We start from the raw sequence: 55,385 nt of genomic DNA on the forward strand, positions 1-55,385 counted from the left end.
ATCCTGGTATGGTCGAAGGACCAGGCCCGCGCGGCCCGCGGTGTGCCCGCGTTCATCGGGCGCTACCAGGCGTTCCTGTTCTTCCCGCTGCTCACCCTCGAAGGCCTGAACCTGCACTGGTCCGGCATCCGCGCGGTGCGCAAGCCGGGTCTGCGCCACCGCGGCGTCGAGGCCGCGCTGCTCGCCCTGCACTTCGCTGTCTACTTCAGCGCGCTGCTCACGGTGCTGTCGCCGGGCATGGCGTTGCTGTTCTTCGCCGTCCACCAAGGACTGTGGGGTGTCTACATGGGATCGATCTTCGCGCCCAACCACAAGGGCATGCCCACGCTGACCGGGCGCCCGGAGCTGGACTTCCTGCGCAAGCAGGTGCTGACCTCCCGCAACGTCCGCGGCGGCGCGGTCGTCGACGTCGCCCTCGGCGGCCTCAACTACCAGATCGAGCACCACCTGTTCCCGAGCATGCCGTCGCGGCACCTGCGGCAGGCGCAGCCGATCGTCCAGGGGTACTGCGCCGAGCTGGGCATCCCGTACCTGCAGACGAGCCTGGTCGAGTCCTACCGGCAGGCGCTCACCCACCTGCATGAAGCTGGGGCGCCTCTCAGGAACCGTTCGTAGACTCGGGGCATGAGGAAGACGATCGCTGCCCTGCGTGACCTGCCGGCGGCGTTCGGCGCGAAGGCCGCCGGCGCCCGTGCCGAGCGGGTCCGCCGCTCGCCGCAGTTCGACGGCAAGGTGTTCCGCAACGTGGCGCCGCGGCACCCGATGACCGCGGCGTCGATGAGCACCATCTTCCGCGAGATGTTCTTCGGCACCGACCGTGAGCTGCGCAAACCCGCCAGTGCGATCCCCTTGGTGAAGGCCGCGCCGGTCGAGACGGCCGAGGGCCTGCACCTGACCTGGTACGGCCACGCCTCGACGCTGGTGGAGCTGGACGGCGCCCGCGTGCTGCTCGACCCGGTGTGGAGCGACCGCGTCTCGCCCGCGACGTTCGCCGGCCCGCGGCGGCTGCACGAGCCGCCGGTGCCGCTGTCCGGGGTCGGCCGGGTGGACGCCGTCGTCATCTCGCACGACCACTACGACCACCTCGACCTGGCGACGATCCGCTCGCTGGTGACGTCGACCGCGGCGCCGTTCCTGGTGCCGCTGGGCGTCGGCGCGCACCTGGAGCGCTGGCACGTCCCGGCCGAGCGGATCATCGAGCTGGACTGGCACGAAGAGGCGACGGTGGCCGGCGTGCGGTTCATCTCGACGCCGGCCCAGCACTTCTCCGGCCGCGGCATCACGAACGACGACACGCTCTGGACGTCGTGGGCGCTGCTCGGCCCGGAGCACCGGGTCTTCTACACCGGCGACACGGGCTACTTCGACGGCTTCGCGAGCATCGGCGCGGAACACGGCCCCTTCGACGTCGCCCTGGTCCAGATCGGCGCGTACGCCCCGCAGTGGCCGGACATCCACATGACTCCGGAGGAAGGCGTCGCGGCGGGCCTCGACGTCCGGGCGAAGCTGCTGGTCCCGGTCCACTGGGCGACGTTCTCGCTGGCGATGCACCCCTGGGGTGAGCCGGCGGACCGCGTCTGGACCGAGGCGAAGGCGGCGGACATCCCGCTGGCGATCCCCCGCCCGGGTGAGCGCGTGGACGTCGCCGAGCCGCCGGCGGTCGACGGCTGGTGGCAGGCCCTGTGAAGCTGAAGCTGGACCTCCACGACATCTACAACCGCGGCGGCGAGATCGACAAGGCGCTGCAGGGGATCATCGACGAGGCCGTCGCGAAGAAGGCGCCGCTCGTCGAGATCATCCCCGGCAAGGGCTCGGGGCAGCTGAAGAAGCACGTCCTGCGGTTCCTGGAGCGCAAGGACATCAAGGCGCTCTACCACCGGATCGAGAAGGACAAGGACAACTTCGGCCGGGTCTTCGTGCACTTCCGCTGGAAGTGACGGACGCTCAGAACCGGCTGTCGTGGCGGGCTTGCGCCCAGGCCCGGTCCCACGCCGCGGCGCGGAGGCGGCCCAGGACGAACCGGGCGAGGCCGTAGAGCGCGGCCAGTGCGCCGGTGACGGCGACCCAGAGCAGGATCGCCGCGAACACGCCGTCGGCCGCCGAGGTGGCCGGCGAAAGCGGCTCGGTCGTCAGCTCGCCGCGCTGGTCCAGCCACACCGGGACGTGCGTGCCCTTCGGGCTGCCGGAGTCGGCGAGGACGTCGCCGGTGTGCCGGGTGCCGCGGGCGTCGAACCAGGCCGCCGGGACGGTCGTCTGGTCGGCGGGCGCGCCGGCCCCGTCGGTGCTGTAGGTCTGCGTGGCGGCCGCGGCCAGCGAGGTCGCCGTCGCGGGATGACGCGTGGTGCGCTCCTGCTCGGCGCGAGCGGTCTGCGCGGCGTAGGTGTCGGAACCGACGGCGGCGGCGAACGGCAGCGTCAGCAGCGCGCCGGCCACCAGCAGGAGCAGCAACGCGGCTTCGACGCGGTCACCGAACCGGGTGAGCGGGTTGCCACCGGGGAACAACCGGCGCCGGAACCGGGCGATCCGACCCTGCATGCGCGGCACACTCCTCCCCGGGAACAGACTCTGCAGCCTCAGTGTGCGCGCGAAGTGTCGACTTTCTCTCGTGAATGGGACGCGGCCCACCTGTGAACCCCTGCACAACCACCCGCCCGAGCTAACCCGCCGCGATCGCCGACCACAGCGCGTGAGCGATTTCCGGCCCGTGGACGTCGGTGTGCCCGCGCACGAACCCGTCGGCCCGCAGGTTGTGCGGCACGCCCGGGCGCCACGCGTAGCGCCCGCCGACCGGCAGCAGCTCGCCCGGCACGGCTTCGGCGGTCTCCTGAGCGCCGTCCCGCCCGATGCTGCCGTAACCCAGCCCGGTGACGCGCGACGCGATCTCGAACGCGACCCCGGCGACCAGGTCGTACGCGGTGTGCGTGACGAGGATCGGGCCGGTCACGACGTGCGCGTCGAGCACGCCGCGGAACACCCCCGACTCGGCGAAGGCGTGGTGCGACAACGTCGCCTGCAGCAGGGTGAGCGTGCCCAGCGTCCCGGCGGGCCGGGCCAACGCGGCCGCGGTCACCAGGCGGCCACCGAAGCCGTGCCCGACCAGGTGAACGCGCAGGCCGGGCCGGGCGACCGCGCCGAGCAACGGCGCCAGCCCGTGCTCCCCCACCTCGCCCGCCCGTGCCTTCATCTCGTAGTAGGTCAGGTAGTCCAGCAGCTGCCGCGCGGCCTCGACGAACCCGGACGCCGGTTTCGCGAGCCGGTCCATCACGGTGCCGCCGGGCAGGGTCAGCAGCTCCGTCGACGCGTCTTCGCGGTCTTGCGCGGCGGGGGCGGCGACCGACAGCAGCGCGGCGGCGAACGCGGTCCGCGCGGTCGAGCGGGCCGCGAGCGCCGGGACGAGCTCGGCCGCCGCGTCGATGGTGCGCCGGTGCTCGGGCACCAGCTCCCGCAGCAGGTCGAGCCGCTCCTCCAGCCCGGCGGACTCGGCGAACTTCCGCGACGGCCACAGCACGCAGGCGAACGCGAGGGGGCCGTCGCAGACCGAGCGCAGCGAAGACGCGAGATCGGCGTACAGGTGCCTCGCCGTGACGGGGTCGTCGTCCCAGCCGTGGCTCAGCACGACGAGGTCGGTGGTCGCGCGGTCGGCGGCCAGCTCCCGCACGGCCGCGCCCCGGTCGCCGGCGAGCCCACCAGCGCGGTCGAACCCGACCTCCGCGGCCGGGAAACCGGACAGCTGCACGAACCCCTCCTCGGGCGGCGACGACCCTGTGAAGTCGCCTTCTCGACGGCCGTTGTTACCGCTCGGCCGCGCCGGGCGGACTGCCCGGCACCGCTCCCCCGGGTTAAGCTGACAACTGTCCGGTTAATTTCGCGGGGAAAGGGCGGTGCCGTCGTGCCGGGTCGTGAGCGCCGGTCGGACGCGGTCGCCAACCGCGACCGGATCGTCGAGGCCGCGCGGGCCGAGCTGAGCGAGTCCAACGGCGCGGCCGCCGACCTGAAGCTGCACCGGGTCGCCAAGGCCGCCGACGTCGGGCAAGGCACCCTCTACCGGCACTTCCCGACCCGCGAGCACCTGCTCGCGGAGGTGTACCGGTACGAGCTGACGCAGCTCGTCGACGCCGTGGCGCCGCTGCTGGCCGGGCACCCGCCGCTCCAGGCCCTGACCGCCTGGCTCGACCGGCTGGTCGAGTACGCGCGGGTCAAGCGCGGTGTCATGGCGGCGATCGAGGCCTCGGCGTGGCAGGACCTCTACGCGGGCCAGCACCACCGGCTCGACGAAGCACTCGAAATGCTGCTGCAGCGAGGAAAAGCCGTCGGTCAGGTACGCGAAGAGGTCGACGCGGCGGACGTCATCCTGCTCCTGGGCGCGCTGTCGCGGGTGCCCGAAGCCGAGTGGGACACGCGGGTGCCCAAGATCGTGACAGTGATCGTCGACGGCCTCCGCCCGCGGTGACGCGGGGTCAGAGCCAGTCGTCCGGGCGAGGCCACGGCATCAGCGCGGCGAGCGCGTCCCGCGCCGGCTCGGTGACCGAGTACCGCCCCCGGTGGAACAGCAACGGCCGCTCGTCCGACGGCGCGCCCAGCGCCGTGACGCGCCCGATCACCACGTAGTGGTCGCCGGCTTCGTGCACCGCTTCCAGCTCGCAGTCGATCCACGTCAGCGCGCCTTCGAGCAGCGGCGCCCCGGACGGCGCGGGCGTCCAGCCGAAGCGGGCGAACTTGTCCTCACCGCGGGCGCCGAACACCGCGCTGACCTCCTGCTGGTTCTCGGCCAGGACATTGATCGCGAAGCGGCCGGCCGCGGCCAGGACCTGCCAGGTGCGGGACGTCTTCGCCGGGCAGAACAGCACGAGCGGCGGGTCGAGCGACAGCGCGGCGAACGACTGGCAGGCGAACCCGGCCAGCGTGTCGCCGTCGCGACCGGTGACGACGGTGACGCCCGTGCAGAAGTGCCCGAGGACGCTGCGGAACGCGGTCTCCTCGACCGCCATCGCCGTCACGGCGCGCCGGGCGGCCGGGCGCCGACCGAGAAGTCGTGGCCCCACAGGGAAACCGCGGTGCTCTCGCGGGCGATCCAGTTCTCGTCGTCGACCTGCCGGCCCTCACAGCCGAACTCGATGTCGAACCCGCCGGGGGTCTTCATGTAGAACGACAGCATCAGGTCGTTGACGTGCCGGCCGAGCGTCGCCGACATCGGCACTTTCCGCCGGATCGCGCGGTCGAGGCACAACCCGACGTCGTCGGTCTGCTCGACCTCGACCATCAGGTGCACGATCCCGCTCGGGGTCGGCATCGGCAGGAACGCCAGGCTGTGGTGGCGCGGGTTGCAGCCGAAGAACCGCAGCCACGCGGGCGCGCCGTCGGCCGGCCGGCCGACCATCTGCGGCGGCAGGCGCATCGAGTCGCGCAGCCGGAACCCGAGGACGTCGCGGTAGAACCGCAGCGACGCCGCATCGTCCTTTGTGGATAGGACGACGTGTCCGAGGCCCTGCTCGCCGGTGACGAACCGGTGCCCGTACGGGCTGACCACGCGCCGGTGCTGCAGCGCGACGCCGTGGAACACCTCCTGGGTGTTGCCGGACGGGTCGTCGAAGCTGATCAGCTCGTCGACGCGGCGGTCGGCCAGCTCCTCGGGCGTGCCCTCCTTGTAGGGCACCGAAGCACTGTCCAACCGGGACCGGATCTCGGCCAGCTCGCCGGCGTTCGCGGCCTCCCAGCCGGTGGTCGTCAGCCGGTCGGCGTCGCCGGGCGAGATCACGAGACGCGCCGGGAAGTCGTCCATGCGCAGGTAGAGCGCGTCGGGGTTCTCGCCCTTGCCCTCGACCATGCCGAGCACCTTGAGCCCGTATTCGCGCCACGCGGCCATGTCGGTGGCTTCGACGCGGAGGTAGCCCAGCGACCGGATGCCCATCAGGAACTCCCGAGGAAGTCGAGGGCCAGCCGGTTGAATTCGTCGAACTTCTCCAGCTGGGCCCAGTGTCCGCAGCCGCCGAACACGTGCAGCTGCGCGCGCGGGATGGTCTTCAGCGCGACCAACGCGCCGTCGAGCGGGTTGACGCGGTCTTCGCGGCCCCAGATCAGCAGCACCCGCTGGCGCAGCCGGTGGGCCTCGCGCCAGAGCATGCCCTCTTCGTAGGTTTCGGGCTGGGCGAACGACATCCCCATGGCCCGCATCGCGGCGAGCGACTCCGGGGTGTTCGCCGCGGCGAACCGGTCGTCGATCAGCTCGTCGGTGATGAGCGCCTGGTCGTGGACCATGATGCGCAGGAACGCTTCCATGCGCTCGCGGCTGGGTTTCGCGCCGAACTTCCCGAGGTTCTTGACGCCTTCGGTCGGGTCGGGCGCGAACAGGTTGACGCTCAGCCCGCCCGGCCCCATCAGCACGAGCCGCCCGGCGCGCTTGCCGTGATTCAGCGCCAGCCGCACGGCCGCGCCACCACCGAGCGAGTTGCCGATGAAGTGCGCGGTTTCGACGCCGAGCGCGTCCATCAGGCCTGCGACGGCGTCCGCGCTGTGACGGAAGTACTGCGGGTGCGCGGTCGGCTTGTCCGACCGGCCGAAGCCGGGCTGGTCGACGGCGATCGTCCGGTAGTGCTTGGCGAACTCCGGCAGGTTGCGCCCGAAGTTGCTCCACGCCGACGCGCCGGGCCCGCCGCCGTGCAGCAGGATCACCGTCTCGGCGTGCTCGGCGCCGGCCTCGTGGTAGTGCAGCTTCAGGCCCCCCGCGACCTCGGCGTACTTCCCTTCCGGCGCGGCCATCAGTACATCGCGTTCTCGACGGGGAGCCCGAAGGCGCCGGTGCCGTACATGACGTAGGCGCGCTCGGCGTCGTTGGCCGCGTGCACCCGGCCGGCGTGGGCGTCGCGCCAGAAGCGCTGGATCGGCGTGCCGCGCTGGATGGCCCGGCCGCCGGAGTTCTCGAAGAGCCGGTCGATCGCGCCGATCGCGCGTTCGGTGCCGCGCACCTGGTCGCGCCGGACGCGCAGCCGCAGGTCCACGGGCAGCCGCTCTTCGCGCTTGGCCAGCTGGTACAGCTCGTCGATGTTGCGGGTCAGCTGCAGCCACGCGGCGTCGATCTCGCTGGCCGCCTCGGCGATCCGTACCTTGGCGAACGGGTCCTCTTTGGACTGTTCACCGGCGTACGCGGCGCGCACCCGCTTGCCCTGGTGCTCGACGTGCGCGTCGTAGGCGCCCTGGGCCATGCCGATGATCGGCGCGGTGATCGTGGACGGGTGCACCGACCCGTACGGCAGCCGGTACAGCGGCCCGGGGTTGACGGCCTGGCCCGGCACCTTGCACTTCGACGTCGCGATGAAGCTCAGCGCCCGGTGCTGCGGGATGAAGACGTCTTCGACGACGATGTCGTTCGACCCGGTGCCGCGCAGCCCGACCGTGTCCCAGACGTCCACAATGGAGTAGTCCGCGATCGGCAGCAGGTACGTGCAGAAGTCGACCGGCTTGCCGTCCTTGAACGCCGGCCCGCCGAGCAGCACCCACGTGCAGTGGTCGCAGCCGGACGAGAAGCTCCACCGGCCGGACAGCCGGTAGCCACCCTCGACGACCTCGGCCTTGCCCATGGGGGCGTACGACGAGGAGATCCGGACGTCCTCGTCGCCGCCCCACACCTCTTCCTGCGCCTGAGCGTCGAACAACGCCACGTGCCACGGGTGGACGCCGAGGATGGAGGCGACCCAGCCGGTGGACCCGCACGCGCTCGCGATCAGCTTCACCGCGGTGTAGAAGCTCACCGGGTCCGACTCGAAACCGCCGTACGGCTTCGGTTGCAGCATCTTGAAGAACCCGGTCTCCTGCAGGGCCTTGACGGACTCTTCGGGGACGCGTCGCGCGTCCTCGGTGTCCTGGGCCCGTTCCCGCAGGACCGGCAGGAGGTCCCGGACCCCGGCGATCACCTGCTCGCTCATGCGCAGTCCTCTCTTTCTCGCTGCGCCAAGACTAGAACACGTTCTCGTTTTTGTCGAGAACACCCTGCGCCAAGGCCGAGTTGATCCCCGCCCTGCGGCCGGAAAACACGCAGTCGGCCAGCGAGAGACCGCTGACGTAGGACCTGGAACAGATTCCCACCGCGGTGCGCCCGGCCGCGTAAAGGCCGGGGATCGACGCGCCCGCCGCGCTCCGGACCGCGCCGGTGTCCTCGTCGACGACCAGGCCGCCGAGCGTCAGCATCGGCGTCGGGTACCCGAGGTTGGGCCGCACCGAGACGTCGATGAGCGAGAACGGCGGGTTGTCGAGACGCCGGGCGAACTCGGCGGGCTTGCCCATCGGGTCTTCGGCACCGTGGTAGGCCTCGACGCTCGCGCGCAGCCCCTGGGGGTCGACACCGGCCTTGCGCGCCGCTTCTTCGACCGTCGCGCCGGTGACCCGCCCGCGCCGCAGGAGGTACCGCAGCTGGAGGCCCTGGAACCACTGGCTCTGCTTGGTGCCGTCACGCCGGGCCTCGGCGACGATCGGCGCGTCGACCAGCAGCCAGCCCTTGCTGTCGTGCCGCTCGATCAGCCGTTCGCCGACGGCGGCGCCGTAGCGCGACTCGTCGATGATCCGCCTCCCGCCGACGTCGACGATGATCCCGCCGAGGAACGCGCTGGGCGGTGTCACGAACCGCCACGCCGAGATCCGGCCCAGCTCCGCGGTCGCTCCCCCGGCCTCGACGCCCATCCGGATGCCCGAGCCGTCGTCGGCGGCGGTGCCCAGCGGCAGGCCGCCGCGGTAGGCGGGCGCGTGCTCGCGCACCATCGCGCGGTTGGCGATGAACCCGCCGGCGGCGAGGACCACCCCGCGCCGCGCGGTGATCCGCAGCTCGCGGGCGTGCGCGCGTTCGAGCCGTTCGACCCGGCGGTGCAGGGGTTTCCGCAGCGCCGGGACGTAGATGCCGGGCTTGGCGGAGTACGACGCGAGCCGCCGGTGCCGGGCCTTCACCGACGCCGGCGCGTCCCGCAGGCTGTCCGCGACGACCCCGGTGATGCCACCCTGGTCGTCGTGGATCAGCGAGCGCACCCGCGTCTGCGGCAGCACCCGGATCTCCCGGCGCCGCACGGCTTCGGCCAAGCGCGTCATCAGCATCTTCCCGGACGTGCCGGGGCCTTTGACGCGATGGCCGCGCGGGGCCGGTTTCGCCGCGTCGCGGAACCCGCCGGCGGCCTCGCTGCCGGAGTAGTACAGGTAAAACTCGTCACTCGGGTACGACGTCTTGTACGGGCAGAGGCTGCCTTCGAACGGGACGCCGTTGCCCTCCAGCCAGGTGACCATCTCGCGGCTGTCCTCGCAGAACCGCCGGAGCGTCTTGCCGGAGACGACGTCCCCGGCTTCGAGGCGCAGGTATTCGTACATCGCGTCGACCGTGTCGTCGACCCCCGCGTCCTGCTGCTGGCGGGTGCCGCCGCCCGCGTAGACCACGCCACCGCTGACCGCACTGGCGCCACCACCGGCGAAGCGCTCGACGATGACGACGTCCGCACCGGCGTCGGCGGCTTCGAGGGCGGCACACGCGCCGGCCGCACCGAACCCCACGATGACCACGTCCGCGACGAGTTCGTCCATGGTTCGCTACCCTAGAACTGAAACACGTTCTCGTCTATGGTGGCCGAAAGCGACCCTCAACTGGATACTTGTCTTGTGGAACACGTTATAGGTGAGGTGGCATGACGGAGCAGTTCGACGTCGTCGTGGTCGGCAGCGGCGCTGCCGGGATGACCGCCGCGCTGGCCGCGGCTCACGGCGGCCTGAGCGTCGTACTCCTGGAGAAAGCGGCCTGTTTCGGCGGCTCGACCGCGCGCTCCGGCGGCGGGGTCTGGCTGCCGGGCAACCACGCGTTGCGCGCCGCGGGGATCGACGACCCGCCCGAGCGGGCACGCGAGTACCTCGCCTCGATCGTCGGGGACGTCGTCCCGGCCGTCCGGCGCGACACGTTCCTCGCCCACGGCCCCGAGGTGCTGCGGTTCGTCTGCGACCACACGCCGCTGAAGTTCCGCTGGGTCCGCGACTACAGCGACTACCACCCCGAAGCGCCCGGCGGGCGGCCCGGCGGCCGGTCCGTCGAGCCCGTCGCCCTCGACGGCCACCTGCTCGGCGACGAGCTGGCCCACCTCGAACCGCCCTACAGCGCTCCCCCGCTCGGCGTGCCGATCACCCAGGCCGACTACCGCTGGCTGAGCCTGCTCCTGCGGCACCCCCGCGGCGTCGTCCGGCTGCTGTCGCTCGGCACGCAGTGGCTGGCCGGCCGGATCCGGCGGCAGCACCTGCTGGCCATGGGGCAAGCGCTTGCGGCCGGCCTGCGGATCGGCCTGACCAGGGCGAACGTCGAGGTCCGGCTCAACACGGCACTGGTGGACCTGCAGGTCGAAGGCGACCGGGTCACCGGGGTGGTCACCGCGCAAGGGGTCATCGCGGCCCGCCGCGGCGTGATCCTCGCCAGCGGTGGCTTCGAGCAGAACCTCGAGATGCGCGAGAAGTACCAGCGCGCCCCGATCGGCACCGACTGGACCGTCGGCGCGGAGGCGAACACCGGCGACGGCATCACCGCCGGGCTCAAACTCGGCGCGGCCCTCGACCTGATGGACGACGCCTGGTGGGGCCCGACCCTGCCGCTCACCGGCGGGCCGTGGTTCGCGCTGGCCGAGCGCTCGCGCCCGCGCTGCGTCATGGTCGACGTACGCGGGCAGCGGTTCGTCAACGAGTCGGCGCCCTACGTCGAGGCCGTGCACGCGATGTACGGCGAGGGCGACGGCCCGGGCGAGCACATCCCGACCTGGCTGGTGTTCGACCAGCGTTACAAGGACCGCTACATGTTCACCGGCGTCGGGCCGCGCCAGCCGCTGCCCGGCCGCTGGTTCAAGGCCGGGATCGCGGTCAAGTCGTCGTCGCTGGCCGGGCTGGCCGGGAAGATCGACGTCCCGGCGGATGCGCTGGAAGCCACGATCGAGCGCTTCAACGGCTTCGCGCACAAGGGCGTCGACGAGGACTTCCAGCGCGGGCTCAGCACGTACGACCACTACTACGGCGACCCGCGCAACAAACCCAACCCCAGCCTCGGCCCGCTCGACAAGGCGCCGTACTACGCGGTGAAGATCGTGCCCGGCGACCTCGGCACCAAGGGCGGGCTGCGGACCGACGAGCACGCACAGGTCCTGCGCGAGGACGGCTCGGTCGTGCCGGGCCTGTTCGCCGCGGGCAACGTCAGCGCGGCCGTGATGGGCCGCACGTACGCCGGGCCCGGCGCGACCATCGGCCCCGCCATGGTGTTCGGCTACCTTGCGGCGACGCGGCTGGCGCACGAAGATCAGAGGACCACGGGAGGGCAGCGATGACGCAGGAATCGGTACGCACCATCTACGCCGGTGAGCCACCGACGCGGTTCGCCCGGGGCTGGCACTGCCTGGGGCTGGCCGAGCGCCTCCGCGACGGGAAACCGCACGCCATCACGGCGTTCGGCACCAAGCTGGTGGTGTTCGCGGACTCGAAGAGCGACCTGCACGTGCTCGACGGCTACTGCCGGCACATGGGCGGCGACCTCACCCAGGGCACGGTCAAGGGCGACGAGATCGCCTGCCCGTTCCACGACTGGCGCTGGAACGGCAGCGGCAAGTGCGTCGCGATCCCCTACGGCAAGCGGGTTCCGCTGCGCGCGCGAACGCGCTCGTGGCAGACGCTGGAGCAGAACGGCCAGCTGTTCGTGTGGCACGACCCGGAAGGCAATCCGCCGCCGGCCGAACTGGCGATCCCGCGGATCGAGGCGGCCTACAGCTCCGAGTGGAGCAACTGGACGTGGGACTCGATCTTCATCGACGGGTCCAACTGCCGTGAGATCATCGACAACGTCGTGGACATGGCGCACTTCTTCTACATCCACTACGCGTACCCGACCTACTTCAAGAACATCTTCGAAGGCCACATCGCGACGCAGTACCTCAACACCAAGGGCCGCCCGGACATGGGCATGGCGTCCAACTACGGCGGCGAGGACAACCTGCTGCGATCCGAGGCGTCGTACTTCGGGCCGTCGTACATGATCAACGACCTGGTGAACTCCTTCCAGGGGTACGAGATCCAGAGCGTGCTGATCAACTGCCACTACCCCGTGTCGCCGACGTCGTTCGTGCTGCAGTACGGCATGAAGGTCAAGAAGCAGGACGGGCTTTCGGACGAGCACGCCGACAAGATCGCGTCGAAGCTGGCGAAGGGCATCGGCGCCGGGTTCCTGCAGGACGTCGAGATCTGGAAGCACAAGACGCAGATCGAGAACCCGCTGCTGTGCGAAGAGGACGGTCCGGTCTACCAGCTTCGCCGCTGGTACCAGCAGTTCTACGTCGACGCCGCCGACGTCACCGAGGACATGACCCGGCGCTTCGAGTTCGAAGTGGACACGTCGAAGGCGAACGAGGCGTGGTCGGCCGAGGTGGCGGAGAACCTGGCCAGGCAGAAGGCGGAGGCCGAGGTGTGACCACGTCGGAGACCGTCGAGTTCCTGACCGGCGGGCTGCGGCCGCACGAGTGCCGCGCCTGCGGGACCTGCGTGCTGGTGAAGAAGAACAGCATCAGCCACACCAGCATCCAGTGGACCACGAACGCGGCCGAGAGCTGCCCGGTCTTCGCCGGCGCCGAAGGCCCGACCGCGTTGCTCGACACCTGCCCGAAGCTGTCGGACAGCATCGACGACGCGGTGCGCGAAGGCACGCTGGCGGTCGCGGATGGCTGAGCGGGTCTACACCCTGACGGTCGCCGACGTCGTCGTCGAGACGCCGGACGCGCGTTCGGTGGTGTTCGAGATCCCCGGCGAGCACGCGTCGGCGTTCCAGTACGCGGCCGGGCAGTTCCTGACGCTGCGAATCCCCAGCGAGCGCACCGGTTCGGTGGCGCGGTGCTACTCGCTGTCGAGCGCGCCGCACGAGAACCGCGTCCAGGTGACGGTCAAGCGCACCGACGGCGGTTACGGGTCGAGCTGGATCTGCGACGAGCTACGGGCCGGGATGACCCTGGACGTGCTGGCGCCGGCCGGGGTGTTCACACCGTCCTCAGTGGACGAAGACTTCCTGCTCTTCGCCGCCGGCAGCGGGATCACGCCGGTGATAGCGATCCTGAAGACGGCGCTGGAGCAGGGCTCCGGGCGGGTCGTGCTGGTCTACGCGAACCGCGACGAGGCGTCGGTGATCTTCGCCGGCGAGCTGACGTCGCTGGCGAAACGCTACGGCGACCGGCTGGTCGTCGTCCACTGGCTGGAGAGCGTCCAGGGGCTGCCGGACGTGCCGCAGCTGCGCGGCCTGGCTTCCGCGTACCCGGCGCACGAGGCGTTCCTCTGTGGTCCGGCGCCGTTCATGGCGGCCGTGCGGGAGGCGCTCGGGCAACTCGGCGTGCCGCGGAACCGGGTGCACGTCGAGAAGTTCTCGTCGCTGTCCGGGAACCCGTTCGACGCCGTCGAGGAGCCGGTCGCCGAGCCGGAGCCGGACTCGGACGAGGCACCCGCGTCGCTGACCGTGACGCTCGACGGCGAGACGCGGTCGATGGCGTGGCCGCGCCGCCGCAAGCTCCTGGACCACTTGCTGGAGGCGGGCCTCGACGCGCCGTATTCGTGCCGCGAGGGACAATGCAGTGCGTGCGCGTGCCGGATCGAATCGGGCGAGGTGAAGATGCTGCACAACGAGGTCCTCGACGCCGAGGACATCGCGGACGGCATCGTGCTCGCCTGCCAGTCGCTGCCGGTCACCGACGACGTCTCGATCAGCTACGAATAGGAGCACCGCGTGCCCATCGATCCCGCCGTCGCGATCGGCGCCGAAATCGGGGAAGTGAGCTTCGCCTGGACGTCGTCGGACGTGCTGCTCTACCACCTGGCGCTGGGCGCGGGCCCGGACGAGCTGCGCTACACCTACGAGCGTGACCTGGTGGTCGTCCCGACGTTCGCGACGGTCGCGGCCAACCTCCGGGTGTTCGAGCCGCCGGCGGTGTCGTTCCCGGGAGTCGAGATCGACCTGGCGAAGGTGCTGCACGGCAAGCAGGAGATCACCCTGCACGGGCCGATCCCGGTCGAAGGCAAGGCGGTGGCCCGCTCGCGGGTCGCGGACGTCTTCGACAAGGGCAAGGCGGCCGTGATCATCCAGGAGGTCGACGTCACGTCGTCGGACGGCAGTCCTCTGTGGACGGCCCGGTCGAGCATCTTCGCCCGCGGCGAAGGCGGTTTCGGCGGGTCACGCGGGCCGTCGGACCGCATCGAGTGGCCCACGCGCGAGCCGGACGCGGTGCTCGAAACGCCGACGCTGCCGCAGCAGGCGCTGCTGTACCGCCTGTGCGGCGACCGCAACCCGCTGCACGCGGACCCGGCGTTCGCGGAGGCGGCCGGCTTCCCGCGTCCGATCCTGCACGGTTTGTGCACGTACGGCGTGGTCGCCCGGGTCCTGATCGACGAGTTCCTCGACGGCGACCCGTCGCGGGTGGCGTCGTTCGCGACGAAGTTCGCCGGCGTGGTCTTCCCGGGCGAGACCCTCCGGACCCGGGTCTGGCGCGAAGACGACCGCCTGCTGGTGACGACGTCGGCCGTCGAGCGCGACGACGCCCCGGTACTGGCGGACACGGTCCTGACGTTCGCCTAGCGGGTCTGCCGCGGCTTGTCGTGAGTGGTTAGGGCGGTTCTAACCGCCCTAACCACTCACGACGGCCGGGGCGTGGTTCGCGTCACTCGCGTCCAAGTGGTGATCGACCCGTCGTGCGCGCGCTAACGTGGACGGGAGCGACCTCGGGAGGACGGAACACGATGCCGGAATACTTCGTGGTGCGGGGCACCGTCGAGCACGGCGACGAGCGCGGCCGGGAGCTGGGCTTCCCCACCGCCAACGTCGCTCTCCGTGACCAGGACGGGTCCGTCGGCGACGGTGTGTGGGCGGGCTGGGTGCAGCGCGGGGACGGCACGCGCATCGCCGCGGCCGTGTCCGTCGGGCGGCGGCCGACCTACTACGGGGCCGACGGCTACCGGCTGCTCGAAGCGCACCTGCTGGGCTTCACCGGCGACCTCTACGACGAGACCCTCGTCGTCTGGCTCGGCGCCCACCTGCGGGACCAGCAGGCCTACGCCTCCGCCGAGGACCTCGTCACCGCGCTCAAGAACGACATCGCCGTCGCGACGCAGTGGACCGCCGGCCACCCCGCCGCCGCGCTGCCCGAACCCGGCGACAGCCCGCTCGGCGAGGTCCGGCACATCCCCGAATAGACGGCCGGGACGGTCACAGGGCCGCCGCGAGGAGCATGTAGCCCATCCCGGCGCCCATCACCACCCGGCAGGCCGCGCGCGAGGCGTGCCCGGACACCGACACCACGGGACCGCGCACCATCAGCACGCCCGTGCGCGCCGCGTCGACGACGAAGTAGGCCGCGGCGGCCACCGCGACCAGCGGCACCGCCAGCCGGGCATCCATTGTGGACATTGTGGACATCGTCAGCCACGGTCCGTGCACCATCCCGTCGTGGGGCATCGCCGTGACCATGTAGAGCATCGCCGCCGCGGACAGCGCGTGGTGCGCGCAGCCGGACCGGCGGCCGCGCCACCAGCTGACGGCGAACCAGCCCGCCGTCAGCACCAGCACCGCCTGCCAGCCGGCCGCCGGGATCGGGCCGCCGACCGGCGAGAGCATCGCCACCATCGCCACGACCAGCAGCAGCTCGGCCAGGTCGCCGTTGCGGACGCCGTGGCCGAGGCGGACGTAGTCGAGCCGGACGAGCCGCAGCACGCAGGGCAGCACCATCGCGGCGAAGACCGCGGTGAGCACCCAGTCCACGCCGGCCACTACGGGACGGCCGGCGGCTCGGCGGGTTCGCGCATGACGGCCTCACTCTGCGTCGCGGACAGTCCCTCCACCGTGACATCCGGCGCGGACCCGCACCAGCCGTCAAAGAGGTGACACCCGTTGACCCACAAGGGGGACCGTCAGTCACTCGTGAGGACGAGCCCGCTCGTCGGCACGCCGGTGCCCGCCGTGACCAGCACCCGGGACGCGCCCGGCACCTGGTTGACGGCGTCCCCGCGGATCTGCCGGACGCCCTCCGCGATGCCGTTCATGCCGTGGATGTAGGCCTCGCCGAGCTGGCCGCCGTGCGGGTTCAGCGGCAGCGCGCCGTCGAGCTCCAGCGCGCCGTCGGCGATGAAGTCCTTCGCTTCACCGCGGCCGCAGAAACCCAGCTCCTCCAGCTGCATCAGGACGTACGGCGTGAAGTGGTCGTACAGCACGGCGACGTCCACATCGGATGGTCGGAGGCCGGACTGGGCCCACAGCTGCCGGCCCACGACGCCCATCTCCGGCAGCGCGGCCAGGTCGTCGCGGTAGTAGCTGGTCATCACGTACTGGTCCGGCCCGCTCCCCTGCGCGGCCGCGGCGACGACCGCCGGCGGGCGGGCCAGGTCGCGAGCGCGTTCGACGCTGGTGACGACCAGCGCGACCCCGCCGTCGCTCTCCTGGCAGCAGTCGAGCAGGTGCAGCGGCTCGGCGACCCAGCGCGACCCCTGGTGCTCGGCCAGGGTGATCGGCCGGCCGTGGAACCAGGCGTTCGGGTTGGTCGCCGCGTGCTTGCGGTCGAGCACCGCGATCCGGCCGAAGTCCGCGCTCGTCGCGCCGTAGTCGTGCAGGTACCGCTGCGCGACCATGGCGACCGTGGCCGCCGGGGTCGCGATGCCCATCGGGTAGTGGAAGGCGTTGTCCACACCGGACGAGTTGACCTGGCCGGCCGCGGCCGAGGACACCTGGCCGAAGCGCATCCCCGAGCGTTCGTTGAACGCGCGGTAGGCGACGACGACGTCGGCGACGCCGGTCGCCACCGCCATCGCGGCCTGCTGCACGGTCGCCGCCGCCGCGCCGCCCCCGTAGTGGATGCGGCTGAAGAACTTGAGTTCGGGGATGCCCAGCTCGCGGGCCAGCGCGATCTCCGCGTTGCCGTCCATGGTGAACGACACGAGCCCGTCCACCTCGGACGGCGCGATCCCGGCGTCGGCCAGTGCGTGCGACACGCATTCCGCGGCCAGCCGCAGCTCGGTGCGTCCGGAGTCCTTCGAGAACTCCGTCGCGCCGATGCCGGCGATGGCCGCCTTGCCCGAGAGCGTCACGGTAGCGTCACCTCCACGGTCCCGGCGACGTGCTCGCCGAGACTGTCCACACCGGACACCGCGACCACGGCGTCCCGGCCTTCGCACGAGACCACGCGGCCGGTGAACGTCAGCGTTTCGTAGGCGTAACACGGCACGCCGAGCCGGATCTTGATCGACCGGATCAGCGCCTCCGGCCCGGCCCACTCCGACACGAACCGCTGCACCAGACCGGTGTCGGTGAGGATGTTGAGGAAGATGTCCTTCGAGCCGCGCCGCACCGCGGCGTCGCGGTCGTGGTGGACGTCCTGGAAGTCGCGGGTGGCCAGCGCCGTGCTGACCACGAACGTCGGGGTCGCCTCGATCGTCAGCGGTGGCAGTTCGGTTCCTTCGGTGACGGTCATCGGGCCACCTTCCAGGCGGGCAGGGTCAGGTCGTCGTCCACGGTGACGAAGGCGGCTTCGACGGGGAGTCCGATGTGGACGTCGTCCGGAGTCGCGTCCAGCAGTTCGGCCATCACCCGGACGCCCTCCTCCAGTTCCACGAGGGCCACGACGAACGGGAGGTCCTTGCCCGGCACCGGCGGGTGGTGGTGCACGACGTAGCTGAACACCGTGCCGCGGCCACTGGCCACGACGTAGTCCGGCTTGGCGTCGAGGTCGCCGTCCGGCGGCATCGGGCCGGGCGGGTGGCGCAGCGTCTCGCCCCAGCGCTGGATCCGCAGCTCCCCCGCTTTCAGGCCGTCCCAGAAGAACTCGGTGTCCTTGCTGATCACCGGCCGCAGCACCGGCGCCGGCGGCGGCTTCGGCGCGGGCGGCCGGAACTTGAGCACCCGGAACATCATCTCCGCCACGGCTTCGCCTTCGACGTACCAGGTCACGCGCGTGGTGACGAACCAGCCTTCGCCGAGCGCGGTCTTCTTGGGCCCGACCACGCTTTCCAGCGCCGTCCGCGCTTCGACCTGCTCGCCGTGACGCAGGTAGCGGTGGTAGGTCTGCTCGGAGTTGGTCGCGACGACCGAGGTGAACCCGGCCTCGTCGAGCAGCTCCATCATCAGGCCGAGCGGGTCGTCGCTGCCGCGAAGCGAGTTCAGGCGGCCCATCGTCCACACCTGGGCCATCGCCGGCGGAGCCACGAGTCCCTTGTGGACGCTCTTCGCGGCGAACTCCGGGTCGACGTACACCGGGTTGTCGTCGCCGATGGCCTCGGTCCAGTTGTTGACCATCGCCTGGTTGACGGGGTCGCGCGCGAGGCGCGGCGCGCACTCGCCACGAGCGGCGATCTCGGCCGTTTTTTCCAAGATGGCGGCTTCGGTGATCTTGTCGGTCATCGTGGCACCCTCGGCAGTCCCAGGCCGATCGAGGAGATCAGCTCCCGTTGGATCTCGCTCACCCCACCGCCGAACGTCAGCACGATGTTGCGTTTGGCCTGCAGGTCCAGCCATTCCGCCAGCTCCGCGGTGTCCGGGTCGGCCAGGTCGCCGTGCCGCCCGATCAGCTCCTCCATCGACCGGCCGATGCGCTGGATGACCTCGGAGCTGAACACCTTCGTCGCGGACGCGTCGGCGACGACGACCGGCGCGCTCGCGGCCGACGCGGCGACCTGCCAGTTCAGCAGCTCGTTGACCCGCGTCACGGCGAAGGCGTCGGCCAGCACGGCCCGGACGTCCGGCAGGTCCAGCAGCGCGTGCGCGGCGGCCCAGGTCCGCACCCGGTCGTACAGGCCGCCGATCCGCCCGGCCGGGCCGAGCATGACGCGCTCGTGGTTGAGCTGCGTCGTGATCAGCCGCCAGCCCTCGTTCTCCTTGCCCACCAAGCGGTTCACCGGCACGCGGACGTCCGAGTAGTACGTCGCGTTGACGTGGTGGGCGCCGTCGCAGGTGATGATCGGCGTCCACGAGTAACCGGGGTCGCTCGTGTCCATGATGAGGATCGAGATGCCCTTGTGCCGCGGCGCGTCCGGCGCGGTCCGCACGGCGAGCCAGAGGTAGTCGGCGTCGTGGCCGCCGGTGGTGAAGATCTTCTGGCCGTTGACGACGTACTCGTCGCCGTCGCGCACCGCCGTCGTCCGCAGCGCGGCGAGGTCGGTGCCGGCCTCGGGTTCGGTGTAGCCGATGGCGAAGTGGATCTCCCCGGCCAGGATCTTGGGCAGGAAGAAGGCCTTCTGCTCTTCGGTGCCGTACTGCTGCAGCGTCGGCCCGACCGTCTGCAGCGTCACCGACGGCAGCTGGACGTCGGCGCGCGAGGCCTCGTCGACGAACAGGTGCTGCTCGATCCCGCCGAAACCCTGCCCGCCGTACTCCACCGGCCAGCCGACGCCGAGCCGGCCGTCGCGGCCCATCCGGCGGACGATCTCGCGGAACACCGGCCCGTGCCGTTCGCGGCGCATCGCCTGACGTTCCGCCGGGCTGATCAGCCCGGCGAAGTACTCGCGCAGCTCGGTGCGCAGTTCCCGTTGCGCCGCGGTCAGTTCGACGTGCATCCCACTCACCCCGCCACTCGTTCGCTGAGCCTGCCGAGCCGGTGCGCGGCGCCGCCGAGCGCCCGGCCGAGGTCCTTCACCTGCGACGAATACCGGTGCAGCGGATAGGTTTCGTCGACGCCGACGCCGCCGTGCAGGTGGTGGCAGGTCGCCAGCGCGACCGGCGCCTGTTCGGCGAGCCAGTAGGCGGCGACGTCCAGTTCGGCGCCGGAGTCGAGGCCCGAGGCCAGCCGCCACACCGCCGACGTCACGGCCAGGTGCACGGTCCGCGCGGCGACGTAGACGTCCGCGATCTGGCCGGCCACCGCCTGGAACGTCGCGAGTGGACGGCCGAACTGGACCCGCTCGCCGACGTGTTTCACAGTCAGCGCGAGCGCGCCGGCCAGCAGGCCGTCACCCAGGGACAGTGCGCCGGCCAGCGCGAACCGGTGCAGCGTCGCGATCGCGCCCCGGTCGGCGAGCAGGTCGGACTCCTCGACGACGACGTCGTCCAGGCGCACGGTGTATTCCGGCGGCCCGGCGGAGGTGCGCGTCGGGACCAGCGTGACGCCGTCGGCGCGCGGGTCGACCAGGAAGACGGCGGTGCCGCCGGGTGTCGTCACGGGCGTCAGGATCCGGACGGCTTCGCCGGCGTAGGGGACGGCGGTCTTCAGGCCGCTGAGCAGCCAGTGGCCGTCACCCGCCCGGGTGGTCGTCGCCGGCTGCTTCACGAGCGGCGCGGACGGCTCGTGCAGCGCCGCGGTGAGCAGCGTCTCCCCCGCCGCGACCTGGGGCAACAGCTCCGCGCGCTGCCCGGGCGTGCCGAGCGCCGCCACCGGCAGCACCCCCAGGGCGAGCGCGGCATAAGCGGGCACAGGCGCGGCGGCGCGACCGACCTCGGTGAGCACCTGCGCGACTTCGGCCACGCCCAGGCCGTCGCCCTCCAGGTCGGGGGGCAACGCGAGGGCGAGCAGGCCCGCGTCGGCGAGCGAGCGCCACGGGTCGTCGGCGCTCAGCACCTTCGCGGCGAGTGCGCCGATCTCCGTCTGCGTATCGTCAAGAGTGAAGTCCACGCCTGTCCTCCGGATCGGCGCAATACTGAAACCTGTTCTAGTCTTAGCCGTAAACGTCCTGGACGGCAACCCCTTGGAGGAGCGGAATGCCGGTGATCGAACCGGGCGGCGCGGGCTGGCGCGCGACCCGGCGGCTGGTCACCGTGCCGCCGACCGCCGGGGTGCCCGACCCCGTCCCCCTCGACCTGCCCGGCCGCGGCAGGACGGTCGTCACCGACGTCGGCCCGCGGCACGCGCCCGCGCTCCTGCTGCTGCACTCGGTGGCCTGCACCGGCTTGCTCACCTGGTACCCGGCCCTCGACCGGCTGGCGCAGCACTACCGCGTCGTCGTGTTCGACCAGCGGTGGCACGGCCGGGGCAGCCGTTCGCCCGAGTTCCGGCTCGCCGACTGCGCCGCCGACGTCACCGCCGTCGCCGACGCGCTGGGCATCGGGCAGTTCGCCGTCGGCGGCTACTCGATGGGCGGGATGGTCGGGCAGCTCGTGGCCCACGCGGAACCAGAACGTGTTACCGGATTGGTGCTGTGCTCGACGGCCAGCAACTTCCGCCGCGGCCTGCGCCAGCGCGTCGCGCTCGACGTCTTCGGCCGCACGTTGACGCGGTTGCGCGAACGCGTCCGGCTCGGCACGATCCCCGGCGAGCCAAGGCGCGAACAGCTGGCCCGGCTCGAAGACCACCGGTGGGCGCTGCGGGAGTTCCGCTCGACCACGCCGTGGGAGATCGCGGTCGCCCTCGACGAGATCGGCCGGTTCGACTCGACGTCGTGGCTGCACACGCTGCGGCTGCCGACCGCGGTCGTCGTGACCACCCGGGACCGGTTCATCGCGCCGGACCACCAGCGCTCGCTCGCGCGCCGGATCCCGGACGCGGCGACCTACGAAGTCCCGGCGGGGCACGCGGCCTGCGTGCTGGCCGCCGCCAAGTTCGTGCCCGCGCTGCTCGCGGCGGTCACGTCCGTGCACGCTCGCTAAGGAGTTCACATGGGACGCTTCAGCCTGCCCGACGAGGCCCCCGGCGGCCTGGACTCGCCGGTGACGGCCAAGGTCATGAAGTACGGGGCGAGGGCCCAGGTGGCCGTCTTCCGGCTGACCGGCGGGCGCGTCGGCAGCACCTGGCGGGTCGGCGCCGGCTTCCGCAAACCGGTGCCGACGCTGCTGCTGGAGCACCGCGGGCGCAAGTCCGGCCGGCTGTTCACCACCCCGCTGCTGTACCTGCGCTCCGGCGACGACGTCGTCCTCGTCGGTTCCCAGGGCGGGCTGCCGAAGCACCCGCAGTGGTACTTCAACCTGATCGCGCACCCCGAAACCCGCATCCACCTCAAGGGCCGTCGCGACGTCGCCGTCACGGCGCGGGTCGCCGGGCCGGCGGAGCGCGCCGACCTCTGGCCGCGGCTGGTCGAGCTGTACGCCGACTTCGCGAAATACCAGGCGTGGACCGAGCGGGAAATCCCGGTCGTGGTGCTCAGCCCGCGGTAGGGCCGGCCTTCAGCAGGTCCGCGAGGGCTTCCGGGAGCGCGTCGGCCAGCGGCCAGAGGTCCTTGACCAGCTCGCGCGCACCGATCAGGCCGATGTGCACCTTGCCCGCGTTGGACAGCACGGTGACGTTCAGCCCGGCGCCGTGGAAGACCGGCCCGAGCGGGTAGAGCCCGGTGATCCGCGCGCCGAGCAGGTACAGCGGCATCGGCGGGCCGGGCACGTTCGAGACGACCAGGTTGTGCACCACCGGGTGCTTTTCGGCCAGCCGCAACGCCGAGTAGGCGCGCACGGCCATGCCGAACGCCGTCGCCGCGGAGAACTGCGCCCAGTCCTGCAGCATGTCGGCGTCGATGTCGTAGTGGTGGTCCTTCGACAACCGGTTGGCCTCGGCGAGGAAGAACACGCGTGCGGCCGGGTCGGCCAGGTGCGTCGGCAGGGAGGCGAAGAAGGCCGAGACCTTGTTGCTGCCGTGGTCGCGCTCGGTCCGATCGTGCACCGACACCGGGACGGTCGCGACCAGCGGGTCCTCCGGCAGCTCGCCGCGCGCGGCGAGGAACTCCCGCAACGCCCCGGCGACGAGCGCGAGCACGACGTCGTTGACCGTGACGCCGAAGGCGTTCTTGACCGACTTGACGTCGTCGAGCTCGAGCTGGGCGAACGCGACGCTGCGGTGGCCGGTGATCGTGCCGTTGAGCGACGTCCTCGGCGCGGTGAACGGGATCGGCATCCCCTTGCCGCGCAACGCTTTCCCGAGCCACCGCGGGACGAGCTCCAGCAGGTCCGGCAGCAGCCGGGCGACCTCCAGCGGTCCCTTCACGACGTTGAAGACGCTGGAACGCAGGATGTCGAACGCGGCCGGGACGCCGGAGTTGGCCCGCTCGGTGACCTCGGGCGCCGGCGCGTCGGGTTCGAGGCCGGCGAGGTAGGTGATCAGGCTGGCGCCGCTCACGCCGTCGACGCTCGCGTGGTGCATCTTCAGCAGCACGGCGATCTCGCCGTCGGCCAGGCCTTCGATGACGTAGAGCTGCCACAGCGGGTAGGCGCGGTCGAGCTGCTGCCCGGCGATGTGCGCGCACAGCTCGGCCAGCTCGACGCGGTCGCCGGGAGCGGGCACGCCGATGCGGTGGACGTGGTGGTCGAGGTCGAAGTCCTCGTCCTCGACCCACACGGGGTGACTGAGGTTCCAGAGTGGATTGTGCAGTTTGCGGCGGAATGCCGGGATCACCCGGACGCGTTCTTCCAAGCGCTGCTTGAGCTTCGCGAAGGTGTAGCCGCCGGGGACGGTCGAGCCGTCGAGGGTGAGCAGCCCGCAGACGTGCAGCACCTGCGACGACGTCTCCAGGTACAGGAAGCTCGCGTCGAGGCCGCTCAGTCTCTGCATGGCGCCAGCCTAAGCCACTTCCCGTGAGCGGCGCGTCACCCTACTCGTCGGTACCATGACTGGGGTGCAGCCGAACTTCCTGATCCGCCGCGCGGTCCAGCTCGGCCTCGCCGCGAACGCGCTCCGCCCGCTGCGAGCGCGTTCGACGTCTATCCCGGCGTTCTTCGCCGGCTGGCTGACGAGCGAGCTCGCGCCCCAGTTCCTGGCGTTGACGGCCGCCGACACGGCGGTCCACCTGGCGCGGCACGGTGCTCGTGACCGGTCCACCCAGGCCGGGCTCGCGCTCGCCGCGGCCACGGCCGTCGGGCTCGGCGCGTCGATCCGCACGGGCCACGGCGCCCGCGACGAGATCGAGCGCGCGCTTCGGGAAGCCCTCGGCGACGACTACGCGGAGGAGCTGGGCCGCTCCGACCTGGGCCTGCCGTGGGGCGAGCTGGCGCTGCCGTTCCGGATGGGCGCGCCGGACGTCAAGGTGGACCGCAACATCGCCTACGCCCCGGGCGGCAAGCGGTTCCTGCTCGACGTCTACCGCCCGCTGGAACCGGTGACCGGCGCGCCCGTGTTGCTGCAGGTCCACGGCGGCGCATGGGTGATCGGCAACAAGGAGGAGCAGGGCCGGCCGCTGATGCGCTACCTGGCGCGTCGCGGCTGGGTGTGCGTCGCGATCAACTACCCGCTCTCCCCCACGCACCGCTGGCCGGCGCACATCGTCGCGGCGAAGCGGTCGCTGGCGTGGATCCGCTCGGAGATCGCCGCTTACGGCGGCGACCCGGACTTCGTCGCGGTGACCGGCGGTTCGGCGGGCGGGCACCTGTCGTCGCTGCTGGCGTTGACGCAGAACGATCCGGCGTTGCAGCCGGGCTTCGAGGACGTCGACACGAGCGTCCAGGCGTGCGCGCCGCACTACGGCGTCTACGACTTCGCGGCGACGTCCGGCTCCCCCGCGAGCAAGTACCGCCTGGAAGGCTTGCTGGCGCGCCGGGTGTTCGCGGCCGACCGCGACCCGGTGAAGCACCTGGACGACTACATCGCGGCGTCGCCGTTCGACCGGGTTTCTTCGGAGGCACCGCCGTTCTTCGTGATCCACGGCCGTGACGATTCGCTCGTGCCGGTCCGGGAAGCACGCGAGTTCGTCCGGCGGCTGCGGGAGAAGTCGCCGAACCCGGTGGCGTACGCGGAGCTGGCGGGCGCGCAGCACGCGTTCGACGTGTTCACCTCGGTTCGCAGCGCGCACGTGGTCCGCGGGGTCGCCCGGTTCCTGGACCACACGTACCTGCAGTGGAAGGCCGCTCAGTAGGCCAAGTCCACCGGGCTCGCCGAGGGCGGGCCGTCGAGGCGCCACTCCGCGCCCGACCGCACGAACCGGTACCAGCGGGCGTCACGGCCGTAGCGGAGCTGCCGGTCGCCCTGGGTGAGCCGGTTGCGCCAGATCCTCGGGGTGCCCGGGAAGCCCGCGTCGGCCAGGATCGCCTGGGCTTCGGCGAGCGGGCCGGGGCCGGGCTGCCAGGTCTCGCGCAGCGCGGTCAGGCCGCCGCGGCCGGCTTCACGCCAGGCCGCCGCCCAGCGGGCCAGGTCGTGTGGCGGCACCTCGGCCGCCTCGGCCAGCGCGGCGACTTCGGGGGCGGACCGGCCGGCCGCGCGGCGGGTGAGGTCCTCTTCGAACGTCAGCTCCGCGGCCGTCGCGCCGCCGATCAGGATGTCCCGCGCCAGGGACGCCGCGTCCGCGGCCAGCGCGGACAGGGCCGCCGCCGTCCAGCCGGTGCCGGCCGGCGGGTCCAGGTCCAGCACCGCCGGTCGTCCCGCGGTGCGCGGCGGGGGCGGCAGCGCCGGGATCGCGCCCGGCCGCCGGGCGTAGGCGGCCTTCGGCGAGAGCTCGTGGTCCTCGGGCTTGGGCAGCTTCGGCCGTTCGCCGCGCGCCGGCGCCCGGCGGGCCCGCAGCTCGGCCAGGACGTCCGCCCGCGGCCGGCCGCGCAGCAGGAACAGCACGAACGGGTCGCGGTCCACCTCGTCGGCGACCAGGTAGTACACCGCGGCGACGTGCTTGCACGGGTTCGCCGAGTCCGGGCACGAGCACCGCGGCCGCAGATCACCCGGCCCCGGCAGCAGGTCGGCGCCCGCCTCGCGGGCCTGCTCGGCGAGCGCGCCCGGCAGTTCGCCGTCGAGCAGCGCCGCCGCGTGCCCGAGCTGGGTGCCGACCACGCCCAGCAGGGTGTCCCACTCGCCGTCGGTGAAGGTGCGCATGGTGATCGTCACCCGGTAGGGCTGCGGCCGGCTGCCGCGCACCCGGGCGCTCACCGCCCCGGCACCGACGCTCAGCTCGCTGACCGTGTCCTTCCGCGCGTAGGTCCGCCCGCGCGGCAGGCGGTTCGGGTCGAGCTTCGCGCGCTGCTCCAGCGCGTCGACCCAGGCCCGGCCCCACCACGTCGTGCCGAAGTTCCGCCGCGGCGGCATCACCCGCTCCCGAGCCGCACCAGGTCGGCCAGCTCGTCGTCGGACAGTTCGGTGATCCAGTCTTCCCCCGCGCCGACGATCGACTCGGCGAGCCCGCGCTTCTTCTCGAGCACGACGGCGATCCGCTCTTCCAGGGTGCCTTCGGCGATCAGCCGGTGCACCTGCACCGGCCGGTCCTGGCCGATCCGGTAGGCGCGGTCGGTGGCCTGGTCCTCGACCGCCGGGTTCCACCAGCGGTCGTAGTGGATCACGTGGGTGGCCTTGGTCAGGTTGAGCCCGACGCCGCCGGCCTTGAGCGAGAGCAGGAACACGGGGATCTCCCCGGCCTGGAACCGGTCGACCATGTCCTGGCGCTGCCCCGGCGAGCTCTCGCCGGAGAGCAGCTCGGTGGGCAGCCCGCGTTCCTCCAGCCGGCGCCTGAGCAGCTTGCACAGCTGGACGTACTGGCTGAACACGAGCACGCTCTCGCCCTCGTCGAGGATGACGTCCAGCAGTTCCTCGAACGCGGCGAGCTTGCCCGAGCGGCCGGTGAGCGCGCCGTGCGGTTCCTTGAGGAACTGCGCCGGGTGGTTGCAGATCTGCTTGAGCTCGGTGAGCAGCTGCAGCACCTGCCCGCGCCGCTGGATGCCCTGCGTCGCCTTGATCTCGGCCAGGTTCTCCCGCACCACGGCCTCGTACAGCGTGGTCTGCTCGGCGGTCAGCGGGACGAACCGGTCGGTCTCGGTCTTGGGCGGCAGCTCCGGGGCGATGTCGGGGTCGCTCTTGCGGCGCCGCAGCAGGAACGGCCGCACGGTCGTGGCGAGCCGCTCGGTCACGGCCTTGTCCCGGTCACGCTCGATGGGCCGCGCCACGGTGCGGCGGAAGCGGTCGAGCGGGCCGAGCAGCCCGGGCGTCGTCCAGTCCACAATGGACCACAGTTCGGTGAGCCGGTTCTCCACCGGCGTGCCGGTGAGCGCCACCCGGGCCCGCGCGGGGACCTTGCGCAGCTCCTTGGCCGTGGCCGACAGCGGGTTCTTCACGTGCTGCGCCTCGTCCACGGCGACCAGCCCCCAGTCCACTTCGGACAGTGTCGCGCGGTCGCGGCGCAGCACACCGTAGGTGGCGAGGACGACTTCGTCGTGCGCGAGGTCGTCGAGGTGCCGGCTGCCACCGTGGAACCGGCGGACGGGGATGTGGGGCGCGAAGCGGGCGAACTCGCGCTCCCAGTTGCCGAGCAGGGAGGTCGGGCAGAGCACGAGGGTCGGCCCGCCGGGCTTCGGCTGGTCGCCCGGCGGGATGCCGTCGGCGGTCTCCGGGGGAACGGCGCCAGCGGGTCCCGCCGAGTGTGTGAGTGCCGCCGAGCCCGTAGGCGCCACTGAGTCAGCAGGTGCCGCCGAGCCAGTGGGCGCCATCAAGTCCGTGAGCACCGTCGAGTCAGCAGGCGCCGCCGAGTCCGCGGGCGCCGCCGAGCCAGCGGGCGCCGCCAAGTCAGCGGGTGCCGTCGGGCCAGCGGGCGCCATCAAGTCCGTGGGCGCCGCCGAGTCAGTGAGCGCCGTCGGGTCCGTGAGCGCGCGGCGGTGCAGGTGCAGGGCGATCAGCTGGATCGTCTTGCCCAGGCCCATGTCGTCGGCCAGGCACGCGCCCAGGCCCAGGCCGGTCATCGTCGCCAGCCAGGCCAGCCCCGCCTGCTGGTAAGGCCTCAGCGTCGCCTGCAGGCCCGGTGGCGGGGCCGCCAGGTCGCCCGGGCGGTCGCGGAGGCGTTCCACCAGGCCGCCGAGGACCGAGGGGGCCGCGAACTCGACCCGTTCGCCGTCCAGTTCCAGCTCGCCAGTGAGCGCCGCCGCCAGCGCCTCGCCCGCGCCGAGCTTGCGGCTGCGGCCGCGGACCTTGGCCAGCAGCTGCGGGTCGACGCGGACCCACTGCCCTCGCAGCCGGACCAGCGGCCGCTTCGCCTCCGCCAGCGCCGTGACCTCGGCCTCGGTCAGCTGCTCGCCGCCCAGGCTGAGCTGCCAGCGGAACTCCAGCATGCTGCGCAGCGCGAAATCCGGGCCGGTGACGCTCGCCGGCGCCTGCGTCGCGCTCGCCTTCGCCTTGACCTCGCCCGCGAACATGCCCTTCGACCAGAGCACCTCGATGCCGGCGCCGCCCAGGTCACGGCTGCCGTCGGTGAGCAGGTCGACGACCTCGTCGTCCGACAGCGGCAGCTCGGCGGGCGCGGACTCGGCCAGCACCCGGCTCAACGGCGGCCACGCCCGCGCGCCACGCCGCAGGCCGAGCAGTAACTGCGTCTCCACCTGGTCGCCGAGGCGGCTCAGCACCGCCTCCGGCGCGTCCCAGAGTGTCGCCGCCTCCACCACCAGGCTCGCTTCGGCCGTGCTGCGCACCGCGAGCACGCCGGCGAACGCGTCCTCACCGCGCGCCTCGACCCGCAGGATCAGCTGGGCACCCCGCGGCTCGCGCTCCGCCAGCTCGGCCAGCCAGGCCGCGCCGTCCGGGCCGAGCAGCGCCGGTTCCCGCGCCGCGAACGCCGGGTCGCCCGCCCCGACCGGCGCCGCCGGGCTGCGCACCAGCAGGTCGGCCGTCGCGTCCCACAACGCGCGCACCAGCGAGTCCGGCGAGTGCAGCCGGATGCGTTTCAGCCCGGTCAACGGCAGCGCGTACGCCTCCGGCGGCAACGCGCCGGCGAGCCCGCGCAGCAGCTCCTCGTCCGCGGCGTCCAGCGGCCCGATCCGCCACGAGCCGACCCCGCTCGGCGTGACGGCCGGACGCAGCCGCCCCCGCGCGACGAGGTTCACCCCGGCGTTGACGGCCGCCGACCACGCCGCCACGGCCGGGCTCGCTTCCTCCCCCACGGTCAGCAGCCGCGGCAGCGCGCGCTCGAGCGGGACAAGCTCGGCGTCGACCTTCGTCCGCGCGAACTTCCCGCCCCGGGGCAGCACGAGCTCGATCGTGGTCCCGCCGGCCACGTCGCCGCCCCACAGCGCCAGCACGCCTTCCCTCGGCGGATCCGAGGGAAGGTAGGTGGCCTGGGTCTGTGCGCTGAACTCCACGCCCGCAACGCTAGATGACCGGTCCGACAGTTTCGGGTCCGGCGGCACGAACGGGCCGTTCGCACCGTCTCGCCATGCAACTCACACGCCGAAACGTCGTACCTGGACGGTCGGCCCGCGTGCCTGGAGAGTCGGTTCGCGTGCCTGGACAGTCGGTTCGCGTGATTGGACGGTCGGTTCGCGTGGTTGGAGGGTCAACTCACGTGATTGGACGGTCAACTCACGTGATTGGACGGTCAACTCACGTGATTGGACGGTCAACTCCCGTGATTGGAGGGTCAACTCACGTGATTGGAGGGACGACTCGCGTGATCCGGGCCGGGACTCGCGTGACTGGGGGCGTGACTCGCGTGATCGGGGGCGGGACTCGGCTAGCGGGGTAGGCCCAGCAGGCGTTCTGCCGTCAGGGACCGGAGGACTTGGGTGGTGCCGCCGGCGATCGAGAGGCAGCGGGTCATCAGGAACTCGTGTTGCGCGGCCGCCGCGGGGCCGGTCGCGGCCAGGGCGGCCGTGCCGGCCAGGGTCAGGGCGAACTCCGCGACGTCCTGGCGGTGCTGCACCCCGAGCAGCTTGCGGACGCTCGACTCCGCGCCCGGGTCCTGGCCGCCTAGCCGGCGTAAGGCCGCACGTAGGTCCAGGACCGAGCCTGCGACGCCTTGGGCGACCAGTTCGCCGAGGCGGTCGCGGGCGACGTCGTCCAGCGCGGCGGCGTCCACTGTGGACACCAGCTGCTGCACGCTCTCGCCGACCGCCGAACCGCCGCCGATGGCCACGCGCTCGTTCGCCAGGGTCGTGCGCGCCAGCCGCCAGCCGCCGTTCGGCTCGCCGACGACGTCGGCGTCGGGCACGAAGACGTCGTCGAGGAACACCTCGTTGAACACGGCCTCGCCGGTGATCTCGCGCAGCGGCCGCGTGGTGATGCCCTCGGCGCGCATGTCGACCAGGAAGTACGTGATGCCCTTGTGCTTGGGCGCGGCCGGGTCGGTGCGGGCCAGACAGATCCCCCACCCGGCTTCCCGGGCCAGCGAGGTCCACACCTTCTGCCCGCTCAGCCGCCAGCCGCCGTCGACGCGCCGCGCCGCCGTCCGCAGCGAGGCCAGGTCGGAACCGGCGCCGGGCTCGCTGAACAGCTGGCACCACGTCAGCTCGCCCCGCAGGGTGGGCCGGGCGAACCGCTCGCGCTGCTCGTCGCTGCCGTGCTCGAGGATCGTCGGCACCGCCCACGCGCCGATGACCAGGTCGGGATGCCGAACGCCGGCGGCGGCCAGCGCACCGTCGATCCGCAGCTGGGCAGCGGCATCGGCACCGCGCCCGAACGGCACCGGCCAGTGCGGCGTCAGCAACCCCGCGTCGGCCAGCGCGACCCGCTGCTCGCCTTCGGGCAGCGCGGCGATCCGCGCGACCTCGTCACGCAGCGAAGGATCGTCACCGACGTCGACGCCGAGGGTGCGCTCGGTCCCGGCGAGCGCGAGGGCCGCCGCCCGCCGCCGCCACGGTCCGGAGCCGCCGAGCCACTGCCGCAGCGCGACGGCCCGGCGCAGGTAGAGGTGGGCGTCGTGCTCCCAGGTGAAGCCGATCCCGCCGAGCACCTGGACGCAGTCCTCGGCGTTGGCGACGGCCGCGTCGAGGGCGACGACGGCCGCGCTCGCCACCGAGAGCGGGTGCTGCCCGGCGGCCGCGTCCCAGGCCAGCGCTTCGGCCGCTTCGGCGCGGCAGAGCATCTCGGCGCACAGGTGCTTGATCGCCTGGAATCCCCCGATCGGCTGACCGAACTGCTCGCGGACCTTGGCGTACTCGACGGCGATGGTCAGCGTCCGCCGCGCCACCCCGGCGGCCTCGGCGGCGGCCAGGGTCGCGGCCAGCTCGGTTACCGGCGGCAGCGTGAGAACGTCACCGGAGACGTCGGCGACCCGCACGCGCCCCAGCGGCCGGGAGAAGTCGAACGGCGCCACGGGCTCGATCGTGACGCCGGGGGTGCCGGGCGCGAGCAGCACGTGGCCGTCGCCGGAGGGCACCAGCAGCCAGGCGTCGGGGTGCGCGCCGGGCACGAGGACGTCGTCGGCGGGCTCGTCCAGCAGCACCGCGATCGTGGCCGTTCCTTCGGCCAACGCCGTCAGCAGCTCCTTGGCCTCGGCCACCGAAGCGAGCAAGAGCCCACCCAGGGCCGTGCTCAGGACGGGGCCCGGCACCAGTTCCTCGGCCGCTGCGGCCAGCCCGGCGGCGAGATCGGCGACGCTGCCGTCGGCCCCGCCCGCGGCGGCCGGCAGCGCGACGCCGAACAGGCCGAGGTCGGCGAACCCGGCGGGAATCCCCGCCGGGGGCCCGGTTTCCGCCGCCCGGACCGCGTCGCGCGGCCGATGGGCGGCGGACCAGGCGTGGATCGCCGCGGCCAGCGCGGCCTGTTCGTCGGTGAGCGCGACCGGCATCGGGTCTCCTCGCGGTTACGGGACACTACTCGCGAGTGTAGAACGTGTTACAGTTTTTCGCCCAGTGGGTCATTTGTTGAACGTTTCGCCAGGACAGGTACTCTACGTCGTGAACTGGAACAAGTTCCGAAGGACGGGGGAAGCCGATGCCCGGCAAAGCCAAGGCACCGACCAAGGCGCGTGGTAACGGGCTGAGCGCGATCGGCGCCGACGAGCTCGGTTCGGCCGCCCAGCGCGACCGCCGTCGCCGGATCATCGACGCGACCCTCGCCCTGGCCTCGAAGGGCGGCTACGACGCCGTCCAGATGCGGGCCGTCGCGGAGAAGGCGGACGTCGCCCTCGGCACGCTCTACCGGTACTTCCCGTCGAAGATCCACCTGCTCGTCTCCGGGCTGGCGCGCGAGTTCGAGCGGGCGCAGGAAAAGCTGGAGCGCCAAGCCATCCCGGGTGAGACGCCGGCCGAGCGGCTGATGTTCGTGCTGGGCCGCAACACGCGGCTGATGCAGCGCGACCCGCACCTCACCGAGGCGATGGTGCGCGCGTTCATGTTCGCCGACACGTCCGCCGCGGCCGAGGTGGAGCAGGTCGGCCTGCTGATGGAGAACATGTTCGCCCAGGCGATGGGCATCACCGACCCGACCGAGGCCGACCGCGACATCTTCCACGTCGTCGCGGACGTCTGGATGGCGAACCTGGTGGCGTGGGTGACCCGCCGCGCGTCGGCCGCCGACGTCGCGAACCGCCTCGAACTGTCGGTCCACCTGCTGCTCGACAAGTGATCCCGACGGCGGGGGTCGCCGACGCGCACCGCCACCTCCTCCGCGCCCTTGGCGGCCTGACCGACGCCGACGTCGGCGCACCCACGGCGTTGCCCGGGTGGACGCGCGGGCACGTCCTGGCCCACGTCACGGACGCCGGACGCGCACTGGCGGACCTGGTGGAGCACGCCGGGCGCGGGGTGCTGATCCCCCTCTACGACCCGGCGACGCACGACCGCGACGGCATCATCGAGGCCACCGCGGACCGGACCGCCGACGAACACCGGAACGCCCTGCGCGAGCACTCCGAACGACTGGAAGTCGCGTGGAGCCGCGTCGCCGACTGGGACCAGCCGGTGAACTACCGCGACGGGAAGCTGTCCAGCACGGTGTTCGCGCGCTGGCGCGAGGTCTGGATCCACGCCGTCGACGTCGGAGCCGCGACCCCGGCCGACTGGCCGGGCGACTTCTGCGAACACGCCGTGGACTTCCTCAAGGAACGCCTGCCGCACGACGCGATCGTCACCGGGCCACCACGCGCGCTCGCCGCGTGGCTGTCCGGAAGGGACACCGGCGACGGCCTCACCGGCGACCTGCCGGAGCTGGGCCCGTGGCCGGGCGGGCGCCCCCGGAGCGGGGACGCCCGCTGAGCCGCTAAGCGTTGAGCTTCGGGAGGACTTCCTTGCCGAAGGTGCTCAGGAACTCGTCTTGGTTGCGGCCCACGTTGTGGATGTAGATCCGGTTGAAGCCGGCGTCGACGTACTTCTGCAGCGCCGCGCGGTGCACGTCCGGGTCGCTCGAGACGACCATGCGGCCCTCGAAGTCCTCGCGCCGCACCAGCTTCGCCATCTGCGCGAAGTCGAACGGCGAGCGGACGTCGGCCTTCGGGAACTTCATGCCGCCGTTGGGCCACTGGTCCAGGGCGTTGGCCCAGGCCGTCTCGTCGTCCTCGGCCCACGACAGGTGCACCTGCAGCAGCTTCGGCATCGAGTCCGGGTCCTTGCCGGCCTTCTTCGCACCCTGGTTGAAGTTGTCCACGATCCCGGCCAGCTTGTCGATGGACGCGCCGGGCGTGATCAGGCCGTCGGCCAGCTCACCGGTCTTGCGGGAGGTGTACGGGCCCGCGGAGGCGATGTAGACGGGCGGCGGCGGGCCGTCGGGCAGCGTCCACAAGCGCGTGTTGTGCAGCTTGAAGAACTCGCCCGAGTGCTTGACGTCCTTGCCGGTGAACAGCTTCCGGATGATCTCGAGGGCCTCGAACATCCGCCGGACCCGCTCCGGGGCCTCCGGCCAGTAGCCGCCGACGATGTGCTCGTTGAGGGCCTCGCCGGAACCGATGCCCAGCCAGGTCCGGCCCGGGTAGGTCGCCTCGAGGGTGGCCGCGGCCTGCGCGACCATCGCCGGGTGCAGCCGGAACGACGGGCACGTCACGCCCGGGCCGAGGTCACCGGTCGTGTTCTCGGCCAGCGACGCCAGCACGCTCCACACGAACGAGGCCTCACCCTGCTGGGGCACCCACGGCTGGAAGTGGTCGGCGGCCATCTGGCCGGAGAACCCCTGCTCCTCGGCCAGCTTCGCCAGCCGGATCGACTCCCGCGGCGAGAACTGCTCCAGCGCCGCGGCGAGACCGATTTGCACTTCACTCACGCGTCCTGCTCCTTCATCTTGATCCTCTCCCGCCATCGAACCACGATCACCGGTGCGCCGCCGCCACCTCGGCGAGCTCGTCGAGCGCCTTGAGCGTCTCGGCCTCCGGCAGGGTCTCCAGCATGAACGTGTAGCGCTCGACGCCCGCGTCGCGGAAGCCGTCGATCACCTTGGCCTTCGTGTCGCCGCCGAAGACGGCGAACTGGACGTCTTCACGGCCTTCGGCGTCGAGCCGGTCGCGAACCTTCTTGGCCTCGTCGAAGTGCAGGTTCCCGCGCAGCAGCCAGCCGTCGCCGTACTTGATCAGCCGCTTGATCGCGGCCTCGCTCTCGCCGCCGATGTAGATCGGGGGGTGCGGCTGGTGGACCGGCTTCGGCCAGGCGTAGATCGGGTCGAAGTCGACGTGCTCGCCGTGGAACTCGGCCTCGTCCTTCGTCCAGATCTCCTTGAGCGCGGCCAGCTGCTCGTCGATCAGCGCGCCGCGGGTCTTCGGGTCGGTGCCGTGGTTGGCCATCTCCTCGCGGTTCCAGCCGACGCCGACGCCGAACAGCGCGCGGCCGTCGGAGATCAGGTCGAGCGAGGCGACCTCCTTGGCGGTGTGGATCACGTCACGCTGGATCAGCAGCGCGATGCCGGTGCCGAGCAGCAGCTCCGACGTCGTGGTCGCGGCCGCGGTGAGCGCCACGAACGGGTCGAGCGTGCGCTTGTACTTCTCCGGCAGGTCGCCGCCGCCCGGGTACGCGCTGTCGCGGCTCACGGGGATGTGCGAGTGCTCGGCCAGGAACAGCGAGTCGAACCCGCGTTCCTCCAGCGCGGCGCCCAGCACGTCCGGCCGGATGCCCTCGTCGGTCACGAACGTCGAGATCCCGAATTTCATACCAACGACTACCCCTCGCTCCGCCGCCGTATTCCCCGGGTTGACAGCCGGCCACCGACCGTCGCACGATGGAGTTATCTCATCATACGTTGAATAAGGGGGCAAGGATGACGAATCCGGGCACGAGCGCCGAAGATCTTGACTTCGAGCAGGCCTACCGCGGCGCCACCCCGATCGGCCGGAAGATGCCGTGGGACCTCGGCGCGCCGCAGCCGCTGGTGGTCGCGCTGGCCGACGCCGGCGGGTTCATCGGCGAGGTGCTCGACATCGGCTGCGGCCTCGGCGACAACTCCGGGTTCCTCGCCTCGCGCGGGCTGAGCGTCACCGGATTGGATGGCGCGCCGTCGGCCGTCGAGCAGGCCCGCACCCGCGCCCCGGGAGTCACCTTCGCCGTGGCCGACGCGACGAAGCTCGAAGGTTACGAAGGCCGCTTCGACACGGTGCTCGACAGCGCGCTCTACCACTGCCTGAACGAGGACGCGCGGCGCGAGTACCTGGCCGCGCTGACCCGCGCGACCCGGCCGGGCGCGCGGCTGCACCTCTTCTGCTTCTCGCCGGAGGTGCCGAACGCGTTCCCGGCGCCGTACCTGATCAGCGAGGCCAACCTGCGCGAGACCGTCGGCAAGGACTGGACGATCGAGCGGCTCGAACCCGCCGTCTACACGACGGCGTTCGACGCGCAGGAGCTGCAGGCCAGCGTCCAGGCGTTCCTCGACCCCTCGGCCGACACGTCCGCACTGGCCGCCCTGGACACCGACGCGAACGGGCGGGTGCTGGTACCGGTCTGGCAGCTGACGGCGGTGCGTTCGGCCGGGTGACCGGCGCCATGCCCGGCCGCCGATTCTCAGGCGGCCGGGCGTGGCGCGCTAGACGTTGCGGCGGTACTGGCCGCCGACCTCGAAGAACGCTTCCGTGATCTGGCCCAGTGAACAGACCCGGGCCGCGTCCATCAGGACGCCGAACAGGTTGCCGCCGCGGGTGGCCGCCTCGCGCAGGGCCTTGAGGGCCTGCTGGGCGTCTTCCTTGTGGCGGTGCTGGAAGTCCGACAGGCGGTCCAGCTGGGACTTCTTCTCGTCCTCGGTCGCGCGGGCCAGCTCGACCTCGATGTCGTCCTCGCCCGCGCGCGGGTTGCGGAAGGTGTTGACGCCGATGATCGGCAGCGAGCCGTCGTGCTTCTTGCGCTCGTACAGGATCGACTCGTCCTGGATCTTGCCGCGCTGGTAGCCGGTCTCCATCGCGCCGAGCACGCCGCCGCGCTCGGAGATGCGGTCGAACTCGACCAGCACCGCTTCCTCGACCAGGTCGGTCAGCTCGTCGACGACGAACGAACCCTGCAGCGGGTTCTCGTTCTTCGACAGGCCCCACTCCTTGTTGATGATCATCTGGATGGCCATCGCGCGGCGCACCGACGACTCCGACGGCGTGGTGACCGCCTCGTCGAACGCGTTGGTGTGCAGTGAGTTCGCGTTGTCGTAGAGCGCGCACAGCGCCTGCAGCGTGGTGCGGATGTCGTTGAAGCTCATCTCCTGCGCGTGCAGCGACCGCCCGGACGTCTGCACGTGGTACTTGAGCTTCTGCGACCGCTCGTTCGCGCCGTAACGCTCCTTCATGGCCACGGCCCAGATCCGCCGCGCCACCCGGCCGAGCACCGTGTACTCGGCGTCCATGCCGTTGGAGAAGAAGAACGACAGGTTCGGCGCGAAGTCGTTGATGTCCATGCCGCGCGCCAGGTACGACTCGACGTAGGTGAAGCCGTTGGACAGCGTGAACGCCAGCTGTGAGATCGGGTTCGCCCCGGCCTCGGCGATGTGGTAGCCGGAGATCGACACCGAGTAGAAGTTGCGGACGCCGTGTCCGATGAACCACTCCTGGATGTCGGCCATCATCCGGAGGCTGAACTCGGTGGAGAAGATGCAGGTGTTCTGGCCCTGGTCCTCCTTGAGGATGTCGGCCTGCACCGTGCCGCGCACGTTCTTGAGCGCCCACTCGCGCAGCTCGGCGGCCTCGTCCTCGGACGGGTCGCGCCCGTACTCGGCCTTGAACGCCTCGACGCGCTGGTCGATCGCGGTGTTGAGGAAGTAGGCCAGGATCGTCGGCGCCGGGCCGTTGATCGTCATCGACACCGACGTGTTCGGCGCGGTCAGGTCGAAGCCGTCGTAGAGGACCTTCATGTCCTCGAGCGTCGCGATGGACACCCCCGAGGTGCCGACCTTGCCGTAGATGTCGGGACGGGTGTGCGGGTCGTGGCCGTAGAGCGTCACCGAGTCGAACGCCGTCGAGAGGCGCTTGGCCTCGGAGTCGGCCGAGAGCATCTTGAACCGGCGGTTGGTGCGGAACGCGTCACCCTCGCCGGCGAACATCCGGGCCGGGTCCTCACCGTCGCGCTTGAACGGGAAAACACCGGCGGTGTAAGGGAAGTAACCAGGCAGGTTCTCGCGGCGCAGGAACGACAGCAGCTCGCCCGACTCGGCGTACCGCGGCAGGGCGACGCGCGGGATGCGGTTGCCGGACAGCGTGTCGCGCCACAGCTGGGTGCGCAGCTCCTTGTCGCGGATCTTCACGACCAGCTCGTCCTGGCGGTATTCCTCGGCCAGTGCGCGGAAGCGTTCGAGCAGCGCGGTCGCTTCGCCGTCCACATCGGACTTCGCGGTGGCGAGCAGCCCGTCGAGGGCGTCGGTCGACGCGTCCACCTTGGACAGTTCCTCGCGGGCGGTCGTCAGCGCTTCGTGCTTGCGGATCGCGGCGACCTGCTTCTCCGTCGTCGCGTGGTACCCGCGGACGGTCTCGGCGATGTCGGCCAGGTAGCGGGCCCTGGTGCCCGGGATGACGGTGCTCGCGTCCGTCGAAACCTTGCCCTCGACCTGCGGCAACGTCCCGGCCGAGACGGTCAGGCCGCGCTCGGCGAGCAGGCCCCGCAGCTGCTGGTACAGCGCGGTGACGCCGTCGTCGTTGAACTTCGCCGCGCTCGTGCCGTACACCGGCATGTCGTCCGGGCCGGACTCGAACGCCTCGCGGTTGCGCACCAGCTGGCGGGCGACGTCGCGGCGGGCGTCCTCGGCGCCGCGGCGCTCGAACTTGTTGATCGCGACGACGTCGGCGAAGTCGAGCATGTCGATCTTCTCCAGCTGCGACGCGGCGCCGAACTCCGGCGTCATCACGTACAGCGACTGGTCCACGAAATCGACGATCCCGGCGTCACCCTGGCCGATGCCCGGCGTCTCGACGATCACCAGGTCGAACCCGGCGGCCTTGCAGGCCAGGATGGACTCGCTCAGGCCGGCCGGGATCTCGCCGGACGTCGTCCGGGTGGCCAGCGAGCGGAAGTACACCGGGGAGCCGTCGAGGCAGTTCATCCGGATGCGGTCACCGAGCAGCGCGCCGCCGCCCTTGCGCCGCGACGGGTCGACCGCGAGCACCGCGATCCGCAGCTTGTCCTCCTGGTCCAGCCGGAAGCGCCGGATCAGCTCGTCGGTGAGTGACGACTTGCCCGAGCCGCCGGTGCCGGTGATGCCGAGGACCGGCACCTCCCGCTTGGCCGCGGCTTCGGCGATCCCGCTCAGCACGTCGCCGGACAGGCGCTCGGCCTGCAGCTGCGTGATGACGCGGGAGAGCGCGGCGACGTCCCCGGACAGCACCTTGTCGAGGGCCGGGCCGTCGCCCGCCAGATCGACGTCGCAGGCCTTGATCATCATGTTGATCATGCCCGGCAGGCCCATCTCGTAGCCGTCTTCGGGCGAGAAGATCCGGGTGACGCCGCGCGAGTGGAGCAGGTCGATCTCCTCGCGCACGATCACCCCGCCCCCGCCGCCGAAGACCTTGATGTGGCCGGCGCCGCGCTCGCGCAGCAGCTCGACCAGGTAGGAGAAGTACTCGACGTGCCCGCCCTGGTAGGCCGAGATGGCCACCCCCTGGACGTCTTCGGCGATGGCCGCGGTGGCCACCTCGTCGACCGACCGGTTGTGGCCGAGGTGCACGACCTCCGCACCCTGCGACTGCAGGATCCGCCGCATGATGTTGATCGACGCGTCGTGGCCGTCGAACAGGCTCGACGCCGTGACGAACCGGACGGGGTGCGCGGGGCGGTACAGCTCACTGCTCATCCCCCCAAAATACTTTGACTTCCTACTATTGGAAACCCGATGGCCGGTGACGCGGGTCTCACGGCGGCTCGGGCGCACCTTGACAACCACCAGCTGGACGCTATGTTTAACCAATCCGTTAATTAACAAGGTGCTGAAATGACGACTGCCACCGATCACCTGAGCCGCACGTTCTCGGCGCTCGCCGACCCGACGCGGCGCGCCATCCTCGCCCGGCTTTCCGCCGGCGAGGCGACGGTCAACGAGCTCGCCGGGCCGCTGCCGATGAGCCTGCCCGCGGTGTCCCGGCACCTGAAGGTGCTGGAACAGGCCGGGCTGATCACCCGCGGCCGCACCCGCCAGTGGCGGCCCTGCCGGCTGGAGGGGAAACCCTTGGAGGACGTCGCCGACTGGGTGGCCGCCTACCGCCGGTTCTGGGAGGGCGGCTTCGACCGCCTCGACGAGCACCTGCGGGAGCTGCGGAAAGGAGCCGAAGGTGCCTGACTCCGCACTGACCATCACCCGCGTCTTCGACGCGCCCCGCGAGCTCGTGTTCACGGCGTGGACCGACCCGGACCACCTGGCGAGCCGGCTGGGCCCGAGCGGGTTCACCGGGTGCGCCGTCACCCTCGACACCCGCGAACGCGACGGCCACCACGACGGCTGGACCTCCAGCTTCGCCGACCTGGCCGGCTCCTTCCCCACCCGACGAGAGGACACCCGATGACCGCGATCGTCTCCCCGCAGGAATGGCAGGCCGCGCGCGACGCGCTGCTGGTCAAGGAGAAGGAGCACATGAAGGCGGCCGACGCGCTCGCCGCCGAACGCCGTCGCCTGCCGATGGTCCGCTTCGACGCGACCTACCCCTTCGACGGCGCCGAGGGGAAGGTCAGCCTGCTCGACCTGTTCGAGGGCCGCCGCCAGCTGATCGTCTACCACTTCATGCTGCACCCGGGCGACGAAGCGGGCTGCCCGGGCTGCTCGCTGCTGGTCGACAACCTGCCGCACCTGGCGCACCTGCACGCCCGCGACGTCACGTTCAAGGTCGTCGCGCCCGCGACGCTGCCCGAGATCGAGCGGTACCGGACGCGCATGGGCTGGGACGTGCCGTGGGTGTCCGCGCACGGCACGAGCTTCACCGAGGACTGCGGGGTCGGCGCGGGCTTCGGCGTCAGCGTCTTCCTGCGCGAGGGCGACGACGTCTTCCGCACGTACTTCACCACCGGCCGCGGCGGCGAGGTGTTCCTGGCGTCGCACCGCTACCTCGACGTCACCCCGCTCGGCCGGCAGGAGGCCTGGGAAGAGGAGAGCCACGGCGACGACGCGCCCAGCTCCTGGTGGCGCCGCCACGACGAATACTGAGAGTTGCGGGCGCGCTTCAGCGCCGCGACGCCGGGCCCGGGGCACTCCCCCCGGGCCCTGACGGCGTCAGCGCGCGCTGGCCGCCCGCAGCGCGATCCACTGCCGCATCGCGTACTCGACCAGCGTGATCAACGTCTGCTTCGTCGACTCCCGGTCCCGGGCGTCACAGCGGACGATCGGGATGTTCGGGTCGATCGACAGCGCCTCGCGGACGTCGTTGATGTCGTGCTCCAGTACGCCGTCGAACGTGTTCACGCCGACGATGTAGGGCAGACCGCGGTCCTCGAAGAAGTCGATCGGCGCGAACGAGTCCGCCAGCCTGCGGGTGTCGGCCAGGATCACCGCGCCGATGGCGCCGCGGACCAGGTCGTCCCACATGAACCAGAACCGCTGCTGCCCGGGTGTGCCGAACAGGTAGAGGATCAGATCCGCGTCCAGCGACACCCGGCCGAAGTCCATCGCGACGGTGGTCGTCGACTTGTTCGGCGTCTGGTCGAGGTTGTCGATGCCGCGGCTCGCGTCGGTCATCATCGCCTCGGTGGTGAGCGGAACGATCTCCGACACCGACCCGACGAACGTCGTCTTCCCCGCGCCGAAGCCGCCCGCCACCACGATCTTGGCGGATGTCATGGTCGGGGGCGCGGTTTCCCGCGGTGCCTTAAAGCCGACGGAGTCCACTCAAAACCCTTTCCATCAACACCAGATGTGCCTCGGCGCCGTCATTGCCCGTTATCGTCTTGTGCACCGTGACCAGCCCCGCGTCCGCCGCGTCGCTGATCAGCACCCGGGCCACGCCCAGAGGCAGCCGCATCACCGACACGATTTCGGCGACCGAACGGGGGGTCCGGCACTCTTCCATGATCGAGACGCACTCGATCTGCTCCGCGGCAACCTCGGGGAAGCCACCGGTAGCGTAGTCCCTCGCGGAGACCAATGTCTCCAGCTCCAGGGCGTAGTTTGCCCGAGTGCGTCCGCCGGTCAACGCGTAGGGCCGGACAATCGCCGTCTGATCCTCGGGAGAGGGCGCCTGCTCGAACACCGCGGGCATCACGAACTCGCCGCTGGGTGGGCCCGGATCGAACAAACCCCCTGGTCGGGGGCCGTCCGAGTCGGTACTGCCGGGTGGAGAGACTAAAGAGGTCACTCGATCTCCTTGGTCGGCCGACGGCGCTGGTGGCGCCGGCGGTTCCGCGGCCGCGTGCGCACCGGCGGCCGGGGGTGGCGGGGACTCCTTGCCCTTCTTGCGCTTCCGGCGGGCACGGCCGGAATCCAGGGAGAACCCGTTGAAGACGTCGGCAAAAGTGCCGTCGCCTCCATGACCGGGGGCCTCCGCCTCCGGGGGTTCGCCGGCAGATCCGGAACCCGTGCTCATCGCGCCATCATCCCACCGGTTCGCCGATCAGGGACCCACCCGAACCCTGGAGCTGGGCGCGCAGCTCCGGGGTCAGGATCTGGCCGACCCGGTCGACGAGCATCGTCATTTCGTACGCGACCTGGCCGATGTCGCAGTTGGGGGCGGCGAGCACGGCCAGGCACGATCCGTCGCTGATCGACATCAGCACCATGATCCCCAGCTCCATTTCCACCACCGTCTCGTTCACCGCGCCGGCCTCGAAGCACCGTGCGGCGCCCTGAGTCAGGCTGACCAGTCCCGACGCGACCGCGGCGAGCTGGTCGGCCCGGTCGAGCGGAAGCCGGTTCGACGCGGACAGCAGCAGGCCGTCCGCCGAGACGACCACCGCGTGCGCCACGCCGGGTACTCGCTCGGCGAAGTCGTTGACCAGCCAGCCGAACTGATTCTGCGTCGGCTGAGCGCTACTCGGCGAGGTCATTCACCCTCCAGTGTCTCGTGGTTCGTCTCGGTCGCCCGAGCGTTGCGGTGGCGTCCGCGCTCGATGCCCTGCTGGAAACTGCGCAGGCGACCGCGCACGTCGTGTGCGTCGCGTTGTGGTCGGGGGGCCGCGGCCCCGGTGGGCGGTGCGGCGCTGCCCGGGAGCAGCTGCTCCCCGCGGCGGCGCCGGGGCAATCCTGCCGAAGTGAACGTGGCGGGCGCCGACTGGGACACCGCTTGCACGGTCCGCCAGCCTTCGTCCGAGCCGAAGTTCCACTCCGCCGTCGCCTCCAGGGCGGCGTCTTCCCGGCGGGGCGTCGGAGTCTCGTCCGGCAGCTCGGCCGGCTCGGGTGCCGAGCCGGGCCGCCGGGTCGGCAGCGCCGGGGGTGGCTGGTCCTGGAAGGCGGGGTGTCCGCCCTGCTGGGGCAGCTCCTGCTGGTCCGGCCGCTGGCCCGGTTGCTGGCCCGGTTGTTGCTGACTGGGTTGCTGCTGACCGGGTTGCTGTTGCCCAGGTTGCTGCTGACCCGGTTGCTGCTGTCCGGGTTGTTGCTGGCCCGGTTGCTGCTGGCCCGGTTGCTGCTGTCCGGGCCGGCTCGGGTGTTGTCCGGGCTGCGGGAAGGCCGACGGCTGCCGGTAGGCCCCCGGCGGCTGCTCCTGGAACGGACGGCCGGACCCCGGCTGCGGCGGCGTCGGCGGCTGCCCGCCGAACTGCCGCGGCAGGGAGAACTGCCCGGAGCCGGGCTGCCGGTACGCCTGGGGCCCACCAGGCTGGTGCGGCCCCGACGGCCGGGGTTGCCGATCGCCGGGCTGCTGGTAGGCCGAGGGCGGCCGGAACGCCTGCTGCCCGCCGGGCTGATAAGCCCCCGGCCGGGACGGATCGCCGGGCTGCCCATCGGGCGGCTGAAAGGCCGCCCGCTGCGGCGCCGACGGCCGGGAACCGGGATAGGGCCCCGCTTCCGGCCCACCGGACTGCGGGAACTGCGACCCGTCGGACGGCAGGAACTGGGTTCCATCAGACTGCGCGAACTTGGTCCCACCGGGCTGCGGGAACTGGGTTCCATCAGACTGCGGGAACTGCGGTCCACCGGACTGCGGAAACTGCGACTCGTCGGACTGCTGCTGCTCGGCCTGCTGACCCGGCTGCGGCCCGCCGAACTGGTGGAACCCCGACGGCTGGCCCGGCTGCGACCCACCGGAATGCCGCGCCGCGGACGGCTGGCCCGGCTGCTGGGGATCGGGCTGCCCGCCCGGCTGCCGCTGGCCAGGTTGCTTCCCGCCCGGCTGCTGCTGGCTCGGTTGCTGACCCGGCTGTCGCAGGCCGTTCACCTGGTTCGGCTGCGGCAGGCCGTTCGGCTGCTGGCCTGGCTGCGACAGGCCGTTCTGCTGACCAGACTGCGGCTGTCCGTTCGGCTGCTGGCCTGGCTGCGAGAGACCGTTCTGCCGACCAGACTGCGGCAGGCCGTTCGGCTGCTGCTGACCGTTCGGCTGCTGTCCTGACTGCGGCAAACCGTTCTGCTGACCGGACTGCTGCTGCCCGTTCGACCGGCTCGACCACTGCTGCCCCTGCTGCGGCAGACCGTTCGACTCGGCCGGCGACTGCTCGTCCGGCTCGAGCGAGCCGTACGACTCGTCCTCGCCGGCCTGCGGCAGTCCGGCCGGCTGACCCGACCACCGCTCCGCCGGCGACAACCCGTTCTGCTCGCCCGCCTGCGACGACCCGTTCTCGCCCGGCTGCGGTAAGCCGTTCTGGCGGCTCGGCTGAGCGTCGGGCTGGGCGTCCGCCTGCTGCAGCGCGTCCTGCTGCTCGCTGCCCGTCTCCGCGCCCTGGGCTGCCGCGGCTTCGCGGGCTTCCTGGCGGCCTCGGGTCACGCCCTGCTGGAAGCTGCTCAAGCGGCCGCGGACGTCCGCCGGGTCGCGGACCGGGAGGTCCGAGCCCGCCGGGGCCGGTGAGGCGAAGGCCGCCGGGCTGGAGGTCGCGCTGCCCGGCATGAGCTGCTCGCCGCGGCGGCGGCGCGGGAGGCCCGCGTCGGTGAACGCCGTCGGCTCGGCCTTCGTGACCGCCTGGACCGTGCGGAACTCTTCGTCGCTCGCGAAGTCCCAGCTGCGGCCCTCCTGCTCCGCGGCCGGCTCCTCTTCGGGCGCCGCTTCCTCGTCGGCGACGGACTCCTCGTCCACGACCGGTGTCGCGGCAGCCGGCACCGGCTTCCCGGCGGTCTTCTCAGTAGCGGTCTTCTCAGTAGCGGTCTTCTCGGCGGCCGGCTTCTCAGTGGCCGGCTTCTCGGCGGGCTTGTCCTCGCGGAACCACGCGGACAGCATCTCGTCGAAGATCGGCGTCGTCTCGGAGCGGTCCAGCGCCGGGGCCGGGGCCGGTGCGGGAGCGGGCTTGGCCGCCGGGGACGGCTTCCCGGTCGCGTGCCGCCACCAGTCGCTGAGCGTGGTCTCGTTGGCGGAGAACAGGTCCTTGCCCGAGGGCAGGTCGTCGTGGCGCGGCGGCTGCGGCACCGGCAGCACCGCGGGCACCGGCGGCAGGGTCGGCCGCGGCGGCGGGGCCGGGTCGTCCTTCGGGATCGGGGCGAACAGGTCCGTGCCCGAGATCTCCAGGTCCGTCGGCGGCCGCTCGGCGCCGGGGCCGTGCCCGTTGGCCAGCCCGGCGAGGTCGCTGGCCGACGGCCACCGCTCCTCCCCCATCGGCGGCTGCTGCGGGACGACCGGCTGCGGGCGGGAGCTGCCGTTGACCTGACGGCGCGGCAGCATGCCGGCCGAGCCCAGGGGCGACTGCTGCACCGTGCCGATCTGGCCGGTCAGCGGACCGTCGGTCACCGGCATCACCAGCTCCGCCGGGACGACGACGGTGGCCCGGACGCCGACGATGTCCTTGCCGCCGTGCAGCGACACCCCGATCCGGTGCCGGCTGGCCAGCCGGCCGACCACGAACAGGCCCATCCGGCGGGACGTCGCCAGGTCGACCGACCCGGCCTCGGTCAGCCGGGTGTTCGCCTCGGTGACCTCGGCCTCGTTCATGCCGATGCCCTTGTCGAGGATGTCGATGTTGAGCGAGCCGTCGTCGCCCAGCCGCGACGCCACCGTCACCGACGTCTCCGGCGCGGAGAACGCGGTCGCGTTGTCCAGCAGCTCGGCGACCAGGCGCATCAGGTCGCTCGCGGCGTACCCGACGATCCGCGCCGGGGGCGGCGGCTGCACCTGGACCCGTTGGTACTGCTCGATCTCCGACACCGCGGCGCGGAGCATGTCGGTGGTGCCGACCGGCTTGCCGGAGCGGCGGCCCGGCTCGGCGCCGGAGAGGACCATCAGGTTCTCGTTGTTGCGCCGCATGCGGGTGGCGAGGTGGTCGAGCTGGAACAGCGTCGCCAGCTGGTCGGCGTCCTCTTCGTCGCGCTCCAGCTGCTCGATCAGCTGCAGCTGCCGCTGCACCAGGCTCTGGCTGCGCCGGGACAGGTTGACGAACACACTGCCGTAGCCGGTGCGCATCGCGGCCTGCTCGGTCGCCAGCCGCAGCGCCTGGTGGTGCACCTTGTCGAAGGCGCGCGCCACTTCGCCGACCTCGTCGTCGGTGCGGATCGGCACCGGCGTGACGTCCGTGCCCTGCGCGCGGCCCTCCTGGATGTTGCGGACGGCTTCGGGCAGCGCGGTCTCGGCGACGTCGAGCGCGCTGCGGCGCAGCACCTTCAGCGAGCGCAGCAGCTGGCGGGTGATGAGGAAGACGACCGCGACGGCGAGCACCAGCGCGGCGAACAGCAGCACCGCGAGCAGGCCCGCGCCGCTGCTGGCCTCCTCGACCATCGACGACGACGTGTCCGACGCCTGCGTGCCGAGGCGGTCGGCGACCTGGGCGATCTGCGCCCGCATCGCCGTGGACGCGATGTTCCAGTCGGTCGCGGAGAGGGCGCGGAAGGCGGCCCGCGCGGTGTCGGGCTGCGCGCCGAGCACGGACTCGACCATCCGGGCGCGGCTCTGCGCGTCGGTGCCTTCGGCGATCGCCGAGAAGTCGCGCTGCAGCGCGTCGCCGGCCGCGGCCCGGAAGTCGACGAGCCGGTCGGCCAGCCGCAGCTCGGCGGCGCGGAGGGTGGCCAGCTCGCTCGGCGAGAGCGCGCCGCGGTTGATGCCGTAGGACACCATCGCCTGGCTGAGCGACACCTGCTCGCCCGCGACGAGCAGCTCGTGCAGCCCGGCGGGCGTGCCGCCGAGGGTGCCGTCGCCGGCGCCGGCGGTGGCCGCGGTGTCGAGGCCGATCAGCGCGCCGGTGACCCCGGAGTACGCGGTGACGGCCTGGCCCGGGTCGAGCTGGCCGCCGTCGACCTGACGGCGGAGGAAGTCGAGGTTGTTGACCTGCGCGGTGGCCGCGCCCGCCGCCCCGGCCACGCCGGGCTCGATGGCGGACCCGCGGGCCTGCGCGTCGGTGAACGGGCCGACCGCGGCGTCGGTCGCCTTGCGGGCCGTCGCCAGCTCGGGCGTGCCGCCGACGGTGCCGTCGGTCAGCATCGCCGCGGTGACCGTGCGTTCCTGTTGCAGCGCGCTGGTGAGCGCGCGCACCTGGACGCCGAGCGCGACGAGCCGGTCGAGCCGCTGGTAGTCGTCCGAGCGGCCGACCTGGCCGGCGATCGTCGTGATGCCGAGCACCATCGCGAGGACGATGGGCACGACGGTGACGGCCGAGAGCTTGACGGGGAGGCTCCAGTCGCGCCAGCGCACGAGCGCCTGCAAGACGGCCTTCCCCTTCGACCGCCGGGGTGCTCGGCCGAGCAGTTCCCCGACGGGCACCTGACCTTCTCCTGCAACGGTCACGTGAGTGACTCCCTGTCCGGCGTCATGGATCCGCGTCGGCCGCACGGCGTCCCGGCTCGCGGCGTTCCGGCGGGCGGTCGTGCCGCCACCGCCCAGCCGCTCCCCGGGCCCCCTCGCACGTCCCCGGCTGCCCCTCCGGCCGCGCGCAGCGAGCACCGTCCCGGCGTCCCGTTCCCGGGACTCTGCACGTGCACGGCGCAAGTTGCGGTCTGCACGGTCGTCGAGATCAACTTAATCGGTGCCAATCGGATCGCTGCGGTCAGCTGGGCCAAAGAATCGTACCCCCGCGGCCCGGCCGGTCAATTGTGTTCCCGACTCGGGCTCTGACCTGCGAAAAGTACTTTCCGGCCCGGTAGTGGGCGGACTCATTCTGCACGGCCGGGGCGGAAGAGGGAATTCCGGTTACCGGACGCGGCGGTTGTGAGCGTCCGGCCGTCACCCGATTAGCCCACCTGGCCGACCAAGTTCCCTCGGACGATCTACACTCCGTACCCCCATCGAGTGGGTCAAGTCTCAATGTGTGCCCGATGTTGTGGCATTCCGGCCGATCGTCGCTCGACCTGGTGATTCCATTCGGGAGCGCGGCTGACCAGTGGATCTCCTCCGCCACGCCCGCACCGGGGGGACCCTCTCCGAGGCGACCCCGGACCCTCACGACTACTCCAGGTGACACGTCTTGACGACTGTCCAGCACGGTTAGCCCATTTGCCCCGGCTACCGCTAAGTAGGACAGCGCGGCGTCACAATTCTTTCCTCATTGTGGGTAACCCGTCCGCGAACTCGACGAAGTCCGGGTTTCGATATTTTCGACAAGAAAACGAATACCGCGCCGCGGTGACCCGCAAACGACCCGGCGCCTTTTCGGGCAGCCGGACGGCGTAGTTACGATGTGCGCTTCGCAGTCCGCAAGGGCGGCCCGGTGCCCTGCTCGCAGGGCCAGCAGCCCCGCCGCCACGGAAGGCTTTCTGCCGGAGGCAACCCATGTACGACGTCGCGCGCCCCGCGACGGGCAACGCCCTGGAAGAGACCGGCCAGATGCCGGCCCTGTTCACCGGGGATCACCCGTCCGATGGCCGACACGGCCAGCACCGCCAGCACCGTCCCCGCTCGGGTCCCGACTACGCCGGGATCCAGGCCGGCCGCGAGTTCACCGCCCTGCGCCGGCGGTTCCGCGGGTTCGTCTTCCCGATGAGCCTGGCCTTCTTCGCCTGGTACATGACCTACGTTCTGCTGGCCGCCTACGCGCACGACTTCATGAGCACCAAGGTGTTCGGCCAGGTCAACGTCGGCATCCTGCTCGGCATCGGCCAGTTCGCCAGCACCGCGCTCGTCACCTGGCTCTACCTGCGCTACGCCCGCACCCAGCTCGACCCGCGGGTGGCCGAGCTGAGGGCCCGCGAGGGCCTGACCGAAGGGACGCCCCGATGACGACACCGACCGCGCCGACGGCCGCGACCGTGCTCGCCGCGGGTGTGCCCGCCAGCGACCCGATCGTCAACACCGCCGTTTTCGCCCTGTTCGTGGCGATCACGCTGTACGTCGTCTACCGGGCCAGCTCCCGGAACTCCTCGACGTCGGACTACTACGCCGCGGGCAGCGCGTTCACCGGCCGCCAGAACGGCATCGCGCTGTCGGGCGACTTCCTGTCGGCGGCGTCGTTCCTCGGCATCGCCGGCGCCATCGCGATCCACGGCTACGACGGCTTCCTCTACTCGATCGGGTTCCTCGTCGCGTGGCTGGTGGACCTGCTGCTCATCGCGGAGCTGCTGCGCAACACCGGCCGGTTCACGATGGGCGACGTCCTGAGCTTCCGGATGAAGCAGCGCCCGGTCCGCGCCGCGGCGGCGACGTCGACCCTGGTCATCTCGTTCTTCTACATGCTGGCGCAGATGGCGGGCGCCGGCGGCCTGGTGGCGCTGCTGCTCAACGTGCACTCCAAGCTCGGCCAGGCGCTGGTGATCGGCGTCGTCGGCCTGATCATGGTGCTGTACGTGCTGGTCGGCGGGATGAAGGGCACCACGTGGGTGCAGATCATCAAGGCGGCCATCCTGCTGATGTGCGGCGTGCTGCTGACGGTGTTCCTGTTCGGCAAGTTCGGCTTCGGGTTCTCGAACCTGCTGTCCTCGGCGGCCGAGAACAGCCCGCTCGGCGACAAGCTCCTCGAGCCGGGCGGCTCGTACGGCAAGAACGGCACCACCAAGCTCGACTTCGTGTCCCTGGCGCTGGCCCTGGTGCTCGGCGCGGCGGCCCTGCCGCACGTGCTGATGCGCTTCTACACGGTGCCGAACTCGCGGGAGGCCCGCCGCTCGGTCGTCTGGGCGACGGCGTGCATGTTCGTGTTCTACCTGTGCACGCTGGTGATCGGCTTCGGCGCGGCCGCGCTGGTCGGCGCGGACGAGATCAAGGGCGCCCCGGGCGGCGAGAACTCGGCGGCGCCGCTGCTGGCCCTGCACGTCGGCGGGACGCTGCTGCTCGGCATCATCGCCGCGGTCGCGTTCGCGACGATCCTGGCCGTGGTCGCCGGGCTGACGATCACCGCGTCGGCGTCGTTCGCCCACGACGTCTACGCGAACATCTTCAAGCGCGGCAAGGCCGAACCGGCCGACGAGGTCCGGGTGGCCCGGCTGACCGCGATCGTGGTCGGCGCGCTGGCCATCGTCGGCGGGGTGCTGGCCAACGGCCAGAACATCGCGTTCCTGGTGGCTCTGGCCTTCGCCGTCGCGGCGTCGGCGAACCTGTCGACGCTGCTGTTCTCGTTGTTCTGGAAGCGGTTCAACACCACCGGCACGCTGTGGGGCATCTACGGCGGCCTGACCGCGTGCCTGCTCCTGGTGGTCTTCTCCCCGGTCGTGTCGGGCGCCCCCGACTCGATCCTCAAGGGCGTCGACTTCGCCTGGTTCCCGCTGAAGAACCCGGGCCTGGTCTCGATCCCGTTCTCGTTCCTCTGCGGCATCGTCGGCACGCTGGTCGGCAAGCCGAAGGCGAACGCGGAGAAGCACGCCGAGATGGAAGTCCGGTCCCTGACCGGCATCGGCAGCTGAGCCGCTGAGCTGTTCGACGACGTCCCGGGCGGCCTGCGTCACGCGCGCAGGCCGTCCGCGGCCGGTTACAGCTTCCGGCCGGCCTTGACCTTGTGCGTCACCTTGCGCTCCACGAGGAACGAAACGAACGGAACGCAGCCGGCCAGCAGCACCAGCACGGTGCCCTTGATCGACCAGCGGGCCTTGATGGCCAGGTCGATGGTCAGCACCAGGTAGATCATGTACAGCACGCCGTGGATCGGCGAGTACACCGCGGACGGCGTCGGGTTGTCGAAGCCGTAGCGCAGCACCATCACGAAGCACAGGCCGAGCAGGCCGACGCCGGTGACGTAGGCGGCGGTGCGGAACCGGACCAGGGGGCCGGTGAGCGGGACCGCGGTCTGCGCGGCGCCGTCGGTGCGGGTGGTCATCGGGACGTCCTCACTTTGCGGCCTCACTCTGCGGCCTGCTGGTCGCGGGCGTTCAGCTCGCGCAGGTAACGGTTGTACGCGGCCAGCTCCTCGTCCTCGTCGTCCACCGGCGTCGGCACGCCGGGGCGAGAGCGAGGGGCGGGCACTTCGGCGACGGGGGCCGGTGCTGTGGCCGATTCCGGCGCCGGTTCGGCCTCGGCCTTCTGCCGCAGCTGCCGGATCCGCCAGAACATGAAGGCCGGGAACAGCCCGAACAGCGGCCACTGCAGGACGTAACCGAGGTTCTGGAAGGTGCCGTTCGCCGAGGTGAACCGGTCCCACTGCCACCAGGCGAGTCCGCAGCAGATCAGCAGGCTCACCAGGCACGTCGCGACGATCGCGAGCCGGCGGCCCCAGGGGGACCCCGCCGGCGGAGGGGATGCTGGCACGAGGCCCAAGCTAGCACTGGCCGGCTGAGGGGCGGCGATCGACCGCGCCCGGGGTGGCCGGGCTCTCAGCGCAGGTCGGCGGCCCTTTACCGGCTGGTGGGCTCAGCGTTGCCCGGGGCTCAGCGTTGTTTAGGGCTCAGCCTTGCTTGCGCACCGACTGGGCGGCCTTCGCGTAGCCGTCGGCCAGGCCGAACACCTTCTGCGCGTACTCGGTCGAGTTGTTGTACGACAGGATGCCCGCCCACCAGCCCGACGGGCTCTGCATGTCACGGCCGCCCGCGCACAGGTAGCGGGCCGCGGCGAGGGCGGCGTCGTCGATCTGCTGCGGGTCGCCGAGGCCGTCGCCGTTGCCGTCGGACGCCCACTTGCGCCACGTGCCGGGGATGAACTGCATCGGCCCGACCGCGCGGTCGACCCCCGCGTCGCCGTCGTAGCGGCCGCCGTCGGTGTCGCCGATGGCCTGGACGCCGGACGAGCCGTCGAGCGGGACGCCGATGATCGGCTTCGACGGCCGGCCGTCCGCGCCGAGCACGGCGCCGGCGTACTGGCCGTGGTTCGACTCGATCCGGCCGATGCCGGCGAGCGTCGCCCACGAGATCTTGCAGTTCGGCTGGTTCGCGCGCATCGCCAGCTCGGCGTTGCCGTAGGCGGTCAGCGCCCGCGCCGGGACGCCGCTGGCCGCGGCGACCTGGCCCGCCCACTGCGAGAGCGTCGCCGGACCGGTGGCGCTGCGGGACTGGGCCTGCTGCTGCGGCGGCGTCTGCGGGTCGGCCCCGCCCGCGACGGCGCCGCCGGCCGGGACGACCGAGCCCGGGCGGACGTCGGCCGCCTTGACCTGCAGGGCGGGGATCTCGGTGGTGGTCGGGCCCGCCTCGGGCGTCGACGCGCGGGTGACGAGCCAGACGCCGCCACCGGCGACGGCCAGCACGACGAAGACCACGATCAGCCGGGTGAGGACGGCGACGCCCGCGGAGCGCGGTGCCGGGGCAGCGGGGGCGGGCTCGTCGACGGAGTCGATCGGGTCGTCCTCGGTCTTTCCGGTACTCGTGCGCACGAAACTCCGGTCCTCCGGTGTGGTTGTCGACGATCAGTCAACGAGCCCGCGCAGGTTAGCGTTACGCGGGTCGCCGAGATCGTCTCACCACACCGGTTCACCCGGCCGAGTGAAGTCCGCCCCGTCAGGCGGACATCACGGTCAGGCGGACTTCTGCTGACGCGCGAGCCGCGCCACGCACCAGGCCGGGGCGCTGCCGCGGCGCAGGTGCTGCAGGACGGTCATCGGGCCGAGGCGACGGCTGAGGTCCGACGGCGAGAGTCCCGCCGCGCGGTAGTCGAGGGCCCGCTGGTCGAGCGGGCTGATGCCGGCGTCCCACCACTCCTCGGCCTCGGCGACGCCGCCGACCATCTGCCACCAGCCCGCGGCGGCGGTGAGAAGCTCTTCGGGCACTTCCGGCAACCTGCGGCGCATCGCGTCGAGGTAACCGGGGTCGGCCGCTTCGACCTGGGCCCAGCGGGCGGAACCCGACCGGGCACGCTGGCCGGGGATGCCCGGGGCCTGCGCGGGGGCGTCGGCCAGCCACGCGGAAGCGATGCGGTCGACCTCCTGCTCCTCGGGGGTCTGCTCGCGCTCGGCGGCCCACTGCCGGATCAACGCGTCCACTCCGGGATCTCCGGTCATCCCTGCCTCCTCATAGGTCCCCGACGGACAGGTCCTGACACCTGTCCCACGCGGCTGCGCCGCAAGCACCAAGTGCACCTTGCTGAGTGGAAACTGCCTGCGTACCGGGGTTCCCGAGGGGTTCGGAGAACCACCTGATCACGCAATGTGAGCACCGTAGGGCCGGGGTGGTCTCCTTCGCCAGACCCCGGCAGGCACGAATTCGCCGACCTGCGCGTTTTCAGTCGCAATCCACCCGGATGGTCGAGCGTAGAGCCCGAAATCTGGGATTCGTGACGCTGAGTGATTTACCGGCCGATGACACACGCGGTGACCGCCGGCGCACCCGATTGCGGCGCCGGTTCACGGGACTGGCCCAGGGTCAGGAAAAAAGCGTCCGGAAGAAGGTGACGATCGCTTCGGCGCCGTCCTTCAGCCACCCGAGCACGCGGTGGACGAAGTCGGCGGACTGGGTGGGCTGGGTGATGAGGAAGAACAGCACGAGCGCGACCACACCCACGATGAGGATCTTCTTCACGCCGCTCGACATGTGCTTCCTCCCCGGCTCGCCAACCCGTCCGGGAGTGGCAGGGTCCCTACTCTAGGAGAGGCTTGCCCGGAAGACACCCCGATCAACCCCAGGGAGCCCCGATGACGCGGAACGTGCTGGTCGAGCGGGACGGCGCCGTGACGACGATCACCATCGACCGGCCCGCCGCCCGCAACGCCGTCGACGGCCCCACCGCGGCCGGGCTGGCCGACGCCTTCCGCGCGTTCGACGCCGATCCCGAGGCCGCCGTCGCGGTGCTGACCGGCGCGGGCGGCGCGTTCTGCGCCGGCGCCGACCTCAAGGCCATCGGCACCGATCGGATGAACCGCACCCACCCGGACGGGGACGGCCCGATGGGCCCGACCCGGATGACGCTCGGCAAGCCGGTGATCGCGGCCGTCCACGGGCACGCCGTCGCGGGCGGCCTGGAGCTGGCGCTGTGGTGCGACCTGCGGGTCGCGGACGCCACCGCGGTGTTCGGGGTCTTCTGCCGCCGCTGGGGCGTCCCGCTGATCGACGGCGGCACCGTGCGGCTGCCGCGGCTGATCGGCCAGTCCCGGGCGATGGACCTGATCCTGACCGGACGGCCGGTCGACGCCACCGAGGCGCTGGCCATCGGCTTGGCGAACCGGCTGGTCCCCGCGGGCGAGGCGGTGCCGGCGGCGCAGGAGCTGGCCCGGCAGCTCGCCGGGTTCCCGCAGGCCTGCCTGCGCGGCGACCGCGCGGCGACCCTCGGGCAGTGGGGGCTGGCCGAAGACGACGCGCTGGCCGCGGAGTTCGGCGCCGCGATGGGCACCGGCGTCCTCGCGGCCGAAGCGGTCGACGGCGCGGCGAAGTTCAGCGGCGGCGCGGGCCGCCACGGCAGCTTCGGCTGAGCTGCTACCCGCTCTGTGACCGGGCGTGCCTCCACCGGGTGGAACCCGGGCTGTCGCGGCGAATCCGGTCGATCGGCCGATAGGGTCGGCGGATGGACGACGACGTCAGCAGAGTCGTGCTCCGGCCGGTCGCGGAGTCCGACCTCGACCGGCTCGAGCAGCTGACCAACGACCCGGTCGCGGCGGGCGCGCACCAGTGGTTCGGCTGGCACGACCCGGGTTACCTGCGCCGCCGGTGGCGCGAGACCGGGATGCTGAGCGTCGAGACCGGCATGCTGGTGCCCACGCTCGGCGGGCGCCTGCTGGGCCTGGTGTCCTGGCACCGCAGCCGCAGCGGGCCGACGTCGTACTGCTGGAGCATCGGGCTGGTGCTGGTCCCCGAGGCGCGCGGCCACGGCCACGGCACGGAGGCCCAGCGCCTGCTCGTCGAATACCTCTTCGCGCACACGCAGCTCAACCGCGTCGAAGCGACGACCGAGGTCGACAACCGCGCCGAACAGCGGGCGCTCGAGAAGGCCGGCTTCACGCGCGAAGGAGTCCTTCGCGGCTACGGCTTCCGAGACGGCCGGTGGCGCGACAACGTCATCTACTCGGTCGTCCGCTCCGATCTGGCACGCGACTAGCTCGCGCGGGACTAGGCGCTAGGCGATCGCCCCGGCCTCCCGGAGGGCCCCGAGGTCCGTGACGCCCAGCTCGGCCAGCACCGCTTCGGTGTCGGATCCCTTGGTGCGCGGGGCTTCCGGCGTTTCCGGCGGCGTCCGGCCGAAGCGCGGCGCCGGGGCCGGCTGGACCAGGCCGCCGATCTCGACGAACGTGCCGCGGGCCGCGTTGTGCGGGTGGCTCGCCGCCTCCTGCGGCGACAGCACCGGCGTCAGGCAGGCGTCGGTGCCCTCCGCGCGGGCGACGAGGTCGTCGCGCGTGTGCTTGCCGATCGCCTCGGCGACGATCTCGCGCAGCTTCGGCCACTGCGTCTTGTCCACGTGCAGCGGCAACTCGGCCGGGTCGAGGTCGAGGACCTTCACCAGGTCGCCCCAGAACCGCATCTCGATCGCGCCGACGGCGACGTACTTGCCGTCCGCGGTCTCGTAGGTGTCGTAGAACGGGGCACCGCCGTCGAGCATGTTGTCCCCGCGCCCGCCGCCCCACAGCCCGGCCGCGGCCATGCCGTGCAGGCTGGTGGTGAGCAGCGCGGCGCCGTCGACCATGGACGCGTCGACGACCTGGCCCTCGCCGGAGGTGTTCCGCTCGTACAGCGCGGCGAGCACGCCCATCGCCAGCAGCAGCCCGCCGCCGCCGAAGTCGCCGACGAGGTTGAGCGGCGGCACCGGCCGCTCCCCCGCGCGCCCGATCGGTTCGAGCGCGCCGGAAATGCCGATGTAGTTGATGTCGTGGCCGGCCGCCGTCGCCAGCGGGCCGTCCTGGCCCCAGCCGGTCATCCGGCCGTAGACCAGCCGCGGGTTGCGGGCGTGCACGACGTCCGGGCCCAGCCCGATCCGCTCGGCGACGCCCGGGCGGAAGCCCTCGATGAGGACGTCGGCGGTGTCGCACAGCTTCAGCACCAGCTCGACGCCTTCGGGCGTCTTGGTGTTGACGCCGATCGTCCGGCGGCCGCGGGCCAGCGGGTCGACCGGCAGGCCGAGCACGTCCTCCCCCGGCGTCGCGCGGTCCACGCGGACGACGTCGGCGCCGAGGTCGGCGAGGA

Annotated in this window: 53 protein-coding genes (2 of these 53 cut by a window edge); 23 read left to right on the forward strand and 30 right to left on the reverse strand. The window is 71.8% G+C overall.

Going from position 1 to position 55,385, the window contains the following annotated elements; translation table 11 throughout:
• The 3 genes in view from OG570_RS46070 to OG570_RS46080 are tightly spaced (at most 9 nt apart) and all read left to right on the forward strand, a layout consistent with a single transcriptional unit that may run on beyond the window.
• Positions 1-615 carry the 3' portion of a fatty acid desaturase family protein gene (locus tag OG570_RS46070; RefSeq protein ID WP_326954866.1) on the forward strand. The gene continues 405 nt to the left of window position 1, outside the view, so only the last 615 of its 1,020 coding nucleotides appear in the window; its start codon lies beyond the left edge, outside the window; the stop codon is at positions 613-615.
• A gap of 9 nt (positions 616-624) precedes the next feature.
• Positions 625-1,686 carry an MBL fold metallo-hydrolase gene (locus OG570_RS46075; protein WP_326954867.1) on the forward strand — a complete coding sequence of 354 codons (1,062 nt, stop codon included), beginning with the start codon at positions 625-627 and terminating at the stop codon, positions 1,684-1,686.
• The gene (locus OG570_RS46080) at positions 1,683-1,937 is read left to right on the forward strand and encodes a Smr/MutS family protein (protein ID WP_247063355.1); all 255 of its coding nucleotides are present in this window, start codon (positions 1,683-1,685) and stop codon (positions 1,935-1,937) included. Before OG570_RS46075 ends, OG570_RS46080 begins: the two co-directional genes overlap by 4 nt.
• 7 nt (positions 1,938-1,944) lie before the next feature.
• On the opposite strand, the gene OG570_RS46085 is transcribed toward OG570_RS46080, so the two are convergent.
• Both OG570_RS46085 and OG570_RS46090 read right to left on the reverse strand, forming a co-directional pair.
• Positions 1,945-2,535: an Rv1733c family protein gene (locus OG570_RS46085; protein WP_326954868.1), complete on the reverse strand. Its 591-nt coding sequence runs from the start codon at positions 2,533-2,535 to the stop codon at positions 1,945-1,947.
• 121 nt (positions 2,536-2,656) lie between these two features.
• Positions 2,657-3,736 (reverse strand): hypothetical protein, encoded by a 1,080-nt coding sequence (locus OG570_RS46090; protein WP_326954869.1) that lies wholly within the window; start codon positions 3,734-3,736, stop codon positions 2,657-2,659.
• Between the two features lie 153 nt (positions 3,737-3,889).
• Between OG570_RS46090 and OG570_RS46095 the strand changes: the two genes are divergently transcribed.
• Positions 3,890-4,450: a TetR/AcrR family transcriptional regulator gene (locus OG570_RS46095; protein WP_326954870.1), complete on the forward strand. Its 561-nt coding sequence runs from the start codon at positions 3,890-3,892 to the stop codon at positions 4,448-4,450.
• A gap of 7 nt (positions 4,451-4,457) precedes the next feature.
• On the opposite strand, the gene hsaB is transcribed toward OG570_RS46095, so the two are convergent.
• The 5 genes from hsaB to OG570_RS46120 are packed head-to-tail and all read right to left on the reverse strand — an operon-like array spanning position 4,458 to position 9,552.
• Positions 4,458-4,988, reverse strand: coding sequence for a 3-hydroxy-9,10-secoandrosta-1,3,5(10)-triene-9,17-dione monooxygenase reductase subunit (hsaB, locus tag OG570_RS46100; RefSeq protein ID WP_326954871.1), 531 nt, complete (start codon positions 4,986-4,988; stop codon positions 4,458-4,460).
• Between the two features lie 5 nt (positions 4,989-4,993).
• Positions 4,994-5,908 (reverse strand): iron-dependent extradiol dioxygenase HsaC, encoded by a 915-nt coding sequence (gene hsaC, locus OG570_RS46105; protein WP_326954872.1) that lies wholly within the window; start codon positions 5,906-5,908, stop codon positions 4,994-4,996.
• The gene (hsaD, locus tag OG570_RS46110) at positions 5,908-6,756 is read right to left on the reverse strand and encodes a 4,5:9,10-diseco-3-hydroxy-5,9,17-trioxoandrosta-1(10),2-diene-4-oate hydrolase (RefSeq protein ID WP_326947602.1); all 849 of its coding nucleotides are present in this window, start codon (positions 6,754-6,756) and stop codon (positions 5,908-5,910) included. Before hsaD ends, hsaC begins: the two co-directional genes overlap by 1 nt.
• Positions 6,756-7,919, reverse strand: a complete 1,164-nt coding sequence (gene hsaA / locus OG570_RS46115; RefSeq protein ID WP_326954873.1) for a 3-hydroxy-9,10-secoandrosta-1,3,5(10)-triene-9,17-dione monooxygenase oxygenase subunit — start codon at positions 7,917-7,919, stop codon at positions 6,756-6,758. Before hsaA ends, hsaD begins: the two co-directional genes overlap by 1 nt.
• A gap of 31 nt (positions 7,920-7,950) precedes the next feature.
• The gene (locus OG570_RS46120; RefSeq protein ID WP_326954874.1) at positions 7,951-9,552 is read right to left on the reverse strand and encodes an FAD-binding protein; all 1,602 of its coding nucleotides are present in this window, start codon (positions 9,550-9,552) and stop codon (positions 7,951-7,953) included.
• A gap of 101 nt (positions 9,553-9,653) precedes the next feature.
• On the opposite strand from OG570_RS46120, the gene kstD reads away from it, so the two are divergent.
• The 6 genes from kstD (at position 9,654) to OG570_RS46150 (ending at position 15,207) form a co-directional block, all read left to right on the forward strand.
• The gene (gene kstD, locus OG570_RS46125; protein WP_326954875.1) at positions 9,654-11,318 is read left to right on the forward strand and encodes a 3-oxosteroid 1-dehydrogenase; all 1,665 of its coding nucleotides are present in this window, start codon (positions 9,654-9,656) and stop codon (positions 11,316-11,318) included.
• Entirely contained in the window at positions 11,315-12,451 is a 1,137-nt protein-coding gene (locus tag OG570_RS46130; protein WP_247063339.1) for a Rieske 2Fe-2S domain-containing protein, read from the forward strand. Before kstD ends, OG570_RS46130 begins: the two co-directional genes overlap by 4 nt.
• Positions 12,448-12,705, forward strand: a complete 258-nt coding sequence (locus tag OG570_RS46135; protein WP_326954876.1) for a hypothetical protein — start codon at positions 12,448-12,450, stop codon at positions 12,703-12,705. Before OG570_RS46130 ends, OG570_RS46135 begins: the two co-directional genes overlap by 4 nt.
• Positions 12,698-13,738, forward strand: a complete 1,041-nt coding sequence (locus OG570_RS46140) for a ferredoxin--NADP reductase (protein ID WP_326954877.1) — start codon at positions 12,698-12,700, stop codon at positions 13,736-13,738. Before OG570_RS46135 ends, OG570_RS46140 begins: the two co-directional genes overlap by 8 nt.
• 9 nt (positions 13,739-13,747) lie before the next feature.
• A complete protein-coding gene (locus OG570_RS46145) occupies positions 13,748-14,593 on the forward strand; it encodes a MaoC/PaaZ C-terminal domain-containing protein (protein ID WP_326954878.1) in 846 nt (281 codons plus the stop codon).
• 161 nt (positions 14,594-14,754) lie between these two features.
• Positions 14,755-15,207, forward strand: a complete 453-nt coding sequence (locus tag OG570_RS46150; protein WP_326954879.1) for a riboflavin kinase — start codon at positions 14,755-14,757, stop codon at positions 15,205-15,207.
• 13 nt (positions 15,208-15,220) lie between these two features.
• Here OG570_RS46150 and OG570_RS46155 read toward each other — a convergent pair whose 3' ends face one another.
• The 6 genes from OG570_RS46155 to OG570_RS46180 form a co-directional block, all read right to left on the reverse strand.
• Entirely contained in the window at positions 15,221-15,739 is a 519-nt protein-coding gene (locus OG570_RS46155; RefSeq protein ID WP_326960352.1) for a DUF5134 domain-containing protein, read from the reverse strand.
• A 182-nt stretch (positions 15,740-15,921) separates the two neighbouring features.
• Positions 15,922-17,091, reverse strand: a complete 1,170-nt coding sequence (locus OG570_RS46160) for a lipid-transfer protein (RefSeq protein ID WP_326954880.1) — start codon at positions 17,089-17,091, stop codon at positions 15,922-15,924.
• Complete coding sequence (locus OG570_RS46165) at positions 17,088-17,474, reverse strand: MaoC family dehydratase (RefSeq protein ID WP_326954881.1); 387 nt, start codon at positions 17,472-17,474, stop codon at positions 17,088-17,090. The genes OG570_RS46160 and OG570_RS46165 overlap by 4 nt, the downstream gene beginning before the upstream one ends.
• Complete coding sequence (locus tag OG570_RS46170; protein WP_326954882.1) at positions 17,471-18,400, reverse strand: bifunctional MaoC family dehydratase N-terminal/OB-fold nucleic acid binding domain-containing protein; 930 nt, start codon at positions 18,398-18,400, stop codon at positions 17,471-17,473. Before OG570_RS46170 ends, OG570_RS46165 begins: the two co-directional genes overlap by 4 nt.
• Positions 18,397-19,551 carry an acyl-CoA dehydrogenase family protein gene (locus OG570_RS46175; protein WP_326954883.1) on the reverse strand — a complete coding sequence of 385 codons (1,155 nt, stop codon included), beginning with the start codon at positions 19,549-19,551 and terminating at the stop codon, positions 18,397-18,399. The genes OG570_RS46170 and OG570_RS46175 overlap by 4 nt, the downstream gene beginning before the upstream one ends.
• A gap of 5 nt (positions 19,552-19,556) precedes the next feature.
• Positions 19,557-20,603 carry an acyl-CoA dehydrogenase family protein gene (locus tag OG570_RS46180; RefSeq protein ID WP_326954884.1) on the reverse strand — a complete coding sequence of 349 codons (1,047 nt, stop codon included), beginning with the start codon at positions 20,601-20,603 and terminating at the stop codon, positions 19,557-19,559.
• An 86-nt stretch (positions 20,604-20,689) separates the two neighbouring features.
• On the opposite strand from OG570_RS46180, the gene OG570_RS46185 reads away from it, so the two are divergent.
• Positions 20,690-21,574 carry an alpha/beta fold hydrolase gene (locus tag OG570_RS46185; RefSeq protein ID WP_326954885.1) on the forward strand — a complete coding sequence of 295 codons (885 nt, stop codon included), beginning with the start codon at positions 20,690-20,692 and terminating at the stop codon, positions 21,572-21,574.
• 9 nt (positions 21,575-21,583) lie between these two features.
• Positions 21,584-22,078 carry a nitroreductase family deazaflavin-dependent oxidoreductase gene (locus OG570_RS46190; protein ID WP_326954886.1) on the forward strand — a complete coding sequence of 165 codons (495 nt, stop codon included), beginning with the start codon at positions 21,584-21,586 and terminating at the stop codon, positions 22,076-22,078.
• Here the strand turns inward: OG570_RS46190 and OG570_RS46195 are convergent.
• On the reverse strand, positions 22,065-23,459 hold the full coding sequence (locus OG570_RS46195) for a WS/DGAT/MGAT family O-acyltransferase (RefSeq protein WP_326954887.1): 1,395 nt from the start codon (positions 23,457-23,459) through the stop codon (positions 22,065-22,067). The genes OG570_RS46190 and OG570_RS46195 overlap by 14 nt on opposite strands.
• A gap of 64 nt (positions 23,460-23,523) precedes the next feature.
• On the opposite strand from OG570_RS46195, the gene OG570_RS46200 reads away from it, so the two are divergent.
• The gene (locus OG570_RS46200; RefSeq protein WP_326954888.1) at positions 23,524-24,756 is read left to right on the forward strand and encodes an alpha/beta hydrolase; all 1,233 of its coding nucleotides are present in this window, start codon (positions 23,524-23,526) and stop codon (positions 24,754-24,756) included.
• Here OG570_RS46200 and OG570_RS46205 read toward each other — a convergent pair.
• The 3 genes from OG570_RS46205 to OG570_RS46215 all read right to left on the reverse strand — a co-directional run bounded on the left by OG570_RS46205 (position 24,750) and on the right by OG570_RS46215 (position 31,365).
• The gene (locus tag OG570_RS46205; protein WP_326954889.1) at positions 24,750-25,910 is read right to left on the reverse strand and encodes an SWIM zinc finger family protein; all 1,161 of its coding nucleotides are present in this window, start codon (positions 25,908-25,910) and stop codon (positions 24,750-24,752) included. The two genes, OG570_RS46200 and OG570_RS46205, sit on opposite strands and share 7 nt — an antisense overlap.
• The gene (locus OG570_RS46210; protein ID WP_326954890.1) at positions 25,910-28,939 is read right to left on the reverse strand and encodes a DEAD/DEAH box helicase; all 3,030 of its coding nucleotides are present in this window, start codon (positions 28,937-28,939) and stop codon (positions 25,910-25,912) included. The genes OG570_RS46205 and OG570_RS46210 overlap by 1 nt, the downstream gene beginning before the upstream one ends.
• Positions 28,940-29,310: 371 nt before the next feature.
• Positions 29,311-31,365, reverse strand: a complete 2,055-nt coding sequence (locus OG570_RS46215; protein WP_326954891.1) for an acyl-CoA dehydrogenase — start codon at positions 31,363-31,365, stop codon at positions 29,311-29,313.
• A 146-nt stretch (positions 31,366-31,511) separates the two neighbouring features.
• Between OG570_RS46215 and kstR the strand changes: the two genes are divergently transcribed.
• Positions 31,512-32,144, forward strand: coding sequence for a cholesterol catabolism transcriptional regulator KstR (kstR, locus tag OG570_RS46220; RefSeq protein WP_247063307.1), 633 nt, complete (start codon positions 31,512-31,514; stop codon positions 32,142-32,144).
• Entirely contained in the window at positions 32,141-32,773 is a 633-nt protein-coding gene (locus OG570_RS46225) for a maleylpyruvate isomerase family mycothiol-dependent enzyme (protein ID WP_326954892.1), read from the forward strand. The genes kstR and OG570_RS46225 overlap by 4 nt, the downstream gene beginning before the upstream one ends.
• Before the next feature lie 4 nt (positions 32,774-32,777).
• Here OG570_RS46225 and OG570_RS46230 read toward each other — a convergent pair whose 3' ends face one another.
• The gene (locus tag OG570_RS46230; RefSeq protein WP_326954893.1) at positions 32,778-33,770 is read right to left on the reverse strand and encodes a TIGR03557 family F420-dependent LLM class oxidoreductase; all 993 of its coding nucleotides are present in this window, start codon (positions 33,768-33,770) and stop codon (positions 32,778-32,780) included.
• A gap of 46 nt (positions 33,771-33,816) precedes the next feature.
• The gene (locus tag OG570_RS46235) at positions 33,817-34,647 is read right to left on the reverse strand and encodes an LLM class F420-dependent oxidoreductase (protein WP_326954894.1); all 831 of its coding nucleotides are present in this window, start codon (positions 34,645-34,647) and stop codon (positions 33,817-33,819) included.
• A gap of 107 nt (positions 34,648-34,754) precedes the next feature.
• Between OG570_RS46235 and OG570_RS46240 the strand changes: the two genes are divergently transcribed.
• Positions 34,755-35,465 carry a class I SAM-dependent methyltransferase gene (locus OG570_RS46240; protein WP_326954895.1) on the forward strand — a complete coding sequence of 237 codons (711 nt, stop codon included), beginning with the start codon at positions 34,755-34,757 and terminating at the stop codon, positions 35,463-35,465.
• Positions 35,466-35,513: 48 nt separating this feature from the next.
• Here the strand turns inward: OG570_RS46240 and icmF are convergent, their stop codons facing one another.
• Positions 35,514-38,747 carry a fused isobutyryl-CoA mutase/GTPase IcmF gene (icmF, locus tag OG570_RS46245; protein ID WP_326954896.1) on the reverse strand — a complete coding sequence of 1,078 codons (3,234 nt, stop codon included), beginning with the start codon at positions 38,745-38,747 and terminating at the stop codon, positions 35,514-35,516.
• A gap of 138 nt (positions 38,748-38,885) precedes the next feature.
• On the opposite strand from icmF, the gene OG570_RS46250 reads away from it, so the two are divergent.
• The 3 genes from OG570_RS46250 to OG570_RS46260 are packed head-to-tail and all read left to right on the forward strand — an operon-like array spanning position 38,886 to position 40,088.
• Positions 38,886-39,230, forward strand: a complete 345-nt coding sequence (locus OG570_RS46250; protein WP_326954897.1) for an ArsR/SmtB family transcription factor — start codon at positions 38,886-38,888, stop codon at positions 39,228-39,230.
• Entirely contained in the window at positions 39,223-39,453 is a 231-nt protein-coding gene (locus OG570_RS46255; RefSeq protein ID WP_326947577.1) for an SRPBCC domain-containing protein, read from the forward strand. Before OG570_RS46250 ends, OG570_RS46255 begins: the two co-directional genes overlap by 8 nt.
• Positions 39,450-40,088, forward strand: coding sequence for a DUF899 domain-containing protein (locus OG570_RS46260; RefSeq protein WP_326954898.1), 639 nt, complete (start codon positions 39,450-39,452; stop codon positions 40,086-40,088). The genes OG570_RS46255 and OG570_RS46260 overlap by 4 nt, the downstream gene beginning before the upstream one ends.
• Before the next feature lie 66 nt (positions 40,089-40,154).
• On the opposite strand, the gene OG570_RS46265 is transcribed toward OG570_RS46260, so the two are convergent.
• The 4 genes from OG570_RS46265 to OG570_RS46280 are packed head-to-tail and all read right to left on the reverse strand — an operon-like array spanning position 40,155 to position 46,698.
• Positions 40,155-40,766 (reverse strand): GTP-binding protein, encoded by a 612-nt coding sequence (locus tag OG570_RS46265; RefSeq protein ID WP_326954899.1) that lies wholly within the window; start codon positions 40,764-40,766, stop codon positions 40,155-40,157.
• Positions 40,747-41,460, reverse strand: a complete 714-nt coding sequence (locus OG570_RS46270; RefSeq protein WP_247063293.1) for a DUF742 domain-containing protein — start codon at positions 41,458-41,460, stop codon at positions 40,747-40,749. The genes OG570_RS46265 and OG570_RS46270 overlap by 20 nt, the downstream gene beginning before the upstream one ends.
• 7 nt (positions 41,461-41,467) lie before the next feature.
• Positions 41,468-41,920 (reverse strand): roadblock/LC7 domain-containing protein, encoded by a 453-nt coding sequence (locus OG570_RS46275; protein WP_247063292.1) that lies wholly within the window; start codon positions 41,918-41,920, stop codon positions 41,468-41,470.
• Positions 41,917-46,698 (reverse strand): nitrate- and nitrite sensing domain-containing protein, encoded by a 4,782-nt coding sequence (locus OG570_RS46280; protein WP_442788358.1) that lies wholly within the window; start codon positions 46,696-46,698, stop codon positions 41,917-41,919. Before OG570_RS46280 ends, OG570_RS46275 begins: the two co-directional genes overlap by 4 nt.
• Before the next feature lie 1,005 nt (positions 46,699-47,703).
• On the opposite strand from OG570_RS46280, the gene OG570_RS46285 reads away from it, so the two are divergent.
• Together OG570_RS46285 and OG570_RS46290 are read left to right on the forward strand one after the other, a co-directional pair.
• Positions 47,704-48,150, forward strand: coding sequence for a DUF485 domain-containing protein (locus OG570_RS46285; RefSeq protein WP_326954901.1), 447 nt, complete (start codon positions 47,704-47,706; stop codon positions 48,148-48,150).
• Positions 48,147-49,763 carry a solute symporter family protein gene (locus OG570_RS46290; protein WP_326954902.1) on the forward strand — a complete coding sequence of 539 codons (1,617 nt, stop codon included), beginning with the start codon at positions 48,147-48,149 and terminating at the stop codon, positions 49,761-49,763. The genes OG570_RS46285 and OG570_RS46290 overlap by 4 nt, the downstream gene beginning before the upstream one ends.
• A 65-nt stretch (positions 49,764-49,828) precedes the next feature.
• Here OG570_RS46290 and OG570_RS46295 read toward each other — a convergent pair whose 3' ends face one another.
• The 5 genes from OG570_RS46295 to OG570_RS46315 all read right to left on the reverse strand — a co-directional run bounded on the left by OG570_RS46295 (position 49,829) and on the right by OG570_RS46315 (position 52,808).
• The gene (locus OG570_RS46295) at positions 49,829-50,173 is read right to left on the reverse strand and encodes a DUF3817 domain-containing protein (protein ID WP_326947572.1); all 345 of its coding nucleotides are present in this window, start codon (positions 50,171-50,173) and stop codon (positions 49,829-49,831) included.
• A 23-nt stretch (positions 50,174-50,196) separates the two neighbouring features.
• Positions 50,197-50,601, reverse strand: coding sequence for a hypothetical protein (locus OG570_RS46300; RefSeq protein WP_442788236.1), 405 nt, complete (start codon positions 50,599-50,601; stop codon positions 50,197-50,199).
• Positions 50,602-50,737: 136 nt separating this feature from the next.
• Entirely contained in the window at positions 50,738-51,655 is a 918-nt protein-coding gene (locus tag OG570_RS46305) for a lytic transglycosylase domain-containing protein (protein WP_247063288.1), read from the reverse strand.
• A gap of 141 nt (positions 51,656-51,796) precedes the next feature.
• Entirely contained in the window at positions 51,797-52,279 is a 483-nt protein-coding gene (locus tag OG570_RS46310) for a helix-turn-helix transcriptional regulator (protein ID WP_247063287.1), read from the reverse strand.
• A 361-nt stretch (positions 52,280-52,640) separates the two neighbouring features.
• Entirely contained in the window at positions 52,641-52,808 is a 168-nt protein-coding gene (locus OG570_RS46315; protein WP_323333010.1) for a hypothetical protein, read from the reverse strand.
• A gap of 101 nt (positions 52,809-52,909) precedes the next feature.
• On the opposite strand from OG570_RS46315, the gene OG570_RS46320 reads away from it, so the two are divergent.
• Positions 52,910-53,683, forward strand: coding sequence for a crotonase/enoyl-CoA hydratase family protein (locus OG570_RS46320; RefSeq protein WP_326954903.1), 774 nt, complete (start codon positions 52,910-52,912; stop codon positions 53,681-53,683).
• Between the two features lie 92 nt (positions 53,684-53,775).
• Positions 53,776-54,306, forward strand: a complete 531-nt coding sequence (locus OG570_RS46325) for a GNAT family N-acetyltransferase (protein ID WP_247063279.1) — start codon at positions 53,776-53,778, stop codon at positions 54,304-54,306.
• 18 nt (positions 54,307-54,324) lie between these two features.
• On the opposite strand, the gene OG570_RS46330 is transcribed toward OG570_RS46325, so the two are convergent.
• Positions 54,325-55,385, reverse strand: the 3' portion of a protein-coding gene (locus OG570_RS46330; RefSeq protein WP_326954904.1) for a CaiB/BaiF CoA transferase family protein. The gene runs 76 nt beyond the window's last position; 1,061 of the gene's 1,137 nt are visible here — the last part of the coding sequence; the start codon falls outside the window, past its right edge — the gene reads right to left on this strand; it ends in the stop codon at positions 54,325-54,327.

Source organism: Amycolatopsis sp. NBC_01286, from assembly GCF_035982555.1.
Lineage (GTDB): Bacteria > Actinomycetota > Actinomycetes > Mycobacteriales > Pseudonocardiaceae > Amycolatopsis.

What these genes read in the sequence shown, in the direction of transcription:
- kstR (WP_247063307.1), top strand. Translation starts at nt 31,512, where the DNA reads ATGCCCGGCAAAGCCAAGGCACCGACCAAGGCGCGTGGTAACGGGCTG.
- OG570_RS46170 (WP_326954882.1), bottom strand. Translation starts at nt 18,400, where the DNA reads ATGACCGACAAGATCACCGAAGCCGCCATCTTGGAAAAAACGGCCGAG.
- OG570_RS46205 (WP_326954889.1), bottom strand. Translation starts at nt 25,910, where the DNA reads ATGCCGCCGCGGCGGAACTTCGGCACGACGTGGTGGGGCCGGGCCTGG.
- OG570_RS46260 (WP_326954898.1), top strand. Translation starts at nt 39,450, where the DNA reads ATGACCGCGATCGTCTCCCCGCAGGAATGGCAGGCCGCGCGCGACGCG.
- OG570_RS46195 (WP_326954887.1), bottom strand. Translation starts at nt 23,459, where the DNA reads ATGCAGAGACTGAGCGGCCTCGACGCGAGCTTCCTGTACCTGGAGACG.
- icmF (WP_326954896.1), bottom strand. Translation starts at nt 38,747, where the DNA reads ATGAGCAGTGAGCTGTACCGCCCCGCGCACCCCGTCCGGTTCGTCACG.
- OG570_RS46185 (WP_326954885.1), top strand. Translation starts at nt 20,690, where the DNA reads ATGCCGGTGATCGAACCGGGCGGCGCGGGCTGGCGCGCGACCCGGCGG.
- OG570_RS46085 (WP_326954868.1), bottom strand. Translation starts at nt 2,535, where the DNA reads ATGCAGGGTCGGATCGCCCGGTTCCGGCGCCGGTTGTTCCCCGGTGGC.
- OG570_RS46215 (WP_326954891.1), bottom strand. Translation starts at nt 31,365, where the DNA reads ATGCCGGTCGCGCTCACCGACGAACAGGCCGCGCTGGCCGCGGCGATC.
- hsaD (WP_326947602.1), bottom strand. Translation starts at nt 6,756, where the DNA reads ATGGCCGCGCCGGAAGGGAAGTACGCCGAGGTCGCGGGGGGCCTGAAG.
- OG570_RS46320 (WP_326954903.1), top strand. Translation starts at nt 52,910, where the DNA reads ATGACGCGGAACGTGCTGGTCGAGCGGGACGGCGCCGTGACGACGATC.
- OG570_RS46130 (WP_247063339.1), top strand. Translation starts at nt 11,315, where the DNA reads ATGACGCAGGAATCGGTACGCACCATCTACGCCGGTGAGCCACCGACG.
- hsaC (WP_326954872.1), bottom strand. Translation starts at nt 5,908, where the DNA reads ATGGGCATCCGGTCGCTGGGCTACCTCCGCGTCGAAGCCACCGACATG.
- OG570_RS46140 (WP_326954877.1), top strand. Translation starts at nt 12,698, where the DNA reads ATGGCTGAGCGGGTCTACACCCTGACGGTCGCCGACGTCGTCGTCGAG.
- OG570_RS46150 (WP_326954879.1), top strand. Translation starts at nt 14,755, where the DNA reads ATGCCGGAATACTTCGTGGTGCGGGGCACCGTCGAGCACGGCGACGAG.
- hsaA (WP_326954873.1), bottom strand. Translation starts at nt 7,919, where the DNA reads ATGAGCGAGCAGGTGATCGCCGGGGTCCGGGACCTCCTGCCGGTCCTG.
- OG570_RS46120 (WP_326954874.1), bottom strand. Translation starts at nt 9,552, where the DNA reads ATGGACGAACTCGTCGCGGACGTGGTCATCGTGGGGTTCGGTGCGGCC.
- OG570_RS46295 (WP_326947572.1), bottom strand. Translation starts at nt 50,173, where the DNA reads ATGACCACCCGCACCGACGGCGCCGCGCAGACCGCGGTCCCGCTCACC.
- OG570_RS46310 (WP_247063287.1), bottom strand. Translation starts at nt 52,279, where the DNA reads ATGACCGGAGATCCCGGAGTGGACGCGTTGATCCGGCAGTGGGCCGCC.
- OG570_RS46290 (WP_326954902.1), top strand. Translation starts at nt 48,147, where the DNA reads ATGACGACACCGACCGCGCCGACGGCCGCGACCGTGCTCGCCGCGGGT.
- OG570_RS46325 (WP_247063279.1), top strand. Translation starts at nt 53,776, where the DNA reads ATGGACGACGACGTCAGCAGAGTCGTGCTCCGGCCGGTCGCGGAGTCC.
- OG570_RS46270 (WP_247063293.1), bottom strand. Translation starts at nt 41,460, where the DNA reads ATGAGCACGGGTTCCGGATCTGCCGGCGAACCCCCGGAGGCGGAGGCC.
- hsaB (WP_326954871.1), bottom strand. Translation starts at nt 4,988, where the DNA reads ATGGCGGTCGAGGAGACCGCGTTCCGCAGCGTCCTCGGGCACTTCTGC.
- OG570_RS46235 (WP_326954894.1), bottom strand. Translation starts at nt 34,647, where the DNA reads ATGAAATTCGGGATCTCGACGTTCGTGACCGACGAGGGCATCCGGCCG.
- OG570_RS46240 (WP_326954895.1), top strand. Translation starts at nt 34,755, where the DNA reads ATGACGAATCCGGGCACGAGCGCCGAAGATCTTGACTTCGAGCAGGCC.
- OG570_RS46175 (WP_326954883.1), bottom strand. Translation starts at nt 19,551, where the DNA reads ATGCACGTCGAACTGACCGCGGCGCAACGGGAACTGCGCACCGAGCTG.
- OG570_RS46165 (WP_326954881.1), bottom strand. Translation starts at nt 17,474, where the DNA reads ATGACCGTCACCGAAGGAACCGAACTGCCACCGCTGACGATCGAGGCG.
- OG570_RS46315 (WP_323333010.1), bottom strand. Translation starts at nt 52,808, where the DNA reads ATGTCGAGCGGCGTGAAGAAGATCCTCATCGTGGGTGTGGTCGCGCTC.
- OG570_RS46155 (WP_326960352.1), bottom strand. Translation starts at nt 15,739, where the DNA reads ATGGTGCTGCCCTGCGTGCTGCGGCTCGTCCGGCTCGACTACGTCCGC.
- OG570_RS46285 (WP_326954901.1), top strand. Translation starts at nt 47,704, where the DNA reads ATGTACGACGTCGCGCGCCCCGCGACGGGCAACGCCCTGGAAGAGACC.
- OG570_RS46275 (WP_247063292.1), bottom strand. Translation starts at nt 41,920, where the DNA reads ATGACCTCGCCGAGTAGCGCTCAGCCGACGCAGAATCAGTTCGGCTGG.
- OG570_RS46250 (WP_326954897.1), top strand. Translation starts at nt 38,886, where the DNA reads ATGACGACTGCCACCGATCACCTGAGCCGCACGTTCTCGGCGCTCGCC.
- OG570_RS46075 (WP_326954867.1), top strand. Translation starts at nt 625, where the DNA reads ATGAGGAAGACGATCGCTGCCCTGCGTGACCTGCCGGCGGCGTTCGGC.
- kstD (WP_326954875.1), top strand. Translation starts at nt 9,654, where the DNA reads ATGACGGAGCAGTTCGACGTCGTCGTGGTCGGCAGCGGCGCTGCCGGG.
- OG570_RS46190 (WP_326954886.1), top strand. Translation starts at nt 21,584, where the DNA reads ATGGGACGCTTCAGCCTGCCCGACGAGGCCCCCGGCGGCCTGGACTCG.